General features: G+C 43.0%; 55 protein-coding genes, 2 tRNA genes, 3 rRNA genes and 1 riboswitch (2 of these 61 only partly in view). Of the genes, 22 read left to right on the top strand and 38 right to left on the bottom strand.

What is annotated here, in order from left to right; all coding sequences use genetic code 11:
- Nucleotides 1–1199, top strand: the end of a protein-coding gene (thrA, locus tag A4G17_RS05685) for a bifunctional aspartate kinase/homoserine dehydrogenase I (RefSeq protein ID WP_123956580.1). 1258 nt of this gene lie to the left of the window's left edge; 1199 of the gene's 2457 nt are visible here — the last part of the coding sequence; the start codon falls outside the window, past its left edge; the stop codon is at nucleotides 1197–1199.
- Nucleotides 1199–2146: a homoserine kinase gene (thrB, locus tag A4G17_RS05680; protein WP_123956582.1), complete on the top strand. Its 948-nt coding sequence runs from the start codon at nucleotides 1199–1201 to the stop codon at nucleotides 2144–2146. The genes thrA and thrB overlap by 1 nt, the downstream gene beginning before the upstream one ends.
- A gap of 86 nt (nucleotides 2147–2232) precedes the next feature.
- On the opposite strand, the gene cspE is transcribed toward thrB, so the two are convergent.
- From cspE to sixA, 4 genes are all read right to left on the bottom strand, one after another.
- The gene (gene cspE / locus A4G17_RS05675) at nucleotides 2233–2445 is read right to left on the bottom strand and encodes a transcription antiterminator/RNA stability regulator CspE (RefSeq protein ID WP_123956584.1); all 213 of its coding nucleotides are present in this window, start codon (nucleotides 2443–2445) and stop codon (nucleotides 2233–2235) included.
- Nucleotides 2446–2736: 291 nt separating this feature from the next.
- Nucleotides 2737–3645, bottom strand: a complete 909-nt coding sequence (locus A4G17_RS05670; protein WP_123956586.1) for a pirin family protein — start codon at nucleotides 3643–3645, stop codon at nucleotides 2737–2739.
- 9 nt (nucleotides 3646–3654) lie between these two features.
- Nucleotides 3655–4170, bottom strand: a complete 516-nt coding sequence (locus A4G17_RS05665) for an NADPH-dependent FMN reductase (RefSeq protein WP_123956587.1) — start codon at nucleotides 4168–4170, stop codon at nucleotides 3655–3657.
- A 113-nt stretch (nucleotides 4171–4283) separates the two neighbouring features.
- Entirely contained in the window at nucleotides 4284–4781 is a 498-nt protein-coding gene (gene sixA / locus A4G17_RS05660) for a phosphohistidine phosphatase SixA (protein ID WP_123956589.1), read from the bottom strand.
- A 130-nt stretch (nucleotides 4782–4911) separates the two neighbouring features.
- On the opposite strand from sixA, the gene pyk reads away from it, so the two are divergent.
- The 4 genes from pyk to A4G17_RS05640 all read left to right on the top strand — a co-directional run bounded on the left by pyk (nucleotide 4912) and on the right by A4G17_RS05640 (nucleotide 9553).
- The gene (gene pyk, locus A4G17_RS05655) at nucleotides 4912–6351 is read left to right on the top strand and encodes a pyruvate kinase (protein WP_123956591.1); all 1440 of its coding nucleotides are present in this window, start codon (nucleotides 4912–4914) and stop codon (nucleotides 6349–6351) included.
- Nucleotides 6352–6447: 96 nt separating this feature from the next.
- Nucleotides 6448–8394, top strand: coding sequence for an exodeoxyribonuclease V subunit alpha (gene recD / locus A4G17_RS05650; protein WP_123956593.1), 1947 nt, complete (start codon nucleotides 6448–6450; stop codon nucleotides 8392–8394).
- Nucleotides 8395–8485: 91 nt separating this feature from the next.
- Entirely contained in the window at nucleotides 8486–8893 is a 408-nt protein-coding gene (locus A4G17_RS05645) for a hypothetical protein (protein ID WP_123956595.1), read from the top strand.
- Nucleotides 8894–8902: 9 nt separating this feature from the next.
- Entirely contained in the window at nucleotides 8903–9553 is a 651-nt protein-coding gene (locus A4G17_RS05640) for a tetratricopeptide repeat protein (RefSeq protein WP_123956597.1), read from the top strand.
- Between the two features lie 33 nt (nucleotides 9554–9586).
- On the opposite strand, the gene A4G17_RS05635 is transcribed toward A4G17_RS05640, so the two are convergent.
- From A4G17_RS05635 to yjjG, 3 genes are read right to left on the bottom strand one after another with little or no spacing between them, the layout of a single operon-like run.
- A complete protein-coding gene (locus tag A4G17_RS05635) occupies nucleotides 9587–10228 on the bottom strand; it encodes a hypothetical protein (RefSeq protein WP_123956599.1) in 642 nt (213 codons plus the stop codon).
- The gene (cysB, locus tag A4G17_RS05630; protein ID WP_123956601.1) at nucleotides 10228–11211 is read right to left on the bottom strand and encodes an HTH-type transcriptional regulator CysB; all 984 of its coding nucleotides are present in this window, start codon (nucleotides 11209–11211) and stop codon (nucleotides 10228–10230) included. Before cysB ends, A4G17_RS05635 begins: the two co-directional genes overlap by 1 nt.
- Before the next feature lie 22 nt (nucleotides 11212–11233).
- Nucleotides 11234–11917 (bottom strand): pyrimidine 5'-nucleotidase, encoded by a 684-nt coding sequence (gene yjjG / locus A4G17_RS05625; RefSeq protein ID WP_123956603.1) that lies wholly within the window; start codon nucleotides 11915–11917, stop codon nucleotides 11234–11236.
- Between the two features lie 34 nt (nucleotides 11918–11951).
- On the opposite strand from yjjG, the gene A4G17_RS10240 reads away from it, so the two are divergent.
- Nucleotides 11952–13244: a hypothetical protein gene (locus A4G17_RS10240; RefSeq protein ID WP_207948540.1), complete on the top strand. Its 1293-nt coding sequence runs from the start codon at nucleotides 11952–11954 to the stop codon at nucleotides 13242–13244.
- A 66-nt stretch (nucleotides 13245–13310) separates the two neighbouring features.
- Here the strand turns inward: A4G17_RS10240 and A4G17_RS05615 are convergent, their stop codons facing one another.
- Nucleotides 13311–14198, bottom strand: a complete 888-nt coding sequence (locus tag A4G17_RS05615; RefSeq protein ID WP_123956735.1) for a transcriptional regulator GcvA — start codon at nucleotides 14196–14198, stop codon at nucleotides 13311–13313.
- A gap of 431 nt (nucleotides 14199–14629) precedes the next feature.
- On the opposite strand from A4G17_RS05615, the gene A4G17_RS05610 reads away from it, so the two are divergent.
- Entirely contained in the window at nucleotides 14630–15649 is a 1020-nt protein-coding gene (locus A4G17_RS05610; RefSeq protein ID WP_123956605.1) for a branched-chain amino acid aminotransferase, read from the top strand.
- Nucleotides 15650–15696: 47 nt separating this feature from the next.
- Nucleotides 15697–16041, top strand: coding sequence for a RidA family protein (locus A4G17_RS05605; protein WP_123956607.1), 345 nt, complete (start codon nucleotides 15697–15699; stop codon nucleotides 16039–16041).
- A gap of 36 nt (nucleotides 16042–16077) precedes the next feature.
- Here the strand turns inward: A4G17_RS05605 and ruvC are convergent, their stop codons facing one another.
- From ruvC to aspS, 6 genes are all read right to left on the bottom strand, one after another.
- On the bottom strand, nucleotides 16078–16656 hold the full coding sequence (gene ruvC, locus A4G17_RS05600; RefSeq protein WP_123956609.1) for a crossover junction endodeoxyribonuclease RuvC: 579 nt from the start codon (nucleotides 16654–16656) through the stop codon (nucleotides 16078–16080).
- 62 nt (nucleotides 16657–16718) lie between these two features.
- Complete coding sequence (locus A4G17_RS05595; protein WP_418886404.1) at nucleotides 16719–17213, bottom strand: hypothetical protein; 495 nt, start codon at nucleotides 17211–17213, stop codon at nucleotides 16719–16721.
- The gene (locus A4G17_RS05590; protein WP_123956611.1) at nucleotides 17191–17934 is read right to left on the bottom strand and encodes a YebC/PmpR family DNA-binding transcriptional regulator; all 744 of its coding nucleotides are present in this window, start codon (nucleotides 17932–17934) and stop codon (nucleotides 17191–17193) included. Before A4G17_RS05590 ends, A4G17_RS05595 begins: the two co-directional genes overlap by 23 nt.
- 34 nt (nucleotides 17935–17968) lie before the next feature.
- Nucleotides 17969–18430 carry a dihydroneopterin triphosphate diphosphatase gene (nudB, locus tag A4G17_RS05585; RefSeq protein WP_123956613.1) on the bottom strand — a complete coding sequence of 154 codons (462 nt, stop codon included), beginning with the start codon at nucleotides 18428–18430 and terminating at the stop codon, nucleotides 17969–17971.
- A 30-nt stretch (nucleotides 18431–18460) separates the two neighbouring features.
- Complete coding sequence (locus A4G17_RS05580; protein WP_123956615.1) at nucleotides 18461–19417, bottom strand: hypothetical protein; 957 nt, start codon at nucleotides 19415–19417, stop codon at nucleotides 18461–18463.
- Nucleotides 19418–19508: 91 nt separating this feature from the next.
- Nucleotides 19509–21278: an aspartate--tRNA ligase gene (gene aspS / locus A4G17_RS05575; RefSeq protein ID WP_123956616.1), complete on the bottom strand. Its 1770-nt coding sequence runs from the start codon at nucleotides 21276–21278 to the stop codon at nucleotides 19509–19511.
- A gap of 201 nt (nucleotides 21279–21479) precedes the next feature.
- Here aspS and grpE point away from each other — a divergent pair, with 201 nt between their 5' ends.
- The 4 genes from grpE (at nucleotide 21480) to hrpA (ending at nucleotide 27053) form a co-directional block, all read left to right on the top strand.
- Nucleotides 21480–22073: a nucleotide exchange factor GrpE gene (grpE, locus tag A4G17_RS05570; protein ID WP_123956618.1), complete on the top strand. Its 594-nt coding sequence runs from the start codon at nucleotides 21480–21482 to the stop codon at nucleotides 22071–22073.
- A gap of 109 nt (nucleotides 22074–22182) precedes the next feature.
- The gene (locus A4G17_RS05565; RefSeq protein WP_418886384.1) at nucleotides 22183–22473 is read left to right on the top strand and encodes a CCDC90 family protein; all 291 of its coding nucleotides are present in this window, start codon (nucleotides 22183–22185) and stop codon (nucleotides 22471–22473) included.
- 69 nt (nucleotides 22474–22542) lie between these two features.
- Nucleotides 22543–22995 carry a DUF441 domain-containing protein gene (locus tag A4G17_RS05560; RefSeq protein ID WP_123956622.1) on the top strand — a complete coding sequence of 151 codons (453 nt, stop codon included), beginning with the start codon at nucleotides 22543–22545 and terminating at the stop codon, nucleotides 22993–22995.
- On the top strand, nucleotides 22995–27053 hold the full coding sequence (hrpA, locus tag A4G17_RS05555; protein ID WP_123956624.1) for an ATP-dependent RNA helicase HrpA: 4059 nt from the start codon (nucleotides 22995–22997) through the stop codon (nucleotides 27051–27053). Before A4G17_RS05560 ends, hrpA begins: the two co-directional genes overlap by 1 nt.
- Before the next feature lie 82 nt (nucleotides 27054–27135).
- Here the strand turns inward: hrpA and A4G17_RS05550 are convergent, their stop codons facing one another.
- The 3 genes from A4G17_RS05550 to msrB all read right to left on the bottom strand — a co-directional run bounded on the left by A4G17_RS05550 (nucleotide 27136) and on the right by msrB (nucleotide 28980).
- Nucleotides 27136–27576 carry an NfeD family protein gene (locus A4G17_RS05550; protein WP_123956625.1) on the bottom strand — a complete coding sequence of 147 codons (441 nt, stop codon included), beginning with the start codon at nucleotides 27574–27576 and terminating at the stop codon, nucleotides 27136–27138.
- Nucleotides 27577–27613: 37 nt separating this feature from the next.
- Nucleotides 27614–28525, bottom strand: a complete 912-nt coding sequence (locus A4G17_RS05545; protein WP_123956627.1) for an SPFH domain-containing protein — start codon at nucleotides 28523–28525, stop codon at nucleotides 27614–27616.
- Between the two features lie 62 nt (nucleotides 28526–28587).
- The gene (msrB, locus tag A4G17_RS05540) at nucleotides 28588–28980 is read right to left on the bottom strand and encodes a peptide-methionine (R)-S-oxide reductase MsrB (RefSeq protein WP_123956629.1); all 393 of its coding nucleotides are present in this window, start codon (nucleotides 28978–28980) and stop codon (nucleotides 28588–28590) included.
- Between the two features lie 209 nt (nucleotides 28981–29189).
- Here msrB and gyrA point away from each other — a divergent pair, with 209 nt between their 5' ends.
- A complete protein-coding gene (gene gyrA / locus A4G17_RS05535) occupies nucleotides 29190–31850 on the top strand; it encodes a DNA topoisomerase (ATP-hydrolyzing) subunit A (RefSeq protein ID WP_123956631.1) in 2661 nt (886 codons plus the stop codon).
- An 84-nt stretch (nucleotides 31851–31934) separates the two neighbouring features.
- On the opposite strand, the gene rsmA is transcribed toward gyrA, so the two are convergent.
- The 7 genes from rsmA to A4G17_RS05500 form a co-directional block, all read right to left on the bottom strand.
- Nucleotides 31935–32798, bottom strand: a complete 864-nt coding sequence (rsmA, locus tag A4G17_RS05530) for a 16S rRNA (adenine(1518)-N(6)/adenine(1519)-N(6))-dimethyltransferase RsmA (RefSeq protein ID WP_123956633.1) — start codon at nucleotides 32796–32798, stop codon at nucleotides 31935–31937.
- Between the two features lie 98 nt (nucleotides 32799–32896).
- Nucleotides 32897–33841, bottom strand: a complete 945-nt coding sequence (locus A4G17_RS05525; protein ID WP_123956635.1) for a peptidylprolyl isomerase — start codon at nucleotides 33839–33841, stop codon at nucleotides 32897–32899.
- Between the two features lie 84 nt (nucleotides 33842–33925).
- Nucleotides 33926–34453, bottom strand: coding sequence for a bifunctional pyr operon transcriptional regulator/uracil phosphoribosyltransferase PyrR (gene pyrR, locus A4G17_RS05520; RefSeq protein WP_123956637.1), 528 nt, complete (start codon nucleotides 34451–34453; stop codon nucleotides 33926–33928).
- 14 nt (nucleotides 34454–34467) lie between these two features.
- Entirely contained in the window at nucleotides 34468–35895 is a 1428-nt protein-coding gene (gene hldE, locus A4G17_RS05515; RefSeq protein ID WP_123956639.1) for a bifunctional D-glycero-beta-D-manno-heptose-7-phosphate kinase/D-glycero-beta-D-manno-heptose 1-phosphate adenylyltransferase HldE, read from the bottom strand.
- 180 nt (nucleotides 35896–36075) lie between these two features.
- A complete protein-coding gene (gene der / locus A4G17_RS05510) occupies nucleotides 36076–37599 on the bottom strand; it encodes a ribosome biogenesis GTPase Der (protein ID WP_123956640.1) in 1524 nt (507 codons plus the stop codon).
- A 195-nt stretch (nucleotides 37600–37794) separates the two neighbouring features.
- Nucleotides 37795–37884 (bottom strand) — tRNA-Ser (locus A4G17_RS05505).
- A gap of 103 nt (nucleotides 37885–37987) precedes the next feature.
- Nucleotides 37988–38299: a BolA family protein gene (locus A4G17_RS05500; protein WP_123956642.1), complete on the bottom strand. Its 312-nt coding sequence runs from the start codon at nucleotides 38297–38299 to the stop codon at nucleotides 37988–37990.
- A gap of 79 nt (nucleotides 38300–38378) precedes the next feature.
- On the opposite strand from A4G17_RS05500, the gene A4G17_RS05495 reads away from it, so the two are divergent.
- Nucleotides 38379–38966, top strand: coding sequence for a YajG family lipoprotein (locus A4G17_RS05495; protein WP_123956643.1), 588 nt, complete (start codon nucleotides 38379–38381; stop codon nucleotides 38964–38966).
- A 52-nt stretch (nucleotides 38967–39018) separates the two neighbouring features.
- Here A4G17_RS05495 and A4G17_RS05490 read toward each other — a convergent pair whose 3' ends face one another.
- On the bottom strand, nucleotides 39019–39756 hold the full coding sequence (locus tag A4G17_RS05490) for a cyclase family protein (protein WP_236940990.1): 738 nt from the start codon (nucleotides 39754–39756) through the stop codon (nucleotides 39019–39021).
- 176 nt (nucleotides 39757–39932) lie between these two features.
- Here A4G17_RS05490 and rsmE point away from each other — a divergent pair, with 176 nt between their 5' ends.
- Genes rsmE through ruvX form a run of 3 tightly spaced genes read left to right on the top strand, consistent with a single transcriptional unit; the run spans nucleotide 39933 to nucleotide 41638 of the window.
- Nucleotides 39933–40667, top strand: coding sequence for a 16S rRNA (uracil(1498)-N(3))-methyltransferase (gene rsmE / locus A4G17_RS05485; protein ID WP_123956647.1), 735 nt, complete (start codon nucleotides 39933–39935; stop codon nucleotides 40665–40667).
- A complete protein-coding gene (locus tag A4G17_RS05480; RefSeq protein WP_123956649.1) occupies nucleotides 40668–41225 on the top strand; it encodes a YqgE/AlgH family protein in 558 nt (185 codons plus the stop codon).
- Entirely contained in the window at nucleotides 41225–41638 is a 414-nt protein-coding gene (ruvX, locus tag A4G17_RS05475; protein ID WP_123956651.1) for a Holliday junction resolvase RuvX, read from the top strand. The genes A4G17_RS05480 and ruvX overlap by 1 nt, the downstream gene beginning before the upstream one ends.
- A gap of 40 nt (nucleotides 41639–41678) precedes the next feature.
- Here the strand turns inward: ruvX and A4G17_RS05470 are convergent, their stop codons facing one another.
- From A4G17_RS05470 to A4G17_RS05445, 6 genes are all read right to left on the bottom strand, one after another.
- On the bottom strand, nucleotides 41679–41864 hold the full coding sequence (locus A4G17_RS05470) for a YegP family protein (RefSeq protein WP_123956653.1): 186 nt from the start codon (nucleotides 41862–41864) through the stop codon (nucleotides 41679–41681).
- Nucleotides 41865–42090: 226 nt separating this feature from the next.
- A 5S ribosomal RNA gene (gene rrf, locus A4G17_RS05465) occupies nucleotides 42091–42206 on the bottom strand.
- Between the two features lie 190 nt (nucleotides 42207–42396).
- Nucleotides 42397–45298 (bottom strand): 23S ribosomal RNA (locus tag A4G17_RS05460).
- A gap of 216 nt (nucleotides 45299–45514) precedes the next feature.
- A tRNA-Glu gene (locus tag A4G17_RS05455) sits at nucleotides 45515–45590 on the bottom strand.
- Nucleotides 45591–45715: 125 nt separating this feature from the next.
- Nucleotides 45716–47255, bottom strand: a 16S ribosomal RNA gene (locus tag A4G17_RS05450).
- The 16S, 23S and 5S rRNA genes sit together here with 1 tRNA gene alongside, the layout of an rRNA operon.
- 412 nt (nucleotides 47256–47667) lie before the next feature.
- Entirely contained in the window at nucleotides 47668–48468 is an 801-nt protein-coding gene (locus A4G17_RS05445) for a pirin family protein (protein WP_236940989.1), read from the bottom strand.
- 298 nt (nucleotides 48469–48766) lie between these two features.
- A riboswitch (PreQ1 riboswitch) is annotated at nucleotides 48767–48811 on the top strand.
- A gap of 3 nt (nucleotides 48812–48814) precedes the next feature.
- On the opposite strand from A4G17_RS05445, the gene queC reads away from it, so the two are divergent.
- From queC to A4G17_RS05430, 3 genes are read left to right on the top strand one after another with little or no spacing between them, the layout of a single operon-like run.
- Nucleotides 48815–49474, top strand: coding sequence for a 7-cyano-7-deazaguanine synthase QueC (queC, locus tag A4G17_RS05440; protein WP_123957090.1), 660 nt, complete (start codon nucleotides 48815–48817; stop codon nucleotides 49472–49474).
- Nucleotides 49467–49889, top strand: coding sequence for a 6-carboxytetrahydropterin synthase QueD (gene queD, locus A4G17_RS05435; protein WP_123957091.1), 423 nt, complete (start codon nucleotides 49467–49469; stop codon nucleotides 49887–49889). The genes queC and queD overlap by 8 nt, the downstream gene beginning before the upstream one ends.
- A complete protein-coding gene (locus A4G17_RS05430; protein WP_123957271.1) occupies nucleotides 49889–50530 on the top strand; it encodes a 7-carboxy-7-deazaguanine synthase QueE in 642 nt (213 codons plus the stop codon). The genes queD and A4G17_RS05430 overlap by 1 nt, the downstream gene beginning before the upstream one ends.
- 42 nt (nucleotides 50531–50572) lie before the next feature.
- Here the strand turns inward: A4G17_RS05430 and A4G17_RS05425 are convergent, their stop codons facing one another.
- The 3 genes from A4G17_RS05425 to A4G17_RS05415 all read right to left on the bottom strand — a co-directional run bounded on the left by A4G17_RS05425 (nucleotide 50573) and on the right by A4G17_RS05415 (nucleotide 53295).
- The gene (locus tag A4G17_RS05425) at nucleotides 50573–51178 is read right to left on the bottom strand and encodes a hypothetical protein (RefSeq protein WP_123957092.1); all 606 of its coding nucleotides are present in this window, start codon (nucleotides 51176–51178) and stop codon (nucleotides 50573–50575) included.
- Between the two features lie 68 nt (nucleotides 51179–51246).
- Complete coding sequence (gene gorA, locus A4G17_RS05420) at nucleotides 51247–52602, bottom strand: glutathione-disulfide reductase (protein WP_123957093.1); 1356 nt, start codon at nucleotides 52600–52602, stop codon at nucleotides 51247–51249.
- A gap of 54 nt (nucleotides 52603–52656) precedes the next feature.
- A complete protein-coding gene (locus tag A4G17_RS05415; protein WP_123957094.1) occupies nucleotides 52657–53295 on the bottom strand; it encodes a nitroreductase family protein in 639 nt (212 codons plus the stop codon).
- 140 nt (nucleotides 53296–53435) lie between these two features.
- Here A4G17_RS05415 and A4G17_RS05410 point away from each other — a divergent pair, with 140 nt between their 5' ends.
- Nucleotides 53436–54206 (top strand): NAD(P)H-binding protein, encoded by a 771-nt coding sequence (locus A4G17_RS05410; protein WP_123957095.1) that lies wholly within the window; start codon nucleotides 53436–53438, stop codon nucleotides 54204–54206.
- A 28-nt stretch (nucleotides 54207–54234) separates the two neighbouring features.
- Here the strand turns inward: A4G17_RS05410 and A4G17_RS05405 are convergent, their stop codons facing one another.
- The 4 genes from A4G17_RS05405 to A4G17_RS05390 form a co-directional block, all read right to left on the bottom strand.
- Nucleotides 54235–55038: a peptide ABC transporter ATP-binding protein gene (locus A4G17_RS05405; protein ID WP_123957096.1), complete on the bottom strand. Its 804-nt coding sequence runs from the start codon at nucleotides 55036–55038 to the stop codon at nucleotides 54235–54237.
- 85 nt (nucleotides 55039–55123) lie between these two features.
- Nucleotides 55124–56203 (bottom strand): class II fructose-bisphosphate aldolase, encoded by a 1080-nt coding sequence (gene fbaA / locus A4G17_RS05400; RefSeq protein ID WP_123957097.1) that lies wholly within the window; start codon nucleotides 56201–56203, stop codon nucleotides 55124–55126.
- Nucleotides 56204–56275: 72 nt separating this feature from the next.
- The gene (locus tag A4G17_RS05395; protein WP_123957098.1) at nucleotides 56276–57448 is read right to left on the bottom strand and encodes a phosphoglycerate kinase; all 1173 of its coding nucleotides are present in this window, start codon (nucleotides 57446–57448) and stop codon (nucleotides 56276–56278) included.
- 203 nt (nucleotides 57449–57651) lie between these two features.
- Nucleotides 57652–57671, bottom strand: partial view of a DASS family sodium-coupled anion symporter gene (locus A4G17_RS05390; RefSeq protein WP_236940988.1) — the final stretch only. The gene runs 1360 nt beyond the window's last position; only the last 20 of its 1380 coding nucleotides appear in the window; the start codon falls outside the window, past its right edge — the gene reads right to left on this strand; it ends in the stop codon at nucleotides 57652–57654.

Raw genomic sequence — 57671 nt, 5'->3', positions numbered from 1 at the left:
TTGCCCAAGCGAACATCAGCATTGTGGCGATTGCCCAAGGTTCATCTGAGCGTTCTATTTCTGCGGTAGTGCCGCTCAATAAAGCGATTGAAGCCGTAAAAGCAACCCATAATGCATTGTTTAATAACAAAAAAGTGGTTGACATGTTTTTAGTCGGCGTTGGCGGTGTCGGCGGCGAGTTGATCGAGCAAATCAAACAACAAAAGGAATACTTGGCAAAGAAGGACATTGAAATCCGTGTATGTGCGTTAGCGAACTCTAATAAAATGTTGCTCGACCCAAACGGGCTTTCTCTTGAAAACTGGAAGGCTGATTTAGAGCAAGCGACTCAACCGTCTGACTTCGATGTGTTGCTTTCATTTATCAAATTGCATCATATGGTAAACCCGGTATTTGTGGACTGTACGACGGCCCAATCGGTGGCAAATTTATATGCTCGTGCGTTAAAAGAGGGGTTCCACGTCGTCACGCCAAACAAAAAAGCCAACACATCAAGCTATGCTTACTACCAAGAAATGCGTGAAAATGCTCGTCAAAGCCAACACAAATTCTTATATGAAACGAACGTGGGAGCAGGCTTGCCAGTAATCGAAAACTTGCAAAACTTGCTAGCTGCCGGTGATGAAGTCGAAAAATTTGAAGGTATTCTTTCTGGCTCGCTCTCGTTCATTTTTGGCAAATTAGAAGAAGGTTTGAGTTTATCGGAAGCCACATTGATCGCTAAAGAGAAAGGCTTTACCGAACCTGATCCACGTGATGATTTGTCTGGTCAAGACGTGGCTCGCAAATTGTTGATTCTCGCTCGTGAAACGGGTTTACCACTTGAATTAAGCGATATTGAGGTAGAAGGCGTTCTGCCAAAAGGCTTTGCAGAAGGCAAAACGACTGACGAATTTTTAGCGATGTTGCCAGAACTTGACGGCGAATTTGCAAAAAAAGTGGCGGAAGCGACCGCTTGTGGCAAGGTATTACGCTATGTTGGCGTGATTGAAGGCGATAAATGCAAAGTTTCTATCAAAGCGGTGGACGCAGATGATCCGCTCTACAAAGTGAAAAATGGTGAAAACGCACTCGCCTTCTATACCCGCTACTACAACCCAATTCCATTGTTACTGCGTGGCTACGGTGCGGGTAATAGCGTGACTGCGGCAGGCATTTTTGCGGATATTCTCCGTACTCTTCATGGAGGGGCGAACTAATGGCTTTACGCATTTACGCTCCTGCCTCAAGTGCCAACCTGAGCGTTGGCTTTGACTCACTCGGTGCGGCCATTTCGCCAATTGATGGCTCTCTGCTCGGCGATGTGGTACAAATTGAAGCGTGTGAAAACGAGTTTGAACTAGAAAATGCCGGCTACTTCGTACGGAAATTGCCGAAAGAGCTACAGAAAAATATCGTTTATCAAGCCTATGTACTGTTTAGCGAGCGGTTAAAATTGCGTGGCGGGGCGGTAAAAAAATTACGCCTTACCCTTGAAAAAAATATGCCGATCGGCTCAGGACTTGGCTCCAGTGCTTGTTCTATCGTGGCAGCATTAGTCGCTTTAAATCAGTTCCACGATGAACCCTTTTCCAAAATGGAATTGTTGGAAATGATGGGCGAATTAGAAGGGCGAATTTCAGGCTCAATCCACTACGACAATGTCGCCCCATGCTATTTGGGCGGCTTACAGTTGATGACCCAATCTCTCGGCAATATCTGCCAGCCGTTGCCATTTTTTGACGAATGGTACTGGGTACTTGCCTACCCTGGCATTGAGGTTTCCACCGCCGAAGCCCGTGCGATTTTGCCGAAAAGCTATACTCGCCAAGATGTGATCGCACAAGCCCGTTATTTAGGCAGTTTCGTCCACGCTTGCCATTCTCAACAGGCACAATTAGCGGCGTTGATGATGAAAGATTTAGTTGCTGAGCCGTATCGTGAAGCTCTCTTGCCCAACTTCCCAGAAGTTCGCCAAGGCTGTAAAGATCTCGGTGCGTTAGCAGTCGGTATTTCAGGATCAGGCCCAACGATGTTCGCCATTGCCCCAGATCTCGAACACGCCCAAAAACTCTCTGCCTATTTGGAAAAACATTACTTGCAAACCAACGAAGGCTTTATTCACATCTGCAAAGTGGATAACCAAGGTGCTCGGGAGCTTCGCTAACCTGACAAGCGGTCAGTTTATCCAAACAGTTTGCAACAAAAAAGCACCCTATGGGTGCTTTCTTTTTGGGAGATGTTGGCTATGAATTATTTCAACACAACCACATCAATCGCAGAAGGACCACGATCGGAGCTTTGTAGATTATATTCTACTTTGTCACCTTCATTTAGAGTACGAAAATTGGTGCCAACGATACCAGAGAAGTGAACGAAAAGATCTTTACTGTCATCCGCTGGAGTGATGAAGCCGAAGCCTTTAGTTTCATTGAACCACTTTACGGTGCCTTGTAATTTAGACATGTTGTCTTCCTTTTTTGAAAATTTTAAATTTGTGCTTGTCAATCTAGAAACAAGCGGTAACGCTAAGAATTGAATTAAGAGATAGATATTAAAAGACTTGCAAGGAACAAATTTAAAACTTGTAGAGCCGGAAGTGCAAAAAATAACGAACTGATAAAACGAGCTTTTTAGCTTGAGTGGCATTAGAACACGTCAGCCCAATTAAAGCAAATGATTTCTGGAACTTTACAAGCGGTCACTTTCCGCCAATTTTTTGCAAAAAACGACTAAAAACTGACCGCTTGTATGGTATTACGTCCGCTTCATTTTGCTTGGCACTCTCGGTGAAGGTAAGCGTGTTAACGGCGTACCCTCAAGATCGATGCTGCCGAAACGCTCATGTCCGTTATTCCAATCCTCCACCGCTTTTTCGAGATGTTCAACGCTATCTGCCACGAAGTTCCACCAAATTACTGTTGGATGCGGCAGTGGTTCGCCACCGAGTAGCATTAAATGTGCACCTGCTTCAGCAAAGAGTTCCAATTTATCCGTCGCATTCTCGCAATCGGAAAGCACCGCGAGTTCGTCGGCATTATATTCGCTACCGTTTACACGGATTTTGCCTTTCAACACCAATAAGCCATATTCAAAGCCTTCTTGAACTTCAATCTCAAAAGGTTGTGACTGGCTAAACTGCATATCAACGCCAACCAAGCGACTAAATTGTGTGGTCGGTGCGGTACGTCCTAAATAGCTGCCCGTCGTGAGAATATAATTTACGCCATCTTGCTGCCATTCGGGTAATTCTGGGTAATGTTCAAAATTCGGGGCAATTTCTTGGTTCATCGGCAAAGCAATCCAAAGTTGGACTGCGTGCAGATCGTGAATGCCTTCAGGCGTTTGTTCGGTATGGCTGATACCGCCTTTATCGCCTGTGCCTGCGGTCATTAAGTTCACTTGCTTTGGTCGAATCAACTGGCGTGAGCCGAGGCTGTCTTGGTGCCATACTTCACCTTTTAGCATCCAAGTGAACGTTTGTAAATTGATGTGCGGATGCAAGCCAACTTGCATACCAACCGAGTCTTCCTCAAATTCCGCAGGCCCTGCATGATCTAAAAAGCACCACGCCCCGATGGTCCGGCGAGCAGGCTGAGGTAATAAACGAGCAACGGGAATACCGCCCACATCTTTGGTTTTAGCTAGAATTTTATCAACGCTCATTGTGTATCCTTATTTTGCCCAGTGGAAAAATTGGGTAGCGAATTTAGCTAAGAAGCCCGCAGTGCGTTCATCAATTTCAAGGCTTGCACGGCTTAAATAGACTTCAGGTGCAGAAAGCACGTTTGCACCGACCCCTTGTAACACTTGGCGAAGGTGTAAACCTGAGTTGATGCCGCCGTAAGCCCCTGGAGATGCCGTGACCACTGCCACTTTTTTTCCTTGCCAGCTATTTTGACCATAAGGGCGAGAAGCAATGTCAATCACATTTTTCACTGCGGCAGGTGTGCTACGATTATGCTCTGGCGAAACAATCAGCACCGCATCGGCGGTTGCAAGTTGTTCACGCACCCGGTCGTAAGCCGGAATGCTGACAGCATCTAAATCTTGTGTATAAAGCGGCAGATCGCCGATTTGTACTGGCACAATTTCGACGTCGGCAGGGGTATGTTTGAGAATGTCGTTTGCAACGTGACGGTTGATAGATTTTTGGCTTAAGCTGCCAACAATTACAGCAATTTTGGTCATAGGGCACTCCTTTTTGAATAGTTTAGTCGTATAGATAAATTATATTACCCTTATTTCATTTAACAATATATGAACTAGAATATAAACTATTTACTCAAAGTAAATTTTTTCACTTAAGGAAATTCCGCCACAATCAACTTGCCGTTATCCGTTTGCCAATCGATCTCTGCGATCACAGCGGGATAAAAATGGACACTATGTTGAAAATGAGTGAGTGCTTGAGTGAGGTTATAGACTAAGGGAAGGTGAGAAATGAGCAGGACATTCTTTGCCCCTTCGCTACGCAAAAAATCAAGATAATTGAGTACATTATCTAAATGTCCACCTGGGGTGATGCCATCCCAACTCTCTACTGCACGAGCCACATTTGCAAAACTTTGCACTGAACTAACCGCTTGCATACCCGCCAAGACTTGCTCGAGAGTTTGTTGTGTGCGTTGGTAAGGGCTGACCAAAATTTTATCTAGACTAACCTGTTGATCACTAAACCTTTTTGCAAGCCATTGCCCTTGTTTAAAGGCTGTTTTTTGTCCATGTTCGGTTAAGGTACGTTGATTGTCAGTTTTTGCATTAAAACTCGCCTCACCATGTCGCATCACCCAAATTCGCATAATTCATTTCCCCTTGTATTTAAACTAAACAGATTTAGGCGTATAATGCAGGGTGTTTTTTGTGGCTGCAAGCCCTAATGAAAAGATTTCACTTAATTTTAACTATTAGCTCAAATGGAGAAACTAAATAATGTCCCGTAAACTCAGAAGAACCAAAATTGTTTGTACGATGGGTCCAGCAACTGACCGTGGTAATACGCTTGAAAAAGTGATTGCCGCGGGTGCAAATATGGTTCGTATGAACTTCTCTCACGGTGTGCCAGAAGATCACATCGGCCGTGCGGAAAAAGTACGCGAGATTGCGAAGCGTTTAGGCAAACACGTCGCGATTTTAGGTGACTTACAAGGCCCTAAAATTCGTGTTTCAACCTTCAAAGAAGGGAAAATTTTCTTAAATATTGGTGATAAATTTACCCTTGATGCAGCTTTACCAAAAGGTGAAGGTACCCAAGAGTCTGTGGGTTTAGATTATAAAAATCTACCAAATGACGTTGTACCGGGCGATATTCTTTTGTTAGATGACGGTAACGTGCAATTAAAAGTCCTTTCTATTGATGGGGCAAAAGTCTTCACCGAAGTAACTGTAGGTGGTCCACTTTCAAACAATAAAGGGATCAACAAATTAGGAGGCGGGTTATCTGCTCCAGCTTTAACTGAAAAAGATAAAGAAGACATCAAACTTGCTGCGAAGATTGGCGTGGACTACTTAGCAGTTTCATTCCCACAATCTAGTGCAGACTTAAACTACGCTCGTCAATTAGCTAAAGAAGCAGGCTTAGACACCAAAATTGTGGCGAAAGTTGAACGTGCTGAAACCGTCGCAACGGAAGAAGCGATGAACGACATCATCTTAGGGGCGGATGTCATCATGGTAGCTCGTGGTGACTTAGGCGTGGAAATCGGTGATGCCGCATTGGTTGGTGTACAGAAAAAATTGATCCGCCGTTCACGTCGTTTAAACCGTGTCGTCATCACGGCAACTCAAATGATGGAATCAATGATCAAAAAACCAATGCCAACCCGTGCAGAAGTTATGGACGTAGCGAATGCGGTATTAGATGGTACTGATGCGGTAATGCTTTCAGGTGAAACAGCAAACGGTGACTACCCCGTTGAAACCGTAAAATCAATGGCAGAAGTTTGCTTAGGTGCAGAAACCATGCCAAGCATCAATGTTTCTCGTCACCGTATGGAACAAAAATTCGAGAAAGTAGAAGAAGCTGTTGCAATGTCAGCGATGTACACCGCAAACCATATGGATGGCGTAAGTGCGATTATTGCCTTAACACAATCAGGCGAAACGGCAAAATTAATGAGCCGCATCAGTTCTGGTTTACCAATCTACGCACTCTCTCGCAATGAACAAGCGTTAAACCGCTCTGCGTTATACCGTGGTGTTACACCTGTTTTCTATGACCAAGACAGCCGCACTATTGACGGTGCGAAAAAAGCACTTGGCTTATTAAAAGAACAAGGCTATTTAATGAGCGGTGATTTAGTGCTTTTAACTCATGGTGATGAGTTAAAAGAAGGTGGTACAAACACGACTCGTTTATTGCGTGTTGAATAATTAGCATACTAAAAATCCACGCGGTAAAGCGTGGATTTTTTTATCTCTTTTTGCTCTCATTGCAGCGCGAAACATTTCCTCTTAATACCAAGAACTATGCTTTCCTTACTTGCCCAACTCAGAGATGAAAATCTGATTTCAGAACTCAACTATCAATTTGCAAAATTCATTGATCACAAACAGCAGGCTTATAATTATTCGCCACAACAACAAAATTTAGCGATTTTACTCTCCGCATTGGTCTCATTTAATGTGATGCAAGGACATAGCTGCATTCGGTTAAATTCACCTACCGCCCAAAATCCATTTGGACTATCCGGAAAACATCAGCACTTGGCAACACAAATTTTGCAAAGAATTGACGGGATCTCACCGCTTGCATGGCAAACGGTTTTACAACATCACATTGCATTTAGTGTCGATTCTCTGCACGTCGCTCCAATGCTTTTCCAAGGTGATCGGCTCTATTTCTATCGTTACTGGCAAGCCGAAAATCACATTGCTCACTCTCTTTCTCAACAAGTTTCGACGCATTCTGAACAAGATATTGCAAGAATCGCTCTGCACAAACAGATTTTAGACCGTTTTTTTCCACAAGCTTCAGAAATTGACTGGCAGAAAATCGCCGTTGCCACCGCATTAGAACAAAAATTTAGCCTTATCTCGGGTGGACCTGGTACGGGCAAAACACGTACAGTTGCCATTCTACTTGCCGCCTTACAGCTCAAACAGCTTGAACTGCAACAGCCACTTTTACATATTGCGTTAGCCGCCCCCACTGGCAAAGCCGCCGCACGGCTAAAAGAATCCATCACCGATAATCTCGCTAAACTGACTTTGCCTGAAAGCTTAAAAAATGCCGTGCCAAACCAAGCTTCGACGATTCATAGCTTAATTGGTATCATGCCGCATCACGATACCCCAAAACATCACTGTCGCAATCCGCTTCACATTGATCTTTTAGTCATTGATGAAGCCTCCATGATCGACTTATTTGTGATGCAAAAGCTGTTTGATGCCCTAAAGCCAAGCACTCGGGTCGTCATGTTAGGCGATAAAGATCAGCTTGCCTCTGTTGAAGCCGGTTCAATCATGAGCGAGCTGGGACGATTTCTTGCCTATGGTTACAGTCCTGCTCACAGTCAATATCTCACAAAAGCCACTGGCTTTCTCCTTCGTTCAATACAACAAAAAGTCCCGCCGATCTGCGATTCACTTTGTCATCTTCGCCACAGCTATCGTTTTGATAAAAACTCGGGGATTGGGCAACTTGCTGCCGAAATTAACGATCAGCAAGCGGTCAGATCATGGCAAACTTTTGCAAATTCGGCATTCAGTGACTTGACGCTTTACGAATACCCTGCTCAGACGCACTTTGCCGATCCCTACAAACATCAACAATATTGCGTCAATGTAGTGCTTGAAAAAGCAGTAGCACTCTACCGTCCTTATTTAGAGTTGGTCAAAAAGCGAGCCAAAGCACCGCATAGTGTCAGTGTTGAACAGATTTTTACGGCTTTTCAACAAGTGCGATTTCTCTCTGCTCTGCGTGTGAGCGAACTCGGTGCCGAACGGCTTAACCAAACGATCGCTGAAGCGTTATTACAAGCTGGGCTAGTGCAATTTCGCCACAGTCGAGATAGCTATCTCGGTAAACCTATTTTAATTACCGAAAATGCCCCACAGTCCCATATTTTCAGCGGCGACATCGGTATTATTTTGCCTGATGAACAAGGCAAATTGCGGGTTTATTTTGATAGTGAACAAGACGGCAAAATACACAGCCTTTCACCTAGCCGTATCCCTAATTTTGAACCTGCGTATGTCATGACCGTCCATAAATCGCAAGGCTCAGAATTTGCTCACACCTTGCTGGTGATGCCACTCACTATATCACCCGTAGTAACCAAAGAGCTTCTTTACACTGCCGTTACTCGAGCTAAAGCACAATTCACGCTATTCGGCAATGAAAAAATTTGGCAACAAGGCGTAAAAAGTGAAGTGCTACGCCAAAGTGGGCTGGCAGATCAACTAATGGTTTAATTTGTTTTCTATTTCGTGATCTGAAATAGTTTTTTCCCCATAAAAACTGTTAGAATCAGCGAGTCTTTTACTATTCAATAAGGAATCTGTTATGTATAACAAAGCTCTTACATTGATTATTTCTGCTTTTATTTTATCTGGTTGTGGAAACCGCATTTTGAATCCGCAATTTAGTTTTGAATACCGAAATCCTGCCTTAACGCAACTAATTGGAAAACATATTTCTCTCGTTCAAGAGCGTATTTCACTCCATAAAATTGATACGAGTGGCTTACTTTATAACTATTATTATTTATATAAAGACTGTGATTATATGGGTGATTATATCACTTATAACGGTTACGACGTTATTCTCAAACGCCAACCGATCTATCATTGTGGTGAAATTTACTTTGCAAGCGATAAAGACGGCATCATTACTAACTACATTGAAAAAGGTTATATTCCAACAAAAAATTATCAAACTTATTTCAAAGATCTCATTATTATTGAAAATTAGAAGGGGGTTATGATGAAAAAACAACTTGTTACTACTTTATGTGCTTCTATTTTATTGTCTGCCTGCGGCACATCGCCTTCTACAATAAAAAATAAAAATGCCAGTCCTACTATTCCAATGAGTATTGTTAATAAAGCTGAACAATTAACTCGTAATGGGAAAGCCACTGAAGCATTAGAACTCGTGTTACCTTATGCACAAAATAATGATGCTGTAGCAGAAGGGCTTGTGGGAGACATTTATAATTTAGGGCTTAACGATAAAGCAGAAGCGATAAAATGGCTAAAAAAATCAGCTAAAAAAGGCGATGCCATTTCCCAACATAATTTAGCTAATATCTATTATGCTATGCGGGACTATTCACGAGCTTATGATTATTACGATGAAAGTGCAAAACAATCATATCCCCCTGCTGTAACGCAATTAGGCATACTATATTATTATGGTGAAGGCGTTGATCGCAACTACCGTGAATCCGTGAAGTATTTCCAAAAAGCAGTCGATTTAGGAGATAAACGTGCTTATTATTTTCTTGGGCTAAGTTATATGGAAAGCCATGGCGTCGCACAAAATCTAAATAAGGCAGCTGAACTCATGCTACAAGCAAAAGAATATGGCATTGTAGATGCGGATAAAAAATTAAAAGAACTTGGCTTATAAAATAAAAGGCTGAATTTTCATTCAGCCTCTTTTTTAATTCACAAAACCATCAAAGGTTAATTCATAATTATCACCATCTCGGTTATATGAAATATAACGTGGGAATTTTTCACCGACAAATTTCTTCACCGTAATATATTTATCGCCAGTCTTAAATTTATAAGTAATTTCTTCAAATAATTGATCTTTTACTGTCACAGCTTTTTTCGATTGATTTAATACCACGTTCTCTGAAGGATACAATTTTTTTCCATTGGTTGTTTGAAAGCTCGTCGGAAGCTTTTCATAATAACTTAATTGGAAAGCTAAGGTAAATAAATCAAACGTAGGTAATGTCAGCACTTCATTTTTCAAAGGTTCTTTCACTTTTCCATACTGAATATTTTTTGAGTCTAACTCTGCGACTGCATAATTTTTTCCATTACGTTTATCACGATAACTTAATAAGTAAAACTGGTTGTTTTTCTCATAGCCTTGAGCAGTAAAAACAATATTGTATAGTGGTACATTAATTTTGGATTCAATTGCATATTTTTTGCCGTCATTACTAAAATTCACATAGGCTGGCATTAAATAGTTAGAACTATATTTAATATTAAATTGTTCTGCAGATACATTTGCAAAAAAACCCATGGAAGTGACCGCTAGTACGGCTATTTTATTCCGTAAATTCATTACTTTTCCTCTAATTTAGTGCTTTCAAACAGACGCAAGATCGCATTGTTATCTCGCAGTTGCTCCGCTTCCTCCACCTTCATTTTGGTTAAATGGGGTGAAAAATAGCTAATAAAATCATACATATAATTACGTAAGAAACTACCTCGTTTAAACGCAATTTGAGTCATACTGGATTGAAATAGGTGACTGGCATCAATCGCCATTAAATCATCGTCTTGTTCAGTATATGCCATAGAGGCCATAATTCCCACGCCAAGCCCTAAACGCACGTAGGTTTTGATCACATCGGCATCTGTTGCGGTAAATACGATGTTTGGCAAAATCCCCACTTTATTAAAGGCATGATCAAGATCTGAACGCCCCGTAAAGCCAAAAGTATAAGTGATTAAATCATACTTTCCGAGTTCTTCGACCGTGAGTTTCCGATTTTGTTGCACAAAGCTCGCTAATGGATGATCTGGTTTGACTACCACAGAACGGTTCCATAAGTAACAAGGCAGTAAAATGGCATTTTCAAACAGATATTGTGCTTCTGTCGTAATCGCAAGATCGACCTCTCCCGCCATCAAAGCATCATAAATTTGGCTTGGCGAACCTTGGTGCAGATGCAAACTCACTTCGGGGTATTTTGACTTAAATTTTTCAATGACCTTAGGCAACATATAGCGAGCCTGAGTATTGGTTGTTGCAATACGTAAAATGCCTCGATTAGGCGATGTCTGCTCTTCGGCTACTGATTTAATACTTTGTGCTTTAACTAACAATTCTCTTGAAATGGCAATAATTTTCTCACCCGCAGGCGTTAAGCCTTTAATATGCTTCCCATTTCGCTCGAAAATATTAATACCGAGCTCGCTTTCCAATAAACGCACCTGTTTACTGATACCCGGTTGAGAAGTATAAAGTGCCTCTGCCGCTTCAGTGATATTAAGATTTTGATTAACAATTTCAACGAGATAACGAAGTTGTTGTAGTTTCATAGTATTTGTACTTGCAAAAAATTTAAGGGATCTGACCGCTTGCGATCTTCACTAACTCCAAAATTGAACGAATTTCATAAGTCGGTTGAATTGTCGTTTCATTTGGCAACGCGTGGGGGTTGAACCAGCAAGTATCAATGCCAACATTAATTCCACCTTGTACATCTGACGATAAGGTATCCCCCACCATTAGCACTCGTTTTTTATCAAAATCGCTCATCTGCCCAAAGGCATGCTCAAAGATTTTAGGCTCAGGCTTTGCCGCTCCAACATTTTCCGAAACCGTAATAAATTCGAAAAAATGAGCCGTCTCTGTATTTTCTAATCTTTTTTGCTGTAACGCATTAAAACCATTAGTAACAATCGCAAGTTTCACTTTGCCATACAACGCTTGCAGCATCTCTCTCACATTATCTAAAGGCAAGCTCAGCAACGCCATTTCGGCCATTAACTCTTGATTTAACACCAAGGGATCTTGCCCAGTCTGGTGTGATAATTTTTCAAAACGCGTGCGTTGCAAACCTTCTGCGGTAATCTCTTTATTCTGATACGCCACCCAAAGCGGTTTATTCACAGCTTGAAAAGTCTCATAGTCCTCAGCGGTAAAATCGATCTCATAACGTTTAAGCATTGCTTTTAGCCCAAAATACGAATTAAATGAAAACAATGTTTCATCCGCATCAAATAAAATCCATTGATATTTCAAAAGCTTATCCTTCTATTTAAATTTATCTGTATAAATGTTGATTTATGTAAAAAATTTAGATCATTTTAAATCATTATTTGCTAAAATAATGCACAATTTTTATGTCTATTTTCTTATAAAGGAGAAAAAAATGAAAAAAATCGTGAAATTTAGTTTCACACTACTCACTGCACTGGTGTTAAGTGCTTGTGGAGATAACCCTGAAGCCCCACCTGAAGCAGCAAATAACACGCCAGCTCCAGAAGTAAATACGAATGATCCAGCGGCTGATGAAGCAAAAAAAGCGGAAGAAGCAAAAAAAGCGGAAGAAGCAAAGAAAGCGGAAGAAGCAAAGAAAGCGGAAGAGGAGAAGAAAGCTGCAGAAGAGAAGGCTAAAGCTGAAGAAGAAGCTAAAAAGAAAAAAGAGGAAGAGGCGAAAAAAGCTGAAGAAGCCAGAAAAGCTGAAGAAGCCAGAAAAGCTGAAGAAGCCAGAAAAGCTGAAGAAGCTAAAAAAGCTGAAGAAGCTCAAAAAGCTAAAGAAGATGAAACAATAACTAATACCCTTGAAGGGCAACCTAATGAAAATAACGCAGGTGGCCTACTGACACCTCATTTCCCTCCTAATGATGGCTATTCGCATGATGAATGCTGGCAAGAAGGTGTATGTGGGGGAGAGCATGATATGTATAACTATGCAGACAAATATGTTTTTAAGCGGTTAGAAGCAATCAATACGGATGAGAACAGCACTTTGGTTTCATTAACACTTGAGGGAAAAAATATTGTTCTCTCCCCAGAAAACCAAAACATCCATTTAACTCAACATCAGTTAAATACATTAAGAGCAAATCGTGGTGACATTGTTGGCTACTATGGTTATGCTCAACTCATGGATAATACTACTGCTGGATCTACTGCTCGTTATATTGGTCTCGTTGCGGCTGATCCAAGTGCTTATACAGGGAGACCTGACAATAATATGCAATATAGTGGAAAAATGTATTACGCCTATAATAATAGACCAAGAAACGCATTAACTGGTCAGGTTTCAGCTCAATATCTCTCTAGTAACAAGCAATTTACCATGTCAATTGCTGCAGATAAAACAGACCCTTATTATGCAAATTCAATTTGGGAATTAAAGCCTCAACACAATCAAGTACACATTGATTATGAAGGCACAATCAATGGCAAATTATTCATCAAAGACAGCATTGAAGGCGAATTCAAAGGTAGACTATATGGACCTGATAGCGAAGTCCTTCTTGGTACCTCAAAGTCGTTGGAACAATCAAGTGAAAAAAGTTGGAAAGGCGTAGTTGGTGCAACAGGTACAGCCGTACAATAATTGCTTACTATTGATTAAGAAGGCGTTTAATATTTGAACCTGATCAAACATATAAACGCCTTTTTATTATTTGATTTCCTCCATTATCCATTCCACAAATCTCTGTACCTTTTCGACTTTAGCGACTTGTGTAGGATAGACAACATAAAATGATTTTTCATCATTTAACCCTGTTGGGAAAGGCTCGATCAAATTCCCTTGCTCTAATTCATGTTGAGCCACCAGTTTATTCGCCACAGCAATACCTTGATGGTGCATTGCTGCTTGCAACGCCATAAAAGTGTGGCTAAACATTGAACCCGTTTCATCAACATCAATCTGCGCTTTAAGCTCAAATTTATCAATCACTCGCTTCCATTTATTGCGACTGAATACATGTAACAATGTTTTTCCAATCAGGTCTTCTGGTTTATTCAGTGGACTTTGCTCTAAGAATTTTGGTGATGCTAAAATCACTAATGGAGATTCGGTTAAACGTACTGATTCTACATTTTGCCAATTACCCGATCCGTAATAGATCGCGACATCAATTTCTTTGCCAAGCAAGCCTTCATCTTGATCCACCCCCTTAATTCGCACTTCAATTTCAGGGAATTGTTGGTGAAAATCATTCAAACGAGGAACAAGCCAATGCATTCCAAAAGTTTGAGGCACACTAATAGTGAGAATTTCACGGCCATTTTTAAGCCTAATTCGTTCTGTTGCTGCCGCAATGTGCTCAAGAAGCGGTCGGATTTCATCAAAATATTGCAAACCGAGTTCGGTGAGTTCTAATAAACGATTCCGTCGGTGGAATAATTGCACATTGAGAAAATCTTCTAACAATTTTATTTGATGGCTCACCGCAGCTTGAGTGACAAAAAGCTCATCGGCTGCCTTCGTAAAGTTTAGATAGCGAGCAGCCGATTCAAAGGCTTTCAAGGCATTGAGTGGGGGAAGTTTTTTATTATTCATACTCATATTGAATTGATTAATCATTATCCGATAACATTATTTTTTTTGATAAATAAAATAAAAAAATCTCGTTTGTTGTACTCTTCAAATCTCTCTAAAATGTCACCGTACTTAGATGGATAGTGATAGTTCGCTTTTTGAAGTAGCTATTATAAATTTTAAGTATGATGTTGTGTTTGCATATTGGTCTAGGAAACTAGACTGGAGTAATGAAAGTTACTCGTTTCACTTCCTGTATATTTTGAACCATTTGGTTTAATACCGCCCATTTTGGGCGGTTTTTTTATTGCAAAATTTTGTGCATTCTAACAGAGTTACACTCACTCGCCAACTAAAGACACTTTTTCAAGAAAAATTTTCACTCTCCCCTTTTCAATCGAAAGCAGTTTCGGTAAAGTCAGTCCTAAATTTTGACAAAAAGGACACCACAAATGGTTAAAAATATCGACTGGCAAAACTTAGGATTTTCTTATATCAAAACCGATTACCGCTTTATCGCTCGTTGGAAAGACGGTGCTTGGGATAACGGTGAACTCTCTACCGATGATGTATTACATATTCACGAAGGCTCAACAGCTCTACACTACGGGCAGCAATGCTTCGAAGGCCTAAAAGCCTACCGCTGTAAAGACGGATCAGTCAATTTATTCCGCCCAGACCAAAACGCAGCCCGTTTACAACGCAGTTGTGACCGCTTGTTAATGCCGCAAGTGCCGACTGAATTATTTATTCGAGCCTGTAAAGAAGTCGTCAAAGCCAACGATGAATGGCTTGCTCCATATGGCACAGGAGCTACGCTCTATTTGCGTCCATTTGTGATTGGCGTGGGCGAAAACATCGGTGTTCGTACCGCCCCTGAATTTATTTTCTGTGTGTTCTGCTGCCCAGTGGGTGCTTATTTCAAAGGTGGATTAGCACCGTCTAACTTCTTAGTCTCTGACTACGATCGTGCAGCCCCCGCAGGCACAGGAGCCGCAAAAGTGGGTGGAAACTATGCCGCAAGTCTTTACCCAGGTAAACTAGCAAAAGAGAAAAATTTCGCTGATTGTATCTATCTCGACCCGAAAACGCATACCAAAATCGAAGAAGTGGGTTCAGCAAACTTCTTTGGGATCACCAAAGACAACAAATTTATCACCCCAGATTCGCCATCTATTCTGCCAAGTATCACCAAATATTCGCTACTCTATCTCGCCAAAGAACGCCTAGGCTTAGAAGCTATTGAAGGTGATGTCTATATTGATCAACTCGACCAATTCACCGAAGCTGGTGCATGCGGAACAGCGGCAGTGATTACGCCAATCGGTGCGATCCAATATGGCGATAACTACCACATTTTCTATTCCGAAACTGATGTAGGCCCAATCACCAAACGTCTTTACGATGAATTAGTTGGTATCCAATTCGGCGATGTCGAAGCCCCAGAAGGCTGGATTGTAAAAGTCAAATAATCCATTCAGCCCCTATAAACAGGGGCAGAATTACACAAGGAATACACATGATTAAACGTTTTCAAGTCGGTAAACGGCTGTCTGAGATGGCCATTTATAATGGCGTGGCGTATCTCGCAGGGCAAATTCCCGAAGATGATTCTCAGGATATGTACGGGCAAACCAAACAGGTTTTAGCCGAAATCGACAAATGGCTTGCCGAAGCAGGTACACACAAAAACCGTATTTTAATGGCACAAGTTTTTGTAGCGGATATGGCAGAATTTGATGAGATGAACCGAGCGTGGGATGAATGGGTCGCCAAACACAATGCCCCTCCACGAGCAGCAGTCGAAGCCAAATTAGCTAACCCAAATTGGAAAGTGGAAATCATTGTCACCGCTGCGGTTTAACAACAAGCGGTCAGATCCCGCTAATTTTTTGCAAATTTAGTGCTTCAAACGAAAACGCCCACGGCTGTATCGGGTTTTCATTAAGGCTAAAATCTGTTCTTTTTCACTGCTGACCGCTTGAGAGCTTTGTTTAGCAACCGTCAGTGAATGCTGAATAGAATGGGCGTGGGTAATAGCAATTGCTAGAGCATCCGCGGCATCCGCTTGAGGTTTGGCAGAAAGTTGTAAAATACGAGTGACCATATCTTGCACTTGAATTTTATCTGCCGAGCCGATGCCGACGACTGTTTGTTTCACCAAACGAGCGGCATATTCAAACACTGGCAAATCGTGATTAACCGCCGCCACAATCGCTGTGCCTCGTGCTTGCCCAAGTTTTAAGGCAGAATCGGCATTCTTTGCCATAAACACTTGCTCAATAGCAAACATATCAGGGTGAAACTGAGTGATTATCTCACTGATGCCTGCATAAATACGTTTTAAACGTGTGGGTAAGTCTTCTACCGAAGTGCGAATAGCCCCACTCCCCAGATAAGTTAAAGTCCTCCCTGATTGCTGGATCACACCATACCCAGTAATTCGAGAACCAGGATCAATTCCTAAAATAATCGGCATCTCATCTTCCTAAAACACAAATGGATCTCTAACTAGAGATCCATTTTCTATTCATTAAAGAACTACTTCGCTACTTCACAGTTCTTAGCTAGGATACGATTATTGCTCGTAAACATGATTGGTACTGTTTTTGATGCGGTTGCTTGTGTAAAGCCGCTTTCTAATGACCATACTTTTTTGCCTTCAACAAACTGAGTTCCGTCTTGATAAGACGGATCTAATTTCATTTCGTGCCCGACAACGACCCCATCTACAGTAACAGTCGCAGTATCGATTTTCCCATTAACAAAAGCATAAGTAGCAGAAACCACTTTGTTTCTTTTGCCTTTCACATCACAGAAATAAGCCGCTGTTTCAAATGTTGGTTGTGCCGACTTCATCATTGTTGAAGTATCTTTCATTGGGGCTTCTTGTTTAGTTGAAGACATGCTATTTTCTGTTGAACAAGCGACAAGAACTAGAGCTGCTGCCATTGTAGGAAGGAATTTCACCAAATTCATAAGTTTTCCTCGTATTAAATAATCAAAACCAGCCTTAAAGTAAGGCTGCAACTTCATCACTGATCTCACCATTGTGATAAACATTTTGAACATCATCACAATCTTCTAGCATATCGATCAGTTTTAATAATTTAGGTGCGGTTTCCGCATCTAAATCAACCGTTGTTGATGGAATCATTGAAACATCTGCTGATTCAATTTTAAATCCAGCTTGTTCAATGCCATCACGTACACTGCCGAGATCTTCCCAAGCAGTATAAATTTCAAAGCTGCCGTCTTCTTGTGGCTGAACATCGTCCGCACCCGCTTCGATTGCGGCTTCCATTAAGCTATCCTCATCAGCACCTGCGGCAATTAAAATTAAGCCTTTTTTGCTGAATAGATACCCCACAGAACCTTCAGTACCTAAGTTACCACCACATTTAGTGAAGCTTGGACGCACTTGGGAAATGGTACGGTTAGCATTGTCACTCAAGCATTCTACCATCACCGCTGTACCACCTGGGCCGTAGCCTTCATAGACTTTGGTCTCCATATTGGTGTCATCGCCACCGCCTACACCACGCTCAATTGCACGATTGATCGTATCACGTGTCATATTACTTGCTAAAGCTTTATCCACAGCAGTACGCAAACGTGGATTTGAGCTGACATCTCCGCCACCTAATTTTGCCGCGGTGACTAATTCACGAATTAATTTGGTAAAAATTTTGCCGCGTTGTGCATCTTGTGCCGCTTTACGGTGTTTAATATTTGCCCACTTACTATGACCTGCCATATTAGTTTCCTATTTCAAATAAAAGTTCAAAAATTTACCCAACCAACTTATCGCCAAGATAGCGACCAATTGCCTGAGCATTGTTTGGAGATTTCGTTAATCGAACTGCTTGTTCGACTGTTAACCATTGATACGCCAAGTGTTCGGTTAGCTGTGGTATGATTTCATTTTCCAACGCCAATAAGAACCAATGTTCTGTGCAATGGCTAATTTCAGGGGCGTATTTATAGCGGAATTGCGGGAAAATTTCAAATTCTACGCGGTGCTGACAATCAACAAGCGGTAGCTTTTCCGCCAAAATTTGCAAACCGATTTCTTCGCCCACTTCTCTAATGGCTGTTTGATAGGGTGTCTCGCCTGTTTCAATCGTGCCCGTTACCGATTGCCAAAACTCAGGATCATCTTGGCGTTGCAGCATTAACACTCTACCCGTATCTTTAGCATAAACTACAATAAGAACGGAATGAGGATTTTTATAATTTGTAATGTTGTTCATTTTATCATGCCATTCATGCAAATATTATTCTCACCAAATATATTCAGGCTTTAGAATTTCATAAATATCTTCACCATCAACCGTAATGTCAACCTTTCCTGTGACAAAAGAACTTAATTGTGGGGCAGGATATCCCAATTTAATCCCTTTCTTAACCAAAACAAAATTATCTGTTTCTGCATTAGCTGAATAAATTTGTTTATGATGCGCTAAAATAGCCTTAGGCTCTGTGATATTAGTATAACGTTCAGGATGTGAATAATATTCTTTAAAGCCTTTTATCGTAAATTCATCATAAGCCTTATTGGCTAATTGGTATAATTTTTGTTTGCCATTTGGTAATAAAATATCATCTAATTTCACTTCTTGTTGTTTCTCTAAATCAAACACAAAATAGCGGCTAAATCCATCTAATGCACCAACCTCAATTTCTGACTCAAATTCAAACATCACTAGTTGATTAAATCGCCCTAAGTAACGAATATCTAATCGATAATTCGACTCCATAATGCCCATATCATTTTTAATGCGGTGTAATTTATCTTGATATTCTTCATCTAAAAAACGCTGAATCAACTCACTTAATTGTGAAATATTTTCTAATTTCTTATAAATCGCATTATATTCAGCATTATGATCTCGAATACTAAGTGGCTTATCTTTATGTTCATTTATATATTTTTCCCTTTCTTCTATTGATAGATCATCTAATGGGGAGAAAAAATAGCGATTAATAAAATTAAATGCCTGTTGATATAAGCGTTGGTTAATCCATTTCTGACTAGTTTGCACAATGTTTGCATCAATAGTTACACAATATTGGGTGTCCCATCTTTTTTCCAAATTAGCAATTACTTCATCAGGCAAACATTTTTGTTGATAAATTAATTTTTTAGTTTCACTTATAAAAGGAATATTTTTCTTAGCAAGAATTGTTTTAGAACATAGTAGACAAGAGAAAAATAGAAATAATAACGTTTTTCGCATAATGCTTTGAGGTGAAAATAAACAATATTTAATTCAATATCATAATACAATAAAGGGGCAGATATTACCTGCCCCTACAAAAGTATTGTTACTATTTATCCATATTAACAACTTGAATCGCTAATTCCGCCAAGGCTTTTGGATTACCAAAACTTGGGGCATCCGTCATTAAGCAGGCTGCCGCAGTCGTTTTCGGGAAGGCAATCACATCACGAATGTTTTCTGTACCAGTAATGAGCATCGTCAAGCGGTCTAAACCGAAAGCTAAACCTGCGTGCGGCGGGGTACCGAATTTTAACGCATCTAATAAGAAGCCAAATTTCTCTTTTTGTTCTTCTTCGTTAATGCCTAAAATGCCGAATACGGTTTGTTGCATTTTCGGATCGAAAATACGCACAGAACCGCCACCAACCTCATAACCGTTGATCACCATATCATAGGCATTTGCTACCGCACCTTTTGGATCGGCTTTTAATTCTTCAGGGCTAAGATCTTTTGGTGCCGTAAATGGATGGTGCATTGCTGACCAATTTCCTTCATCATCTTTCTCAAACATTGGGAAATCGACCACCCAAAGTGGTTTCCACGCATTCAGATCCGTTAAACCTAAATCACGACCTACTTTTAAGCGAAGTGCACCCATTGCATCGGTCACGATTTTCTCGTTATCCGCACCGAAGAAGATAATATCGCCATTTTGTGCATTCGCACGTTCAAGTAAGGCTTTCACCACATCTTCATTTAAGAATTTAGCGATTGGGCTTTGCAAGCCTTCTAAGCCCGCTGTAACATCATTTACTTTCGCCCAAGCCAAGCCCTTCGCCCCATAAATGCCGACAAATTGCGTATATTCATCAATTTGTTTACGAGTTAGCTCTGCACCATTTGGTACACGAAGCACTGCTACACGCCCTTCAGGACTGTTTGCTGGCTCATTGAACACTTTAAATTCGACATCTTTTAGAATATCTGCCACATCAACCAATTCTAACGGGTTACGCAAGTCTGGCTTGTCTGAACCAAAACGACGCATTGCTTCGGCAAAGGTCATTTGTGGAAACTCGCCTAAATCTACATTGAGACGATCTAACCACAAGCCACGAATCATTTTTTCCATCATCGCACGCACTTCAGGGGCTGTCATAAAGGTGGTTTCCACATCGATTTGGGTAAATTCAGGCTGGCGGTCTGCACGTAAATCTTCATCGCGGAAACATTTTACGATTTGATAGTAACGATCAAAACCAGACATCATCAACAACTGTTTGAACAGCTGTGGTGATTGCGGAAGCGCATAGAATTTGCCTTTATGTACTCGGCTTGGCACCAAGTAATCACGGGCACCTTCAGGGGTAGCTTTGGTGAGCATCGGGGTTTCAATATCAAGGAAACCATTGTCATCCATATAACGACGCACAAAACTGGTGATTTTGGCACGCATTTTTAAACGTTCCGCCATTTCAGGACGGCGTAAATCCAAATAACGGTATTTTAAACGTTGTTCTTCGGTATTGTTTTGGTTGAAGTCTAGCGGCAACACTTCAGCATTGTTATAGACCAATAACTCTTTAACTAAAACCTCAATTTCGCCTGTCACCATTTCTTTGTTGATTTGCGATTCATCACGAGCAATCACCTCACCTTTGATTTGCACACAGGCTTCCGCTCTTAACGCAGAGGCTTGCTTGAAAATGTTTTCATCTTTCTCATCAAAAAAGACTTGTACGATCCCTTCACGATCACGAATTTGCATGAAAATAAAACGACCAAGGTTACGCACACGGTGGATCCAACCGCTTAAGATCACTTGCTGACCAACGTGAGTGCGGTTTAAAGCCCCGCAATAGTGAGAACGCATCATATCAATTATCCTTTTAAAAACTTGAGAAAAAATTAGCGACGATTATAGCGAAAACTCAAATCAGAAAACAGATTTCACCTGAAAATAATGATTTATGCCTTGAAATCGCCTAATTTGTCGTTATATTAATGCCTATTCAAGATTTCTGACGGCAACAAGCGGTCAGATTAGCTCAACATTTTGCAATTTTAAGGATTTACCATGACCAACCCAACCGAAAAAGAATTAGAACAAGAAATGACCTCAGAAACTGAACAAGAAACCGTTGAGCAAACCGCCCCTGAAGCCGATTTGCAAAAAAATGAAGAAAACGACCCGCTTGCAGAAGCTATCGCCCGCGTGCAAGAGTTAGAAGAATATATCGCAGAAGCCAACAAACGTGAGCAAGAAATCGCCTTACGTGCCCGTGCGGAAATCGAAAACATCCGCCGCCGTACCGAACAAGATATTGAAAAAGCCCATAAATTCGCCTTAGAAAAATTCTCCAAAGAACTATTAAACGTGGTGGATAACTTAGAACGTGGTTTACAAGCCTTGGAAGGTGCTGATGAAAGTGTGAAAGTCCTTGCCGAAGGCGTTGAACTGACGCATAAAGGCCTAGTTTCAACCTTAGCGAACTTTGGTGTTGAAGCCGTTGGCAATGTCGGCGAAGCCTTCGATCCAGAATTGCACCAAGCCATTTCAATGCAAGCAGCAGAAGGCATTGAGCCAAACCATATTAGCGTGGTGCTACAAAAAGGCTACACTCTCCATGGTAGAGTGATTCGTCCTGCAATGGTGATGGTGGCGAGCTAATCACAAATTTTGCGACAGCGATCGCAAAATTAACGTAACTCCCCTGATTTGATTGTGCTACCTTATCCTTGCACATTCGTAAACAGGGGGGAAGAAAATGGAAAATTCAATGGCTATTCGATTTGATAAATTACGTTTCGTCAAAAAACTTCAGAAAGCCAATCAGCCTCCTGAAATTGCCGAAGCCTTCGCTGAAGCATTAGATGATGCTTTAGAACAAAGCCAAAGCCAATTTGCAACAAAAGCTGACTTAAATGAAGTGAAGAATGAACTGAAAAATGAGTTTAAATCTGAACTAGCTCAGCTAGAAGTTCGGCTTACTGCATCAATGTATAAGATGGCTGGCTTTATTTTAGCTGGTGTTGGATTACTGATGACCATCATCAAATTTATCAACTAATCAAATAGATAACTCTCCCCCCTTACTTGCCAACAAGTAAGGGATTTTCGCTTTTTTAGATACAACAAAATGTCCTTACAATTCAACAGCGTAGCACTTTTATTAGTCGTGCTTATTCTCCTTGGGCTGTTCAGCCAAAATAGTGCAGTTACTATTTCTGCCGCAGTCTTACTGATTATGCAACAGACCTTACTTTCCCAATACCTACCTTGGGTCGATAAATACGGCTTAAAAATCGGTATCATCATTCTCACCATTGGCGTACTTAGCCCGTTGGTTTCCGGCCGAATTGCCCTGCCCGACCTAGCAGCCTTTGTAAACTGGAAAATGCTGCTTGCAGTTATCGCAGGTGTGGCAGTGGCGTGGCTCGGCGGGCGAGGGGTGAGTTTGATGTCAAATCAACCCGTTTTAGTGACTGGTTTGCTTATCGGCACGATTTTTGGCGTAGCCTTCTTTAAAGGCGTTCCTGTTGGTCCGTTAATTGCGGCGGGGATTTTGTCGTTAGTGGTAGGAAGAACTTAATGAAACATTTGCAAAAAAAGCCTCAAAACCGACCGCTTGCGGCCGATCAAAAAGCGTTGATGACACAATTAAAGGAAACCACGATTAGCGATAGCCGTTTTCTAGCAAGTCGTATTCGTGGTGCAGGCAATATTAAAGATGAAGGTGCACGCCAAGCGGTATTTGCAGAAATTCAGGAAAATCTGACCGCTTGTAAGGCACGTTTTTTTGCTCGTCAGCAACAGAGCCAATCCCTAAAAATTGAATATCCTGATTTACCCGTTTCCGCACGTCGTGCAGAAATTCTGAAATTGATTGCGGAAAATCAGGTGGTGGTGATTGCGGGGGAAACAGGATCAGGTAAAACCACCCAGCTTCCGAAAATGTGTTTGGAACTTGGGCTTGGGGTGAAAGGGCTGATTGGGCATACCCAACCACGCCGTATCGCCGCTCGCTCGGTGGCAACGCGTATTGCCGAAGAACTCAAATCCGAATTGGGTTCAACGGTCGGCTATAAGGTGCGTTTTAATGATCAAGTGAGCGAACAGAGCCTTGTCAAACTGATGACGGACGGGATTTTGCTCGCCGAAATTCAGCACGATCGTTATCTCAATCAATACGACACTTTGATTATTGACGAAGCCCACGAACGCAGTCTTAACAATGATTTTATTCTCGGTTATCTCAAACAGATTTTACCGAAACGCCCTGATTTAAAGGTTATCATTACGTCGGCAACCATTGATGTAGAACGCTTTTCAAAACATTTTAATAATGCGCCGATTATTGAAGTTTCAGGGCGAACTTACCCTGTGGAAGTACGTTATCGCCCGATTATTGAGGAAGAAGATCAAGACCAACTTCAAGGGATTCTCAATGCCGTTGATGAACTGCAAGCAGAAGGGCGTGGCGATATTCTGATTTTTATGAACGGTGAACGTGAAATTCGAGACACTGCCGATGCCTTACAAAAACAAGAATTTCGCCATACGGAAATTTTACCGCTCTACGCTCGCTTATCGGCAGCCGAACAGCAACGTATTTTCAATCCAAGCAATCTCAATCGCATTATTTTAGCCACTAACGTGGCGGAAACCTCGCTCACGATTCCGAATATCAAATATGTGATTGATACGGGAACCGCACGTATTTCACGTTATAGCTACCGTACCAAAGTACAACGTTTGCCGATTGAGCCAATTTCCCAAGCCTCCGCCAACCAACGAAAAGGACGTTGCGGACGTATTTCGGAAGGGATCTGTATTCGTCTCTATTCTGAAGACGATTTCAACAGCCGTCCTGAATTTACCGATCCTGAAATTTTACGCACGAACTTGGCATCCGTAATTTTACAGATGACCGCTCTCGGCTTGAGCGATATTTCCGCTTTCCCTTTTGTTGATGCGCCAGATCATAAGCATATTCAAGATGGGATAAAGTTGTTGGAAGAGTTGCAAGCGATCCGTCCACGTTCAAAACAGAAAACGCTGCCCCCGCTTGCGGGGGAAGTGGTTGAGCGTAGCGAAACCGAAGGGGGCAAACAAGCGGTCTTTTCCAAGCAAAATTTTGCAAATTCCCCCCTACCCCCTGCTTTGCAGGGTACTTCCCCCGCAAGCGGGGGCAGAATATGGGAACTTACCCCAATCGGTCGCCAGCTTGCTCAACTGCCAGTCGATCCTCGTTTGGCTCGAATGGTCATTGCAGCTCACGAAAATGGTAGTTTGCACGAAGTGATGATGATTGTTTCGGCGCTTTCTATTCAAGATCCGAGAGAACGTCCGCAAGAGAAACAGCAATCGGCAGACGATAAACATCGTCGTTTTGCGGATAAAGAGTCCGACTTCCTTGCCTTTGTGAATCTGTGGCATTTTATTCAAACACAGCAGAAAGAGCTGAGCAAAAATCAATTCCGCCGTTTATGCCAAAAGGATTATCTCAACTACCTACGAGTGCGTGAATGGCAGGATATTTATCATCAACTTCGCCTTGCAGTGCGTGAAATGGGGCTACGGATTAACAGTGATGAAGCCAATTATCAGCAAATTCACACTGCCTTGCTAGCAGGACTTCTCTCCCATATCGGCTTGAAAGATAACGAAAAGATGTCTTATCTTGGTGCAAGAAATGCCCACTTTGCCATTTTTCCGAACTCGGTGCTTTTCAAAAAACAGCCGAAATGGGTGATGGCGGCGGAACTTGTTGAAACCACAAAATTGTGGGGCCGAATGGTCGCTCGCATTGAGCCTGAATGGGTTGAACCGCTCGCACAGCATCTCATTAAAAGCAGTTACAGTGAACCGCACTGGTCGAAGTCCAAAGGGGCGGTGATGGCGTATGAAAAAGTCTTGCTCTATGGCGTGCCGATTGTAGCGAGCCGTTTGCAAAATTATGGCAAAATCGACCCGCTTGTGAGCCGAGAAATCTTTATTCGTTCCGCATTGGTGGAAGGCGAATGGCACGCCAATTACAAATTTTTCAAAGAAAACAACCGCTTGATCAAAGAAGTGGAAGCCCTTGAGCATAAATCTCGCCGCCGAGATATTTTGGTGGACGAGCAAGTGCTATTTGAATTTTATGATCAACGAGTGGGAACGGAAGTGGTTTCCAGTAAGCATTTTGATAGCTGGTGGAAAGTAGCCAGTCAAAAAGATCCTGAACTGCTTAACTTTGAGAAATCATTCCTGATTAACGATAACGCCAACAAAGTCAGTGAGTTAGACTTCCCGAACTTTTGGCATCAAGGTTCACTCAAGCTGAAATTGAGCTATCAATTTGATATTGGCTCGCAAGCCGATGGGGTAACAGTGCATATTCCGCTACCCTTGCTCAATCAAGTTGAACCTGAAGGCTTTGATTGGTTAATCCCAGGGCTACGCCATGAACTTGTAGTCGCATTGATTAAATCGCTACCAAAATCGATCCGCCGTAGTTTTGTGCCTGCGCCGAACTATGCCGAAGCGTTTTTATCTCGTGCCGAGCCATTTAAAAAGCCATTGTTAGAAAGTTTAAGCTACGAACTTCGCCGAATGACGGGCGTTTATGCTGAGCCAGAACAGTGGGATTTAAGCCAAATTCCCGCTCATTTACGCATTGGCTTTCGTGTGGTTGATGATAAAAATAAAACCCTTGCCGAAAGCGAAAATTTGGACGAGTTGAAATTCAAACTCAAAGATGAAGTGCAAAATACCCTGTCGAACATTGCCGATGATGGCATTGAGCAATCGGGCGTGCATTTGTGGAATTTTGCTGATTTACCGCAATTCTATGAACAGAAAAAACAGCACTTCAAGGTAAAAGCCTACCCTGCGATTGTCGATGAAAAAGAGTCCGTCGGCATTAAATTATTTGAGACGGAATTTGAGCAAGCTAAAGCAATGCAAGCAGGCTTACGCCGATTGTTGTTACTCAATGTGCCTTCACCCATCAAATATCTGCACGAAAAATTGCCGAACAAAGCCAAACTCGGCTTATATTTCGCCCCGTTTGGGAAAGTGATGGAACTGATTGACGACTGCATTGCCTGTGCGGTGGATAAGTTGATTGATGATTTCGGCGGATTTGTGTGGTCGGAAGAAAAATTCCACCAGCTCCATGAATTTGTGCGAGCTAATTTGAACGAGACAACAGTAGAAATTGCCAAGCAAGTAGAGAAAAATCTCACTCTTGCCTATGAAATTAGCAAACGCTTAAAAGGTAAACTGGATTTCACCATGGCATTTGCCTTGTCGGATATTCAAGTGCAACTCAACGGCTTAATTTACCCGAATTTCGTCACCCAAACGGGCTACAAACGCTTGGCAGATCTGCATCGTTATCTCACTGCTATCGATCGCCGTTTAGACAAATTAGTCGTCGATAGCAACGCCGACCGAGCCAAAATGTTAAGGGTTGAGCAAGTGCAAAACGCCTATCAACAACTGCTTGCTAAACTGCCAAAATCCAAACCGATCAGCGATGAAGTACGAGAAATTCGTTATATGATTGAAGAATTAAGGGTGAGTTTATTTGCTCAACAGCTTGGCACGAAGTACCCGATTTCGGATAAACGGATTTTAAATGTGATTGGGGAAGTGAAATGACAATAAGCTGGTAGGAGCTCCCAAAGTGGCAACAAGCGGTCATATTTGTAAAAAATCTTGCAAATTTGACCGCTTGATTTATTTATAATTTAACTACAAATAGAGTGATACCTTCAACCTTTTTAACGTGAACACTATCTCCAACCTTCAAATTTTTTCCAATAACTCGCCAAGTCGTGTCACCAAACTTGCCACGCACTACACCATTTTCAAGAATTTCAACAATCACCCCTTGCATACCTAGCATAGCGTGTTCTCGGTCATTGAGCGTATTTGCTTGATCTTCTTGATCATCTCTAGTTTGCTGAAATTTCCACCAAGCAAGGCTAAAAATGATAGCAAGGAGAGCAAATAATGTGAATTGAACACTCAGTGCAATGTCAGGAAATAATGCGACAACAATCGCAATAATAATTGCCGCACCACCCCACCACATTATAAAAACACCTGTAATCACAGTTTCTAAAATAAACAAAACGAAACCTAAAATGAGCCACATAGACCAGCCAGTCAGCCATTCCATCGTTATCCTCCTTTATTTCAGATAATTCAAATGTTGATTATTGCTTTTTGGTATGTTTAAGCAATTCGGCAATGCCACTGACAGAGCCTATTAGATTGCTTGCTTCCAATGGCATAAGTACCACTTTGCTGTTTTCTGAGATGCCAATTTGCTGTAATGCGTCGGTGTATTTTTGTGCGATAAAGTAGTTAATCGCTTTAGTATCACCGCTGGCAATCGCTTCTGATACCATTTTGGTTGCTTTTGCTTCTGCTTCGGCGGCACGCTCACGAGCTTCGGCTTGTAAGAAGGCTTCGGCTCTTTCCCCTTCTGCTTTAAGAATTCGGGATTGTTTTTCCCCTTCCGCACGTAAGATTTCTGCTTGACGAATCCCTTCTGCTTCAAGAATATCTGCACGTTTATTACGCTCTGCCTTCATTTGTGCATTCATTGCCTCCACTAACTCTTTCGGCGGGCGAACATCTCGAATTTCAATACGAGTTACTTTTACACCCCAAAGATTTGTGGCTTCATCAACAATGGCTAGCAAACGTCCGTTAATTAAATCACGTTGGGAAAGCATATCATCAAGATCCATAGAACCAAGAACGGTACGCATATTGGTCATCGTTAAATTCACAATCGCCTGTTCTAAGTGGTTGACTTCATAAGCCGCACGACGAGCATCTACTACTTGTACAAAGCAAACCGCATCAATAGCCACACTAGCGTTATCTTTTGAAATCACTTCTTGTGATGGAATATCAAGCACTTGTTCCATCATATTGATTTTACGTCCAACACGATCAATAAAAGGCACGACAATATTCAAGCCAGGAGTTAAGGTTTTGGTGTAACGCCCAAAACGCTCTATCGTCCAGTGATACCCTTGCGGGACAGTTTTAATGGTTGAGATCAGTACCAAAATAACCAGAACGACAAATACAATAGACACTATAGGGAATTGCATAACTTGCTCCTTATATAACAATGTTTAGTTAAAAATGATTGATTGTCGACAGTTCGACCACACTACCCATCAATCTCTTCCCCCGTTTCATCCCATTTAAAATTCAGTGCAACCGAATTTAAGCAGAAACGTAAACCTGTCGGTTTTGGGCCGTCGGGGAAAACGTGGCCCATATGAGCATCGCAGTTACCGCAACGGATTTCGGTGCGGTGGCGGCCTAAGCTGTAATCGTCTAAATAACGTAATGAGTTTTTGTGAATGGTTTCATAGAAACTCGGCCAGCCGCAGCCGGCATCGAATTTGGTGTCGGAACGAAAAAGCGGATTATGGCAACGTATACAGCGATAAGTGCCGACGCGGTTTTCATCTAAAAATTTGCCCGTAAATGGGCGTTCTGTACCACTGTTGATACAAATTTCACGTTGTTGTTCAGTCAATTCCTCGATTTTTTTCATGGTTTCATCCTTTAGTTTGAAATAACAAGCGGTCAGATTTTACGATTTTTTTGCAAATTTGGCGAGAGCGAAACGATTTGCAAAAAATCGCTGAAAACCGACCGCTTGTCTGTAATAAATCCCCCGAATGCCCGCCTTTTGTGCTATACTCTCGCCCAATTTTTGCCCCGTTTAAAAGGGCTTTTCTGCAACATGATTAGGATATTTCAATGAGCGAATTAGCCAAAGATATTACCCCCATCAGTATCGAAGAAGAACTGAAAACGTCGTATCTCGACTATGCCATGTCGGTAATTGTTGGGCGCGCGTTGCCCGATGTGCGTGATGGCTTAAAACCCGTACACCGCCGTGTATTGTTCTCGATGGATCAAAGTGGCAATACTGCCAGCAAACCGTATGTAAAATCAGCTCGTGTCGTTGGTGATGTGATCGGTAAATACCACCCACACGGCGACTCGGCGGTGTACGATACTATCGTACGTATGGCTCAGCCATTCTCCTTGCGTTATATGTTAGTGGATGGTCAAGGTAACTTCGGTTCCATTGATGGCGATGCACCTGCGGCAATGCGTTATACCGAAGTCCGTATGCAGAAAATCACTCAAGAATTGCTAACCGACTTGGATAAAGAAACTGTCGATTTCTCGCCGAACTATGACGGCAAAGAAATGATTCCTGATGTGTTGCCGACAAAAATTCCTGCCTTGCTCGTTAATGGGTCATCAGGGATTGCCGTTGGTATGGCAACCAATATTCCGCCACACAACTTAAATGAGGTGCTAAACGGCTGCTTGGCATATATCGATAATGATCAAATCAGTATTGAAGAATTGATGCAGCATATTCCCGGCCCTGACTTTCCAACCGCTGCCATCATCAATGGCCGTAAAGGCATCGAAGATGCCTACCGCACAGGACGAGGTAAAGTTTATGTCCGAGCCAAAGCGAGCGTTGAGAGTAAGGCGAATGGACGTGAACAGATTATCGTGACTGAAATTCCATACCAAGTAAACAAAGCGAAATTGATCGAAAAAATCGCTGAATTGGTGAAAGAGAAAAAAGTTGAAGGCATTAGCGAGTTGCGTGATGAGTCGGATAAAGACGGATTGCGTATTGTGATTGAGCTAAAACGAGATGCTGTGGGCGAAGTAGTGTTGAACAATCTTTATGCTCTGACGCAAATGCAAGTCACCTTCGGTATCAATATGGTGGCACTTGATCATGGCCAGCCTAAGGTATTGAATTTAAAACAGATTATCGAAGCCTTTGTATTACACCGCCGTGAAGTGGTTACACGCCGTTCTATTTTTGAACTTCGTAAAGCCCGTGAACGGGCCCATATTTTAGAAGGTTTAGCGATTGCTCTTGCGAATATTGACCCCGTGATTGAGCTGATCCGTCGCTCAAAAACTGCAGACGAAGCCCGTGAAGGATTACTTTCTCGCCCGTGGGCATTGGGCAATGTTGCTCCGATGTTAGAAGCCGCTGGTGTTGATGCTGCTCGTCCTGATGAGTTACCTGCTGAATGTGGCGTTCGCAATGGTGAATACTACTTATCTGAAGCCCAAGCTCGTGCCATTTTGGAACTCCGCTTACACCGCTTAACTGGTTTAGAACACGAAAAAATTCTCGATGAATACAAAGACATTTTAGTCGTGATCGGCGAACTTTTACACATCTTAAACAGTGCAGAACGCTTGATGCAAGTCATTCGTGAGGAATTGGAAAAAGTCAAAGCTGAATTTGGCGATGAACGCCGTACCGAAATTACCTCGGCGTCAGGCGACATCAATTTAGAAGATTTAATTGCTCAAGAAGACGTGGTCGTTACCCTTTCCCACGCAGGCTATGTGAAGTATCAGCCGCTTTCTGAATACGAAGCACAACGTCGTGGCGGCAAAGGTAAGTCTGCAACGAAAATGAAAGAAGATGACTTTATTGAGCGTTTGTTAGTGGCAAACACCCACGACACGATTCTCTGCTTCTCGACCCGTGGTCGCTTGTATCAACTGAAAGTGTATCAGCTTCCACAAGCAAGCCGAGGGGCACGCGGCACACCAATCGTCAATATTCTGCCGTTGGTCAAAGAAGAAAATGAACGAATTACCGCCATTTTACCAATTCCAAACGGCGAATTTAGTGCCGATAAATTTATCTTTATGGCAACCGCTAGTGGTGTGGTGAAAAAAGTCTCTCTTGATGCGTTCAGCAATGTACGCTCAAGCGGTCTGATTGCATTAAAACTTCGCGATGGCGATGAATTGATCGGTGTAGATATCACTAACGGCGACAGCGAAATTATGTTGTTCTCGGCACAAGGTCGTGTCGTGCGTTTCAACGAATCAGGTGTAAGGGGAATGGGGCGAATCGCAACAGGTGTGAAAGGCATCAAACTTGCCACGACCGAAATTTCTGCTGAGGATGTCGAAGAAGTGGAAGTAGAAACTGTTGAAAGCGATGAAGCAGACGAAACCAGCGTAAATTTAAGCACCGACAAAGTCGTGTCGCTTGTGATTCCGCATACTCAAGGCGAAATTTTAACCGTAACCCAAAACGGCTACGGCAAACGTACCGCATTAAGCGAATACCCGGTAAAATCCCGTGCAACTAAAGGGGTTGTGTCCATTAAAGTGAACGAACGTAATGGCAAAGTCGTGGCGGCAGTACAAGTGGAAGAAAACGATCAGATTATGTTGATCACCGATGCAGGCACTCTCGTTCGCACCCGAGTGAATGAAGTGAGCTTAGTCGGCCGTAACACCCAAGGCGTTCGCATTATCCGCACCGCGGAAACCGAAAGCGTCGTCAGCTTAGAACGCATTTGCGAGATCGAAGAAGACGAAACAGAAGAAAACAGAGAAGAAGCTTAGTCCTAAATAAATAAGCGGTCACTTCCACACAATTTTTTGCAAAAAATTCGCTGGAAGTGACCGCTTGCTTTTAGCTATTTTACTCTAGCCCTCACCTAAATCTTCAATTTCTGTTTTTTCCATTTCTGGTGGATTATCACAGAGCCAGTTAGCAAGTTTGGCATAATCTGCAAGAGCAAGATTTTCCGCACGAGCGTTTAAGTCGATGCCGAGTGCCTCTAACTGTTCCGCACTAAATAGGGTGGATAACGCATTGCGTAACGTTTTGCGGCGTTGGTTGAACGCATGAGTGGTTACTCGGTTGAGCCAATAGACATCTTTGACAGGGTGAGGCAAGGTTTTATATGGCACAAGACGAACCACCGCAGAATCGACTTTCGGTGCAGGTTTAAATGCCGTTGGCGGCACTTCTAACACAGGCATAACTTGGCAATAGTATTGAGCCATAATGGTTAAGCGACCGTAAGCTTTGCTATTTGGGGCAGCACACAAGCGTTTCACCACTTCTTTTTGCAACATAAAGTGCATATCTTGCACAAGATCGTGGAATTTGAATAAGTGAAACATCAATGGCGTCGAAATGTTATACGGCAAGTTGCCGAACACTCTCACGCCTTTGCCATTTAATTCAAGACCGTCGAAATACTCACGGAAATTAAAACGCAGTGCATCTTGTTCGATAATAGTTAATTTAGGCTGTAAAAATGGATGGTGGCGTAGCCGCTCGGCAAGATCTCGGTCAAGTTCCACCACGGTGAGCTGATCGACTAAGTCCGCAACAGGTTCGGTTAATGCTCCCAAACCTGGACCGATTTCAAGCAGGAATTGATCTTTTTGTGGGTTGATCGCAGCAACGATATTGTGGATCACATTTTGATCGTGTAAAAAGTTCTGCCCGAAGCGTTTACGAGCGGTGTGTCCTAAATGTTTTTTTGAGTTTGAATTCATTGAATTTCCTATACAAGCGGTTAGATCACCGCCATTTTTTACAAATTTTATAAACTAAAGAACCCCGCAAATGCGGGGTTGAATTGTAAGCAAGTTAATTATTGTACGTATTGAATATCTGCACGATTTTTTAACGCTTTTACCCAGTCTTTCGAAGCATCTTGAGCTTGTTGATTCACCAGTTGCTCATAGGCTTTTTGTAAGTACGCGTCTTCTGTACGGTCACTTTGGCGTGTATCAGTCACTTTCAACACATGCCAACCAAATTGCGATTTAAATGGTGCGGAGATTACACCAGGTTTGCTCTTATTTGCGACTTTAGCAAAGGCTGGATCATATATATCTAAGAAATTCCAACCAAGATCACCGCCTTCTGCCCCTGAAGCATAATCAACAGAATGTTTCTCTGCTGCCGCTTCAAAGGTCATTTTATTCGCATTAATATCCGCAACAAGTGCAGTTAGTTTCGCTTTGGCTTGCTGATCATTCAAAATTGGATTGGTTTTCAGCAAAATATGACTAATTCGATATTGCGTTCCTTTTGTTGCACTGAGCTTACCGCTCGCCTTATCTTTTGCCATGAGCTCTTTTGCAAGTGCTTGAACTTGTTTTGGTTCAACTTGAATCGTTTGACCAATGGTTTGGTGACGAACTTGCTCCATCATAATTTGATTTGCAAGTTGCTGACGATATTGATTCAAGGTGATGCCTTGATAATCCAGGGCATCTAGAAATTGCCCGTAGGTTAAACCATTTTGTGCTGCAATATTTTCAATCATTTGATCAACATAGGCATAATTTACTTTCACGCCTGATTCTTGAATTGCACGTTGTACTAGAAATTCGTTAATGACACTATCTAAGGCAGCTTTACGGTTTGCCTCTGTTTTCGCTTTTTTCCCCAATGCACGATCAACTTGGCTCTGCATAATTGGATAACCATCAACGGTAGCTAACACACGCTCTTCTGCTTGAGTAGATTGAGCAACAGCTAACAATGCGAAAGTTGCAATAAAGAGAGATTTTACAACGGTCAATTTCATTTTTTCTTCCTATCAAAGAATGAATAATAATTTTAATGGTGTTTAGAAACGATTTTCATCAAAAGGTTCAATGTTGGCTCAAATTTACGTCATTAACGCCACTTGATTAATACCATCATAATGTTGTGTTCTCACCTGAATTTTTTCACTGCGTGCAGTAGGAATGTTTTTACCAACATAATCCGCACGGATCGGTAACTCTCGATGACCACGGTCAATAAAAATGACTAGCTCAATTTTAGATGCTCGTCCAAAATCAAGCAAGGCATCTAGTGCCGCACGAATAGTCCGACCAGTAAACAATACATCATCAATCAAGATCACTTTTTTATCTTGCAGGGAAAGAGTATGCTCGGATCCTGAATACACGGGATCTTGGTGAGTCTGTTCTAAATCATCACGGTAAAAAGTAATGTCTAACGACATCATTGGCAGCTCAATTTGAGCTAACTCTGCAATTCGTTTTTGCAACATTTCGGCAATTTCTGCCCCTCGCCGTTTAATCCCCACCAACACAACATCGTCGAAACTAGAATGCTTTTCGATGATTTGATGGGAAATACGTGAAATCGTGCGTTGAAATTGCTCCGTATCAATGATGATTTTTTCCATTCTTCGTCCTTGAGTTATAACCCTTGAATTTTTTTGATCACATTGGTAGTTGAACAACCGTTTTCAAAATTCAAGACACGAACTTCCCCGCCATTTGCCCATACTTCTTGGCTGCCTGCGATGTCTTCTGGTTTATAGTCACCGCCTTTCACTAACAGATCTGGCAATATTTCACCAATTAAGCGTTGTGGTGTGTCTTCGCAGAATGGGACGACCCAATCCACCGATGCCAAGCCAGCTAATACCGCCATACGTGCATCTAATTCGTTTATCGGGCGACTCTCACCTTTCAAACGTTTCACTGACTCATCCGTATTGACCGCGACAATTAAACGATCACCTAATTTACGAGCATTTTCCAAGTAGGAAACATGCCCAGGATGCAGAATATCGAAGCAACCATTGGTCATTACAATTTTCTCACCACGAGCTTTAGCTTGTGCCACAATAGCTTTCAGCGAATTTTCATCAGTAACACCAAAGCCTGTTTCATTGCGTTGGTGAATAGCTTGTTCAAGTTCGACTGGGGTAACAGTAGAAGTACCAAGTTTGCCGACGACCACGCCCGCTGCCGCATTGGCAAGATAGCAAGCCTCTTCCAACGAACGGCCATCCGCCATAGCTGTTGCCAGCACGCTAATTACCGTATCGCCCGCCCCTGTTACGTCATACACTTCTTTTGCTTGAGTTGGTAAGTGGAAGGCTGGTTGATTTGGTCGAAGCAAGGTCATTCCTTTTTCAGAACGAGTAACAAGCAATGCCGATAAATCGTAATCGGCAATCATTTTTAAGCCTTTTTCTACGATTTCATCATCGGAACCACATTTCCCTGCAACTGCTTCAAATTCTGACATATTCGGCGTCAGTAAAGTGGCCCCACGATAACGTTCAAAATCCGTGCCTTTGGGATCGATCAACACTGGCACATTCGCTTGGCGGGCAATTTGGATCATTTGCTGGACGGCATTAAGCGTACCTTTGCCGTAATCTGATAAAATCAAGGCACCGTAAGCGGTGATTTCTGCCTGTAACTTTGCGAGTAGCTCTTGACTGTCAAGGTTATGGAAACCTTCTTCAAAGTCCAAACGAAGCAACTGTTGATGACGGGAGAGAATACGCAATTTGGTGATGGTTGGATGAGAACTTACTGCCACACAATGATTTTCGATGCGGTGAGCATTCAATAGCGTATCCAACGCCTTGCCCGCATCGTCCTGCCCGACCAAACCGTGCAACGTTACGGGCACATTTAGGCTAGCAATGTTCATCGCCACGTTTGCCGCCCCACCCGCACGATCTTCACGCTGTTGCACTTTCACCACTGGTACCGGTGCTTCGGGCGAAATACGATCTGTCGCCCCGAACCAGTAACGGTCTAACATCACATCGCCAAGCACCAACACTTTGGCCTGGTTAAATTGAGAAGAGTATTGCATCATCATAAATATTCCTTAATTACCCTCGCCCACTTGCAGGAGAGGGACAGATTTAATCTTCGTTTAGAAGCGAAAATCAGGGAGATCACATTTGCAAAATTTTGCTGAAAACTGACCGCTTGTCAGCTCTCTCAGACTAAAATACTGAACGCCTTTTAGTCTGTCTCCCCGTGAACGGGAGAATGATTATTTCCTATTTTTCTTAATAAACTTCATCAAGCGTTTGCGTTTACGCAGCTGATTTGGGGTGAGTTTATTGCGTTTGCCTGCAAATGGATTGTTGCCTTCTTGGAACAAGACCCGAATCGGTGAACCGATAATTTTCAAGCTCTTACGGAAATAGTTAGACAAATAACGCTTGTAGCTGTCTGGTAATTTCTCGATTTGATTACCGTGGATCACAATTATCGGTGGATTATAGCCACCTGGGTGAGCGTATTTGAGTTTCACTCGGCGGCCATTTACCAATGGCGGCTGATGCTCGTCCGTTGCCATTTGTAAAATACGGGTAAGCATCGAAGTCGTCATTTTTTTGGTCGCACATTGATAGGCTTCTTGCACACTTTCAAATAAATTGCCCACACCGCTGCCATGCAAAGCTGAAATAAAATGCACTCGTGCGAAGTCGATGAAATCCAAACGGCGATCGAGTTCTGATTTAACGTTGTCTTTAATATCTTGCGATAAGCCATCCCATTTGTTCACCACGATCACTAATGATTTACCTGCATTGAGAATAAAGCCAAGCAGTGATAAATCTTGGTCGGATACGCCATCACGGGCGTCAATGGTAAGTAATACTACGTTCGCATCTTGAATCGCTTGCAAGGTTTTGATTACCGAGAATTTTTCTACCGCCATATGCACTTTGCCACGCTTACGCACGCCTGCAGTGTCAATGATGGTGTAATGCTGACCATCTCGCTCCATCGGAATGTAAATCGAATCACGGGTCGTGCCTGGCATATCGTAAACCACTACTCGATCTTCGCCTAAAATACGGTTTGTCAGAGTCGATTTACCTACATTTGGCCGTCCAACAATCGCAATTTTGATGTTTTTGTCTTCAGGCTCTTCGTGCTCTTCTTCCAACGCTTCATCAAGCAAAGTGGTATCATCTTCGTTATCAAAATCGAAATCGTGATCCCATTCATCTTGTTCAGCTTCGTCTTGATTTGCAATATTTTCTTCGGAACTCACCGCTTGTTCTTCTAATTTTTCTGCAAGCGGAGCAAGCACCTGCTCGATCAGTTGCGTAACGCCACGCCCTTGTGCCGCAGCGATCGGCTCCACTTCACCCAAGCCAAGCTGATAAAATTCTGCAATGTGCGAATCCGCATCAATGCCATCGGTTTTATTCGCCACTACTACCGTGGTTTTATCCCGCTGGCGTAAATATTGAGCGATGCCCACATCCGCAGGCACTAAACCAGCACGAGCATCCACCAAAAATAACACCACATCGGCTTCTTCAATCGCCAACAGCGACTGCTCTGCCATTTTTTCTTCAACGCCTTCTTCTGTTCCATCAATACCGCCTGTATCGATCACGATAAAATCGTGTCCTGCAATATTCGCTTGACCATATTTGCGGTCACGCGTCAGCCCAGGGAAATCCGCCACCAACGCATCACGGGTACGGGTTAAGCGGTTAAATAACGTGGATTTGCCCACGTTTGGTCTGCCCACAAGGGCAACAACAGGTGTCATAAAAACCTCAATTTAAATTCGATTTGCAAGAATTAGCAAAAATGCAAATATTATAGCTTAAATTATTACGTAAAGGGATATTTCGAATGATTAACACGGCAGGCAAAAAAAATCCCTAGGCATAAACCTAGGGATAAACCAAAAATTAACAAGGAATTATCTATGAAATATGAAAAAGTTAGCCTTTTATTGAAATGGCGGTGAGAGGGGGATTCGAACCCCCGATACAGTCTCCCATATACACGCTTTCCAGGCGTGCTCCTTCAACCACTCGGACATCTCACCGAATCAATAAAAAAATGTGCATCGAAATGCACATTTGAAAGCGGAGCGAACTATAACGAATTTTGCTTGTCTAGGCAAGTAATTTCTTTTTTATATAAAGAAATTATTGTCCATGACCTAAGCAATTTGGCGAGCTCGGGGCAGATTGCCCAATCGCTTGCCATTCCGACTCCGTATAAGTGTGTAGTGCCAACGCATGCACTCCATTAGCCAGTTCATCAGCAAGCAGGGCATAAATAGCACGATGCCGAGCTAATGTGCGAACACCTTCAAATTTCGATGACACCAATGTCACCTTAAAATGAGATTCAGCACCGCGACCAGAACTGTGTTTATGGCTTTCATTCTCAACCTGTAAGACGATTGGTTGGAATTCTGTGGTGAGTTTTTCAAGAATGGTTTGTTCGATAGACATTGTTTGTTCCTGTTGGTAATTTCACCAAATAATACTATACTTTCGTCAATTTTATTCATTAAATTTAAAAGGAAATGCGATGAAACTCTCTAAAAAAGCCTTTATATTTGCCGCCATAATGAGCTCAGCCCTCTTAGCAGGCTGCCAAACTCAGCCCAACACACTGACGTTCACCACACCTGCTCCGACATCCATGTTTGATACCAACAACCAATCGGCATTAGTCAATGTGCAGACCCGAGATTTACGTTCATCGGCTGAAATCGCAAGTTACACAACGTCAGGCAAGGTTCACCATCTCACCGCTGTGCCTGATGTTGCTCACATGTTTCAACAAGCGATGCAACAAAATCTGAATAGCAAAGGTTTTACTGTTGTTCAAGGTGCAGGTAATGCCAATGTTGTGGTAAACGTGAAAAAATTCTTTGCCGATGTGCAGCAAGGTAACTTACGCTACAAAATTAGTGCAAATGTGAATGTTGAAGTGGCAATTCAAGGCTCAAGAGGCAACTTCAGTAAAAATTTTGAAACAGCTCGCTCATACGAAGGGGCATTTGGTGCCAATAATAGTGAAATCCAAAAAGTGTTAGGTGAAGCCTATACGGATGCCATTATGAAAATTTATCACGACAACGAAATCGACAACGCCATTCATCAATTCAAATAACTCACAAGCGGTTAGATCCACAGGACATTTTGCAAATCTAACCGCTTGCGTTTTAGGCTGGGATTACAGCAAATACCCGAGCGTTAAAACCCGGTGCACCTTTAATTTTAGGCACGCCAATAAAAATAGCCCCGCCTGTAGCAGGCAATTCAGCAAGATTACTCAACACTTCTACCTGAAATTTATTTTGTGATAGCCAATAACGCTCGCCCACAAGATCATTATTTTTCACAAAATCTAAGGCACTATCCGTATCCAGAGTTTCGTGTCCGATTGCGGCAATATGACGCTTCTCATGGAGAAACGCCAAAGCCTCTAAACTCCATCCAGGCGTATGAGCCTGCCCATTTTCATCTTTATTATAGAAACGGTTAACATCGTGCCAACGTTCTGACCAACCACTCGCAAAAGCGACGAAACTTCCCGCCGGAATTTGCCCATATTCAGCCTCAAATGCCAAAATATCTTCTACAGTCAAACGATAATCGTGATCTTCAGCAACCTCCTTTTCCCTATGGATCACAATCAAAGGTAACACAAACTCATCTACTGGTATCTCATCCAACATTCGTTTTCCTACAGAGAAATGAACTGGTGCATCTAAGTGCGTACCATATTGGCTAACTATTGTATATTCACTTGCTAGAAACCCATCTTTTTCGACGGTAAATAATACTTTACTCTGAATCGGTTTAAAGGCAGGGAAATAAGGGATTTCAGCACTGACTGAATGGCTTAAATCTACCCATTTCTGATTTTTCAATAATTCAATTGCTTGCAAAATAGACATAATTACTCCTTAAGCAGTAAATTTTGACCACTTTAGCAAGAGAAATGAAAACCGCAAATAACAAAAAGTTATCCATTAGAAAAATTTGCAAAATTTTCAGCGGAACCGACCGCTTGCACTTGCGATTCCCCCTGGTGTTCATTACACTTGATTCAATATTGACTAACTAACATCTTATGAGAATACCAAGAATTTATCACCCTGAAAAATTAGCGGGACAACGCCATTGTGTACTAAGTGATGATGCTGCAAACCATGTAGGACGAGTATTACGAATGAGCGAAGGCTCACAACTGATTTTATTTGATGGTTCAAACCATATTTTTCACGCTACTATTGATCACATTTCGAAAAAACAAATTTCAGTGAACATTACACACTGTGAATTTGACAATCGAGAGTCAAATTTGCCGATCCATTTAGGGCAAGTCATCTCTCGTGGAGATCGTATGGAATTTACCATTCAAAAATCTGTTGAATTAGGCGTGAATATTATTACTCCACTTTGGTCGGAACGCTGTGGTGTAAAACTAGATAGCGAACGGCAAGATAAAAAGATTCAGCAATGGCAGAAAATCGCGATTGCTGCCTGTGAGCAGTGCGGGCGAAATATGGTGCCTGAAATTCGTCCGATTATGAAACTGACAGACTGGTGTAAAGAGCAAGATGAAATGCTCAAATTGAATCTACACCCCCGAGCGAAATATACGATTAAATCCTTGCCCAATGTGCCAAGTACGGGGGTTCGTTTATTAATCGGTTCAGAAGGCGGACTTTCTCCCGAAGAAATTGCAATGACCGAGCAACAAGGCTTTACTGAAGTATTACTCGGTAAACGTGTGCTACGCACGGAAACGGCTTCACTCGCAACAATTACCGCCTTGCAAACTCTGTATGGAGACTTAAGCTAAATGAATGATTTACAAGGGAAATTATTAATCGCCACTCCTGATATGAATGATGACTATTTTGATCGTTCTGTGATTTACATTTGTGAACATAATGAACAAGGGGCAATGGGCTTAATGATCAACTCACCAACCGATCTATCCGTCATGGAATTGCTGGCTAAAATGGATTTTTTAATGGCAAATGAGCGGAATTACAGTAAAGATCAATTGGTATTGAATGGTGGACCTGTCAGCCAAGATCGAGGGTTCATTCTACATACTCGAATTCACACTCCCCTTCTCCACAGCTATGAAACAGCCAATGATATTGTGATGACGACTTCTGGCGATATTCTAGAAACATTTGGACGAAATGATGCCCCAAAACATTTTATCGTTTGTCTCGGATGCTGTACTTGGAAAGCAGAGCAACTAGAAGCTGAAATTGCCCGTAATTACTGGTTGGTTGCACCAAGTAACGAGAAAATTTTATTTGAGACAGGATATTTAGATCGCTGGATGGAAGCATACCAATTACTTGGTATTGATGGCATTTTGGCTAAAGCAGGACGTGCCTAATGAGTCAAACTATTCTTGCTTTTGACTTTGGCCTTAATAGTATTGGTTGTGCTGTTGGACAAAGTATCACTGGCACCGCACAGCCCTTAGCTGCATTCAAAGCACAAGATGGCATCCCGAACTGGGAAGCAATCGGCACATTACTTAAAGAGTGGCAGCCAGATTTGTTGGTTGTGGGTTTACCACTAAATATGGATGGCTCTGAGCAGCCCCTTACACAACGTGCAAAAAAATTTGCCAATCGGCTTCATGGACGTTTTCAATTACAAGTAACATTACATGATGAAAGGCTTACCACTGTTGAAGCCCGTGCAGAGATTTTCTCTCGAGGCGGCTTTAAAGCTTTAAAGAAAGATAAAGTTGACTCAATTTCAGCATGCTTAATATTAGAAAGTTGGTTTGAAACCGCATGAAAATATAAGGCTAGATTTTTATCTAGCCTTATTTGAATTCTTATGATTGAACAGAGAGATCTTTCACATCTGTTTCGGGAGTTACTTTTTTCACTGAGTCAATGCCTTTCAAGCAAGCTTGCTTAGTCGTGTAACCCTCTCCGCCAGTTGCGATGACTACATGATTTCCTGCTTTTAATCTCCAGCGAAATTCGCCTTTTGCATCTTTATAAACTTCAAAGTACATAGGTGTGTTCCTTATTGTAGAATGATAGAATGCTAAACAATATTGTCTAGCGATTACAGCTTATAAACTAATCACAAGTAAAGCAAGCAAGAATTTCAAAAACCACTCAAAAAATCTTCACAATCACGTTGGTACCATCTTTTACAAAGTCTTCTCTTTCCCCCTTCCCAAAACAAAAACCCCTTGCACTGTACTCAACCGAGTACTTGCAAGGGGTCCAATAAAACCCTGATGGTGCCCTACTCTCACATGGGGAAACCCCACACTACCATCGGCGTCACTGCGTTTCACTTCTGAGTTCGGAATGGAATCAGGTGGGACCACAGCACTATGGCCATCAGGAAAATCCTGTTGTTGTCTTTGTTCGTCTTTATTTTTTCGTTCTCTATTCTTGGCTTCTTACGTCGCCTTTAATCTGAAACAAGCTGTCTGTTTGATTTTCTTTCACTTCGCTCTCGCTTTGTCTTTTCGTTTAGCTTTCTTCTCAACCGCTTTTGGCTTCTTTCTTCTTTCCAAAAACGCTTGAGGTTGTATGGTTAAGCCTCTCGGGCAATTAGTATGGGTTAGCTCAACGTCTCGCAACGCTTACACACCCCACCTATCTACGTCGTAGTCTACAACAACCCTTACTGACTTAATGTCAGGGATGACTCATCTTGAGGCAAGTTTCGTGCTTAGATGCTTTCAGCACTTATCTCTTCCGCATTTAGCTACCCAGCAGTGCCTCTGGCGAGACAACTGGAACACCAGTGATGCGTCCACTCCGGTCCTCTCGTACTAGGAGCAGCCCCTCTCAATCATCCAACGCCCACGGCAGATAGGGACCGAACTGTCTCACGACGTTCTAAACCCAGCTCGCGTACCACTTTAAATGGCGAACAGCCATACCCTTGGGACCTACTTCAGCCCCAGGATGTGATGAGCCGACATCGAGGTGCCAAACACCGCCGTCGATATGAACTCTTGGGCGGTATCAGCCTGTTATCCCCGGAGTACCTTTTATCCGTTGAGCGATGGCCCTTCCATTCAGAACCACCGGATCACTATGACCTGCTTTCGCACCTGCTCGACTTGTCTGTCTCGCAGTTAAGCTTGCTTCTACCATTGCACTAACCTGACGATGTCCGACCGTCATTAGCAAACCTTCGTGCTCCTCCGTTACGCTTTGGGAGGAGACCGCCCCAGTCAAACTACCCACCAGACACTGTCCGAACACCTGTACTTGGTGTTTCGTTAGAACATCAAACGTTAAAGGGTGGTATTTCAAGGACGCCTCCACAAGAACTAGCGTTCCTGCTTCATAGGCTCCCACCTATCCTACACATCAAAATTCAATGTTCAGTGTCAAGCTATAGTAAAGGTTCACGGGGTCTTTCCGTCTAGCCGCGGGTACACCGCATCTTCACGGCGATTTCAATTTCACTGAGTCTCGGGTGGAGACAGCCTGGCCATCATTATGCCATTCGTGCAGGTCGGAACTTACCCGACAAGGAATTTCGCTACCTTAGGACCGTTATAGTTACGGCCGCCGTTTACTGGGGCTTCGATCAGGAGCTTCTCTTTCGATAACACCATCAATTAACCTTCCAGCACCGGGCAGGCATCACACCCTATACGTCCACTTTCGTGTTTGCAGAGTGCTGTGTTTTTAATAAACAGTTGCAGCCAGCTGGTATCTTCGACTGGTTCAGCCTTCGGAGGTAAACTCCTACAACCTACGCCAGCGCACCTTCTCCCGAAGTTACGGTGCTATTTTGCCTAGTTCCTTCACCCGAGTTCTCTCAAGCGCCTGAGTATTCTCTACCTGACCACCTGTGTCGGTTTTCAGTACGGTTTAGTTATATCTGAAGCTTAGTGGCTTTTCCTGGAAGCGTGGTATCAGTAACTTCATTCCCTTAGGAACTCGTCATCACTTCTCGTTGTTTAAATTGGGTAAGCGGATTTGCCTACCTACCCCAACTACCGGCTTAAACAGACATCCAACAGTCTGCTTACCTAACCTTCTCCGTCCCCACATCGCAATATAACCAAGTACGGGAATATTAACCCGTTTCCCATCGACTACGCTTTTCAGCCTCGCCTTAGGGGCCGACTCACCCTGCCCCGATTAACGTTGGACAGGAACCCTTGGTCTTCCGGCGAACGAGTTTTTCACTCGTTTTATCGTTACTTATGTCAGCATTCGCACTTGTGATACGTCCAGCAAACCTCTCGATTCACCTTCATCCGCTTACACAACGCTCCCCTACCCAACAGATTTGACTCTGATGCCGCAGCTTCGGTGCTATATTTGAGCCCCGTTACATCTTCCGCGCAGGCCGACTCGACTAGTGAGCTATTACGCTTTCTTTAAATGATGGCTGCTTCTAAGCCAACATCCTAGCTGTCTAAGCCTTCCCACTTCGTTTCCCACTTAATATAGACTTTGGGACCTTAGCTGGCGGTCTGGGTTGTTTCCCTCTCCACGATGAACGTTAGCACCCACCGTGTGTCTCCTATGCATTACTCTTCGGTATTCGCAGTTTGCATCGGGTTGGTAATCCGGGATGGACCCCTAGCCGAAACAGTGCTCTACCCCCGAAGGTATTCACATAAGGCTCTACCTAAATAGATTTCGGGGAGAACCAGCTATCTCCCGGTTTGATTGGCCTTTCACCCCCAGCCACAAGTCATCCGCTAATTTTTCAACATTAGTCGGTTCGGTCCTCCAGTTAGTGTTACCCAACCTTCAACCTGCCCATGGCTAGATCACCGGGTTTCGGGTCTATACCTTGCAACTAGACGCCCAGTTAAGACTCGGTTTCCCTACGGCTCCCCTATTCGGTTAACCTTGCTACAAAATATAAGTCGCTGACCCATTATACAAAAGGTACGCAGTCACCAAACAAGTTGGCTCCCACTGCTTGTACGTACACGGTTTCAGGTTCTATTTCACTCCCCTCACCGGGGTTCTTTTCGCCTTTCCTTCACAGTACTGGTTCACTATCGGTCAATCAGGAGTATTTAGCCTTGGAGGATGGTCCCCCCATCTTCAGACAGGATATCACGTGTCCCGCCTTACTTATTTTCAGCTTAGTTCCACACAAGGCTTTTAAAGTACGGGATTATCACCCTCTTTGATTGAGTTTCCCAACTCATTCCTCTAAGTCTTGTGCTATAACTGAATGGCTCCTTCGCGTTCGCTCGCCGCTACTAACGAAATCTCGGTTGATTTCTTTTCCTCGGGGTACTTAGATGTTTCAGTTCTCCCGGTTTGCCTTATTTACCTATGGATTCAGTAAATAATGATAAGCTCTTCGCTTATCGGGTTTCCCCATTCGGACATCTTGGATTAAACGCCTCTTATCGACTCATCCAAGCTTTTCGCAGATTAGCACGTCCTTCATCGCCTCTGATTGCCTAGGCATCCACCGTGTACGCTTAGTCACTTAACCATACAACCTCAAACATTTTTAGATAATATTGTTATTAAACAATCATCAAAATATTTAAAGCTGATAATCAAAAACTACTACTTGTGTGCTTTTGTTCACACAAGATTTTTACTACTCAGACTTTCTTTCGAAAATCTCTCAGTTTTTCAGCTTGTTTCCTATTTTTTAAAGAACATTAGACATTCACTTTGTCTTCCGACAAAAAACATCTTTAAATGGCGTCCCCACGGGGATTCGAACCCCGGTTACCGCCGTGAAAGGGCGATGTCCTAGGCCTCTAGACGATGGGGACAGCATTTAAAGATGCTTTCCTGCCATTTGCAAAACATTTCGCGGAACTGGCCGCTTGTCTTGCCTATGTTTCAACTTTCTATCAAACAATCTGTGTGAGCGCTTATTGTGTCATTTCTACTTCGGTAAGGAGGTGATCCAACCGCAGGTTCCCCTACGGTTACCTTGTTACGACTTCACCCCAGTCATGAATCATACCGTGGTAAACGCCCCCCTTGCGGTTAAGCTATCTACTTCTGGTACAACCCACTCCCATGGTGTGACGGGCGGTGTGTACAAGGCCCGGGAACGTATTCACCGCAACATTCTGATTTGCGATTACTAGCGATTCCGACTTCATGGAGTCGAGTTGCAGACTCCAATCCGGACTTAGATGCACTTTGTGAGATTTGCTCCATGTCGCCATTTTGCTTCCCTCTGTATGCACCATTGTAGCACGTGTGTAGCCCTACTCGTAAGGGCCATGATGACTTGACGTCATCCCCACCTTCCTCCAGTTTATCACTGGCAGTCTCCTTTGAGTTCCCGACCTAATCGCTGGCAACAAAGGATAAGGGTTGCGCTCGTTGCGGGACTTAACCCAACATTTCACAACACGAGCTGACGACAGCCATGCAGCACCTGTCTCATGGTTCCCGAAGGCACATTCACATCTCTGCGAACTTCCATGGATGTCAAGAGTAGGTAAGGTTCTTCGCGTTGCATCGAATTAAACCACATGCTCCACCGCTTGTGCGGGCCCCCGTCAATTCATTTGAGTTTTAACCTTGCGGCCGTACTCCCCAGGCGGTCGATTTATCACGTTAGCTTCGGGCACCAGAGTTAAACCCCAATCCCCAAATCGACATCGTTTACAGCGTGGACTACCAGGGTATCTAATCCTGTTTGCTCCCCACGCTTTCGCACATGAGCGTCAGTATATTCCCAAGGGGCTGCCTTCGCCTTCGGTATTCCTCCACATCTCTACGCATTTCACCGCTACACGTGGAATTCTACCCCTCCCTAAAATACTCTAGATTGCCAGTCTGAAATGCAATTCCCAGGTTAAGCCCGGGGCTTTCACATCTCACTTAACAATCCGCCTGCGTGCCCTTTACGCCCAGTCATTCCGATTAACGCTCGCACCCTCCGTATTACCGCGGCTGCTGGCACGGAGTTAGCCGGTGCTTCTTCTGTGGATAACGTCAATTACCAACTCTATTAAAGTTGATACCTTCCTCACCACCGAAAGAACTTTACAACCCGAAGGCCTTCTTCATTCACGCGGCATGGCTGCATCAGGGTTCCCCCCATTGTGCAATATTCCCCACTGCTGCCTCCCGTAGGAGTCTGGACCGTGTCTCAGTTCCAGTGTGGCTGGTCATCCTCTCAGACCAGCTAGAGATCGCGGGCTTGGTAGGCCTTTACCCCACCAACTACCTAATCCCACTTGGGCTCATCTTATGGCAACTGGCCCGTAGGTCCCAGTCTTTAATCTCTCGATATTACGCGGTATTAGCTACAGTTTCCCGTAGTTATCCCCCTCCATAAGCCAGATTCCCAAGCATTACTCACCCGTCCGCCACTCGTCAGCAAGAAAGCAAGCTTTCTCCTGCTACCGTTCGACTTGCATGTGTTAAGCCTGCCGCCAGCGTTCAATCTGAGCCATGATCAAACTCTTCAATTCAAAAAGTTTAATCGCTCAATAAATACTGACTATAAAAAAATCAATAATATTCATTATGAATTTCAAGTTAAGCACTTATTAAGACTTCAAAATTAAATAATATTTCACTTCAAAATCACATCAACAAGTGCCCACACAGATTGTCTGATTCATTATTAAAGAGCAAAAAACAACGACGCACCGTAATAACCTAATCCGTTCACAACAGTGCGTCGTTGTGTGGTGCGCATTATAGAGAAATCCGAAACCAATGCAAGTAAAAAATTTAAAAAAATTAAAAAAAACGATCTTTTGGTGAAAAAAGATCCCAGTTGCTTTTTTTAAAAGCAAAAAGCGGTCAGTTTTTGAATTTTTTTGCGATTTGCAAAACGTTCTTAAAATCCGACCGCTTGTATAGCTCATGTAGAAGCGATTAGTGAGCAATTTGTCCAAATTTACCGCTTTGCACATCACGCATCGCTTGATCGATTTCTGCTTCGGTGTTCATGACAAATGGACCGTAGCCAACGATTGGTTCATTTAACGGTTCGTCCATTAAAATAAGGAGCTTCGCTTCGTTGTTGGCTTCGATTTGGACATCTGCACCGCCACGCTCAAAGGTAATGAGTTCGCCACGACGAGCAATCTCTTCACCATTAAATTGCACTGTTCCATCTAAAACTAACACAATTAAGTTGTGGCTTTCTGGTACGGCGAAAGTATGGTTTTTGCCTGCATTTAACACCACATCCCACATATTGATTGGGCTGAATGTACTTGCTGCACCTGAAGTACTAGCAAGCTCGCCTGCAATAATCCGAGCTGTGCCTGCGTTATCATCAAGGGAGACCACTGGAATTTCAGCGGATTTAATCGCTTGGTATTTTGGTGTGGTCATTTTATGGGCTTTCGGTAAATTTACCCAAAGTTGTACCATCTCAAACATTCCGCCTTCTTTGGAGAATTTTTCAGAATGGAACTCTTCGTGCATAATGCCTGAACCTGCGGTCATCCATTGCACATCACCTGTACCTATAATACCGCCACCGCCGTATGAGTCCGCATGTGCGACTTCCCCTTGATAAGCGATAGTTACCGTTTCAAAACCACGATGTGGATGTTCACCTACACCACGAAAATCGGATTTCCGTCCACCATCAAAATGGCGTGGTGGGTTGTAGTCCATCATTAAAAACGGGTCGAGATTTTTATCGGTGTCGTTATAGGTAAACATTGATTAAACGTGGAAACCGTTACCTACCCAGTGTTTTTGTGGAGCATAGTGTACATTTGCGACTTTTTTCATTTTATTTTCATTAGTCAATTTGTTGAACCTTGCAAGCTCGTTGCTTGATGTCGAGCATTATAGTCTTTTATATAAATAAACAAACAGCAAAATATTCAAACAACTATTTCCTGAAATAAAATAATAATAAAACAGTTCGCAAAATAGCGACCTGCCACTATAATACGCGACCGCAAGCGGTTAGATTTCGCAAAACTTTTGCAGAATCTGACCGCTTGTTTTTCATTTCATCGTGGTTCGAAAACCTCCCACGCAAAAAAACTAAGGAAAATCAATGACAAATCAAGCAAAAGCCGCCGTAATTTTTTCAGGCGGGCAAGACTCAACGACTTGTCTTTTTCTCGCTATTCAAGAATTTGGACGGGAAAATGTGGAAGTCGTTACCTTTCAATATGGGCAACGCCACGCCATTGAATTAGATAAAGCGAAATGGATTGCCGACGATCTCGGCGTAAAACAAACGCTTATCGACACTTCTGTGATTAAAGCCATTACCACCAATGCGTTAATGGATGCTCAAGCCGAAATCGAGCAAAACGGTAGCACACCAAATACTTTCGTGGACGGTCGCAACGCTTTGTTTCTGCTCTACACCGCGATTTACAGCAAAAGCCAAGGCATTCAAACGATTTTTACTGGCGTGTGCGAAACAGATTTCAGCGGCTACCCTGACTGCCGTGATGTGTTCGTGAAATCAATGAATGTGACGCTCAATTTGGCGATGGATTACAATTTCAATATCCGCACCCCCTTGATGTATCTCACCAAAAAAGAGACATGGAAATTAGCGGACGATTTAGGGGCATTTGACTACATCCGCCAACATACGCACACCTGTTATTTAGGCGTAGAAGGTGGCTGCCATCGCTGTCCAAGTTGTGTGCTACGAGAAAAAGGGCTGAACGAATACTTGGCGGAGCGTGAAAATGTTTAAAATCGCCAAAGAATTTAGCTTTGATATGGCACATATGTTGGACGGACACGATGGTAAATGCCAAAACTTGCACGGGCATACTTACACCTTACAAGTCGAAATTGGGGGTGAACTGCGTACCAGCGGGGCGAAAAGCGGAATGGTAATGGATTACAGCGATCTTAAAGCGATCGTCAAAACGCACATTCTTGATAAGATGGATCACGCTTTTATTTACGACAGCACTAGCGAGCGTGAATGCCAAGTGGCAAACTTGCTCAACTCGCTCAATTCTAAAACCTTCGCCATTCCTACCCGTACGACCGCCGAGCAGATGGCAAAATATATCTTCGATACGTTGTGCGATGTCGGCTTGCCTGTCAGCCTGATTCGCTTGTGGGAAACACCAACCTCTTATTGCGAGTACAGCCGATGATGCAAGCGGTCAGTTTCTCTCAACGTTTTGCAAATACCGAATATCGCATTGTGGAAATCTTCGAAACCCTACAGGGCGAAGGATTTAATACCGGTATGCCGAGTATTTTTATCCGTTTTGGAAAATGCAATTTGGCGTGCCCGTGGTGTGATACCAACTACAATCAATATACCACCAAAACGCTGGCGGAAATTATGGCGGTGGTTAGGGGTTTTTCGGCGAAAAATATCATCATCACGGGGGGCGAGCCAACTATTCAGCCAAACTTAGAGCGATTGCTTGATGTGCTAAAAGCGGAAGGCTACTTTATTGCAGTGGAAACGAATGGCTTGAAGCCTGTACCAAAACAGATCGACTATATCGCCACCAGTCCGAAGCGGATCTACCAGAAAAACTATCTGAAGCACCATATTCCGTTTGCTCATGAAGTGCGGATCGTGGTCGATGGCGATATGCTTGAATTTTGTGAGCAGATCGAAAACACCATTCCCGCCGAGCGTTACTATCTCTCCCCTTGTGAAACAGATGGTGTGATGAATATGCTTGAAACCATCGCCCAGCTCGGCAAACTCAATCAACGCTCGCACAAACCCCGCTGGCAGTTGAGTATCCAAACGCATAAGATGGCGGGCATTGAGTAGTAAAAAACCAAGCGGAACTGACCGCTTGGTTTCTTAAAAGGCTTATCGAATCGTGACCTTTTTCACTTCACAATGATATTCAACACGTTCTTGTTCCGTCATCAGCGGGTAACGGCATTTGTATTTTAATGCCTTAATCTCTGACTCACTGAGTTGATTCGTTTGTTGAGCACCAACACGTTGTTCTTCTGGTGATAATCCATTTTCATCATATTCTTCTGCTTTGGTTGAATTGGTTGCTTTCGTTTTGGTTTTCGCTTTGGCTGCTGATTTTTTCACGACATTGTCTTTTTTTGTTGCCGCTAACGTATTTCCTGCTGTCGCTGCCGTTGCGGTTTTTTCCGTGTCATTCGAGACTATGGCATCAGACTGTTTGGATTTTTCATCCTCTGTTCTCTCAGACGACATGCCGCTTTTTTCTGGCATTTTTGCCACATTCGCTTCAGCCCCTTCAGCCGATTTCATTTCAGATTTTGGCATTTCTGTCTCTGCTGCTTTTGTTGTCTCTTTCATTGAATAAACCCTATTTTCTGCCGTTTCAGTCGCTTTTGTTTCCGTACGGTTTTTTACCTCTGCTTCTGATTTAGGTTGATCAAAACACCCCGCAAGAAGCAATGTAAAACCTAATACTGTCCACCATTTATTCATTTCGATAATCCTCATTTAACAACATCCGTGAATAGCCTACTTATTCAGACCATTCACGGACTAAACCATTAACGCATTGTAACAAACTCTTCAGAGCCCGTTGGGTGGATCGCCACCGTGTTGTCGAAATCCGCTTTGGTTGCCCCCATTTTGATCGCCACAGCAAAGCCTTGGATCATTTCATCCACGCCAAAACCAATACCGTGCAAACCAACGATCTTTTGTTCTTCACCAACACAAACCAATTTCATACGGCAAGGCTGGCGGTGCTGAGTGATCGCACTATACATCGGCGTGAACGATGAAGTATACACTTTCACCTGCTCTGCCCCAAATTGCTCAATCGCTTTTGGTTCGCTCAATCCAATCGTTCCAATCGGTGGATGGCTAAACACCACGGTCGGCACAAGGTTGTAGTCCAAATGCTCGTTCGGTTTATTGTTGAACAGACGCTCAGATAAACGGCGACCTGCGGCAACAGCAACAGGCGTCAGTTCAATGCCGCCTTCGATGATATCACCGACCGCATAAATGCCGTCCACATTCGTATTTTGGAATTTATCCACTTTCACAAAGCCGCGTGCATTGGTTTCCACGCCCGCCGCTTGTAAGTTGATCGCATCAGTTGCTGGCTCACGCCCAATTGCCCACACCAACGCATCAACGGTTTGGCTCTCGCCATTTTCAAGCTGTAACGTTAGCGAACCGTCAACATTTTTCACCACCTCGCTCGGCACGCTGTGTGTATGCAATTGAATGCCGTCTTGTGCCATCACTTCCAGCAACGTATCGACAATCAGCGGATCAAAATTACGCAATGGTGCATGCTGGCGAACAAACAGATGCGTCTCAACACCAAAGGCATTCATCACTCCCGCCAATTCGACCGCAATGTAACCTGCCCCCACAATCGCAATACGTTTTGGTAATTCGGTTAAGGCAAATACGCCATCAGAATCAATACCATATTCCGCCCCTTTGATCGCTGGACGACTTGGACGCCCGCCCGTTGCGATTAAAATATGGTCAGCGGTGATCTGCTCACCATTCACCTCAAGAGTATTTTTATTCACAAACTTGGCAAAGCCTTGAATCACATCAACATTATTTTTTGCCAACACATTGTTATAAGAGGTGTGAATACGAGAAATATAGGCTTGGCGATTTTGCACAAGTTTGGCAAAATCGAACCGCTTGCAATCGAGTTCAAAGCCATAATCAGCGGCATAATAGTTAATCGCTTCTGCCACTTGAGCCCCGTACCACATCACTTTTTTCGGCACGCAGCCCACATTCACGCAAGTACCGCCGAGCAATTTCGCTTCGATAATTGCACATTTTTTGCCATAACTCGCCGCACGATTGACCGATGCAATTCCACCACTACCGCCACCAATCGCAATATAATCATAATGTTTTGTCATTTTTTGTTCCTTTTCAAATACAAGCGGTCAGATTCTAGCATTTTTTTGCAAAAATTACTTGTTCAATGTCTTGCCACTATTCCAAGCAACTGTATGTGTAATCGGCAGTCTAGCACTGGGAATCGCAGGAACAGCAGCTTTACCGATGGCGAGTAGCATCACGGGAAGGTAGCGGTCGGCATCAATCTCAAAGCGATTCATCACCTGTTCACGATCGAAAATGCCAATGGCATGGCTGTCGTAGCCTTTTTCTTTGGCAATCAACATCAACTGCATCGCCGCAAGGCTGGTGTCAATTAAGGCTTGATCACGAATTTCTTGCTCGCTAAGTGCATTGTGGGTGTTGAGAAGAAAATCGTAGCTGCGATCGCGAAAATTGGCGTGTAAACAACCGCTTGCTACAGAATGATCGAGAATGTCGCCGAGTAATTTTTGATATTGCAGATCCGCCAACACAATCACCACCGCAGCCGCACTTTCGCAAGGCGGAGCATTGAATGCAACAACATCAAGCAATTTCTGTTTTTGTTCAGGCTCATCAATCACCACAAAACGCCAAGGTTGCAAATTGGCTTTGGACGGTGCCAACTGTGCCAATTCAAGCATCTCGCTCAACTCTTCACGGGAAATTTTGGCGTTATCGTTAAACAATTTGATGGTTTTACGCTGTTTAATCGCCTCTAAAAGTTGCATTAGGGTCTCCTTTTCTCAACCATTTTTGAAGACGTAGTGTACGTTTTTTGCCGTAGGGAAAGTAAAAAATTTTCACGAGAAAGTTGAAATAGGTCAAAAGGCTCGGCTATTCTAGCGAAAATTTTGCACAGGAAGAACATATGAAGTCTATTGCCATTATTGGTCTGGGCTGGCTGGGAATGCCATTGGCGGAACGATTACTTAAAAAGGGATGGCAAGTGAAAGGCAGTAAACGCCAAGTAACTCACCACCCTAAAATTGAAATTTATCCCTTTGATTTATCAGAGTTTTCTTCAGAAAGTTTACAGCCATTACTGAATGTGAATGCCGTGGTGATCAACATTCCACCGAGCAAAATCTCAGCAGAAAACTATTTGGATGGGATCAAGCGATTGGTTCAGCAAGCCATTTCGCAACAGGTGAAACAGCTCATTTTTATCAGCACCACGGGCGTTTTGCCGTTACAAGCGGGGACGTTTGACGAAAATGTTGCAACGGATCTCCGCAACCCAACCGCACAACTGGAATCGTGGTTACAACAGCAATCTATCGCCTGTGATATTCTGCGGCTAGGCGGTTTGATTGGCAAAAACCGCCACCCTGTTCACTATTTAGCAGGCAAACAGAATCTCAGCGGTGCGGGTCAGCCCGTGAATTTAGTACATCAACAAGATTGCATTAGAGCGATTGAATTACTGCTCTCTATGCCAAACGGGCAACGGCTGTTCCATTTAGTCGCCCCACAGCACCCGACTCGACAGGATTATTATGGTGCGATGGCAAAAAAATTCGGCTTACCCGATTTGCATTTTTCCCCCGAAAACCAACCGCTTGTGCGGATTATTTCAGGAGAGAAAATTTGTCGGGAGTTGGGATTTGAGTACTGTTACCCCGATCCATTCTTATTTTGAATAATCAAGAAAAATTATAGGCTCGCCGCTACATAAACGAATTTGCCCATGCGTCTTCCGTGAGCCGTTTGCCAAAATGGCTTTCAATAAGGCGGACGGTGATGGGGTTTTGTGGATTGAGCAGTAGTGCTTTAGTCATGCCGTATTCAACGACTTCGCCTTGATCCATCACCATAAGTTTATCAGCGATATGCTTAATTAAACCTAAATTCTGCCCGACATAAATATACGAAAGTCCGAGGCGTTCTTGTAAACTGAGCATTAAATTGGTCAGTTGGCTTTGCAGCGAGAAATCCAAGGCACTTAAGCTGTCATCAAAAATGACAATTTCGGGATTTAAAATCAAAGCTCGAGCGAGTGCTACTCGGTGTTTTTGGCTGCTTGACGCTTCGCTAATGGGAATAAGGGCGTGTTCGGGATACATTCCAACGAGTTTGAGCGTTTTGAAAATTCGTTCGTTGCGGTTTTCTTCGGAAAGCGTTGTGGCTAGTTTGAGTGGCGAATCAAGAATTTGCCCGATGTTGTAGTTCGGGTCGAAAGCATCGTTCGGATCTTGAAACACCATTCGGATTTTTTTGGCTCGAAAGGCATAATCACCGTAATGAAGTTCTTGATTTTTTAAGAATATTTTACCCGAGGTGAGTTCCGTAATGCCAACTAGCATTTTGGCTAAGGTCGATTTTCCCGCTCCATTCGCCCCAATAATCGCTAAGGTTTGTTGTTGTTCAAGCTGAAACGACACATTTTTCACCGCATAGAAATCCTGCTTGCGAAACAAGCCGACTCGGTCGGTAAAACGCTTACTGATATTTTGTACATCCAGAAGTAACATAACTTTCGCCTTTTTTTGCCTAAAAACCAAAAGAAAAACCGCTTGCATTGTAACAAGCGGTTAGTTTTAAAGAAAGTTTTGCAAATTAGAGTACGTTTACGCAGTTCAAGTCTTCAAAAGATTGCTCTAAGCGTTTAGACATCGACTCTTCCATTTTGCGTAACCAAACACGTGGATCGTAGTATTTTTTGTTTGGTGCATCAGGGCCAGTTGGGTTACCTAATTGACCTTGTAAGTATTCGTGGTTCGCTTTGTAGAACTGTAAAATACCGTCCCAAGATGCCCATTGTGTATCGGTGTCGATGTTCATTTTGATTGCACCGTAGCTGATTGCTTCGCGGATTTCTTCACGACTTGAACCTGAACCACCATGGAATACGAAGTCAATTGATTTCGCTGGTAAACCACGTTCTTTAGAGACGAACTCTTGTGATGCACCTAAAATTGATGGTTTTAATTTCACGTTACCTGGTTTATAAACGCCATGTACGTTACCGAATGCTGCTGCAACAGTGAAACGTGGGCTAACTGGGTTTAATGAATCGTAAACGAATAATACATCTTCTGGTTGAGTGTATAAACGTGACTCATCAACATCGCTGTTATCTACGCCATCTTCTTCACCACCAGTGATACCAATTTCGATCTCAAGGGTCATCCCCATTTTATTCATACGCTCAAGGTATTTTTTACAGATTTCCATATTTTCTTCGATTGGCTCTTCAGAAAGGTCAATCATGTGTGAAGAGAATAATGGTTTTCCTGTTTCTGCGAAGAATTTTTCACCTGCATCTAACATACCGTCGATCCAAGGGAGTAAGTTTTTCGCAGCGTGGTCAGTGTGAAGAATCACTGGCACACCGTACTCTTTTGCTAATTCGTGAACGTGTTTCGCACCCGCTACTGCACCTAAAACATCTGGACGAGCACCGCTTGCAGGTTTGATGCCTTTACCTGCATAGAATTGTGCACCACCGTTTGAGAATTGCACGATAACTGGCGCTTTAACACGTGCTGCCGTTTCTAATACGGCATTTACAGAGTCTGTACCTACACAGTTTACTGCTGGGATTGCGAAGTTGTGTTCTTTTGCAAACGCAAACACTTTTTGTACATCATCACCAGTAACAACACCTGGTTTTACAATATCTAATAATTTAGCCATGTTAGGATTCCTTTTTGTTTTTAATTCTTTGATTCTATAATTCTGCCCTACTTGCGGAGAAGAATTTATTCATTAATCATTCGCACGTTTTTCAAGAATTTCAACGGCTGGTAATACTTTACCTTCCACGAACTCTAAGAACGCACCGCCACCGGTTGAGATATATGAAATTTTATCTGCAATGCCGAATAGATCGATAGCTGCTAATGTATCACCACCACCGGCAATTGAGAATGCACCGTTTGCTGTTGCTTCTGCAATCGCATTTGAAACCACTTCTGTTCCTTTACGGAAGTTAGGGAATTCAAATACACCAACTGGACCATTCCAAAGAATCGTTTTCGCTGATTTGATGATATTAGCTAATTCTTCGGCTGATTTATCACCGATATCGAAGATGGATTCACCGTCTTTCACTTCGCTTACTGATTTTTCAGTTGCCGCTGCTACTTCAGAGAATTCTGTGCCTACACGTACATCAACAGGCACTGGAATATTCGTTGCTTTTGATAAACGTTGTGCTTCAGGAATTAAATCCGCTTCGTATAAAGAATTACCCACATTGTGCCCTTCTGCGGCAATGAAGGTATTGGCGATACCACCGCCTACAATTAATTGGTCAGCGATTTTTGAAAGCGAATCTAAAACCGTGAGTTTAGTCGACACTTTAGAACCACCAACAATCGCCAACATTGGGCGTTGTGGCTCTTTTAAGGCTTTGCCAAGAGCATCTAACTCAGCCGCTAATAATGGACCAGCACAAGCAACTGGTGCAAATTGAGCTACACCGTAAGTTGAACCTTCCGCACGGTGAGCCGTACCGAAAGCATCCATCACAAAGACATCGCAAAGTGCCGCATATTTTTTTGCAAGTTCAGGATCGTTTTTCTTCTCACCTTTGTTGATACGCACGTTTTCAAGCACCACGATTTCATTTTCGTTCACTTCAACGCCGTCTAGGTAGTCACGCACTAAACGGACTGGCACATCTAATGCTTCGTTTAAGTAGTCCACCACCGGTTGCAATGAGTTTGCTTCTTCAAACACCCCTTCCGTTGGACGACCTAAGTGCGAAGTCACCATCACTTTTGCCCCTTTTTGCAACGCTAATTTTAACGTTGGGATAGTGGCACGAATACGTGCATCGGATGTGACTTTGCCATCTTTCACTGGCACGTTGAGATCAGCACGAATGAAAAGACGTTTACCTGCAAGGTCAAGGTCTGCCATTTTTTTTACGGACATAGTTAGTTCCTCTTTGACATTCAAAATAAAAACGAACGGATTATAACAGTTTCCATTTAAATTGGGCGAATGTAGATCAAATTATTGTGAAATTTCACCGACTTTCTTCATAAAATGAAATAATTCTACATTGGCAATTTTCGCTAAGAAAATGACCGCTTGTTGTCACAACAAGCGGTCACTTCTGCTCAACATTTTGCAAATTATAACCAGAACAAATAGC

This window comes from Frederiksenia canicola, assembly GCF_011455495.1.
GTDB classification, from domain to species: domain Bacteria; phylum Pseudomonadota; class Gammaproteobacteria; order Enterobacterales; family Pasteurellaceae; genus Frederiksenia; species Frederiksenia canicola.
Note: the sequence above shows the minus strand (reverse complement) of the source record. Positions and strands in the feature narration are given on the sequence as shown.

Bases quoted from the DNA above. Each gene is read 5' to 3' on its own strand.
- thrB (WP_123956582.1), top strand. From the start codon at position 1,199: ATGGCTTTACGCATTTACGCTCCTGCCTCAAGTGCCAACCTGAGCGTT.
- cspE (WP_123956584.1), bottom strand. From the start codon at position 2,445: ATGTCTAAATTACAAGGCACCGTAAAGTGGTTCAATGAAACTAAAGGC.
- A4G17_RS05670 (WP_123956586.1), bottom strand. From the start codon at position 3,645: ATGAGCGTTGATAAAATTCTAGCTAAAACCAAAGATGTGGGCGGTATT.
- A4G17_RS05665 (WP_123956587.1), bottom strand. From the start codon at position 4,170: ATGACCAAAATTGCTGTAATTGTTGGCAGCTTAAGCCAAAAATCTATC.
- sixA (WP_123956589.1), bottom strand. From the start codon at position 4,781: ATGCGAATTTGGGTGATGCGACATGGTGAGGCGAGTTTTAATGCAAAA.
- pyk (WP_123956591.1), top strand. From the start codon at position 4,912: ATGTCCCGTAAACTCAGAAGAACCAAAATTGTTTGTACGATGGGTCCA.
- recD (WP_123956593.1), top strand. From the start codon at position 6,448: ATGCTTTCCTTACTTGCCCAACTCAGAGATGAAAATCTGATTTCAGAA.
- A4G17_RS05645 (WP_123956595.1), top strand. From the start codon at position 8,486: ATGTATAACAAAGCTCTTACATTGATTATTTCTGCTTTTATTTTATCT.
- A4G17_RS05640 (WP_123956597.1), top strand. From the start codon at position 8,903: ATGATGAAAAAACAACTTGTTACTACTTTATGTGCTTCTATTTTATTG.
- A4G17_RS05635 (WP_123956599.1), bottom strand. From the start codon at position 10,228: ATGAATTTACGGAATAAAATAGCCGTACTAGCGGTCACTTCCATGGGT.
- cysB (WP_123956601.1), bottom strand. From the start codon at position 11,211: ATGAAACTACAACAACTTCGTTATCTCGTTGAAATTGTTAATCAAAAT.
- A4G17_RS10240 (WP_207948540.1), top strand. From the start codon at position 11,952: ATGTTGATTTATGTAAAAAATTTAGATCATTTTAAATCATTATTTGCT.
- A4G17_RS05615 (WP_123956735.1), bottom strand. From the start codon at position 14,198: ATGAATAATAAAAAACTTCCCCCACTCAATGCCTTGAAAGCCTTTGAA.
- A4G17_RS05610 (WP_123956605.1), top strand. From the start codon at position 14,630: ATGGTTAAAAATATCGACTGGCAAAACTTAGGATTTTCTTATATCAAA.
- A4G17_RS05605 (WP_123956607.1), top strand. From the start codon at position 15,697: ATGATTAAACGTTTTCAAGTCGGTAAACGGCTGTCTGAGATGGCCATT.
- ruvC (WP_123956609.1), bottom strand. From the start codon at position 16,656: ATGCCGATTATTTTAGGAATTGATCCTGGTTCTCGAATTACTGGGTAT.
- A4G17_RS05595 (WP_418886404.1), bottom strand. From the start codon at position 17,213: ATGAAGTTGCAGCCTTACTTTAAGGCTGGTTTTGATTATTTAATACGA.
- A4G17_RS05590 (WP_123956611.1), bottom strand. From the start codon at position 17,934: ATGGCAGGTCATAGTAAGTGGGCAAATATTAAACACCGTAAAGCGGCA.
- nudB (WP_123956613.1), bottom strand. From the start codon at position 18,430: ATGAACAACATTACAAATTATAAAAATCCTCATTCCGTTCTTATTGTA.
- A4G17_RS05580 (WP_123956615.1), bottom strand. From the start codon at position 19,417: ATGCGAAAAACGTTATTATTTCTATTTTTCTCTTGTCTACTATGTTCT.
- aspS (WP_123956616.1), bottom strand. From the start codon at position 21,278: ATGATGCGTTCTCACTATTGCGGGGCTTTAAACCGCACTCACGTTGGT.
- grpE (WP_123956618.1), top strand. From the start codon at position 21,480: ATGACCAACCCAACCGAAAAAGAATTAGAACAAGAAATGACCTCAGAA.
- A4G17_RS05565 (WP_418886384.1), top strand. From the start codon at position 22,183: ATGGCTATTCGATTTGATAAATTACGTTTCGTCAAAAAACTTCAGAAA.
- A4G17_RS05560 (WP_123956622.1), top strand. From the start codon at position 22,543: ATGTCCTTACAATTCAACAGCGTAGCACTTTTATTAGTCGTGCTTATT.
- hrpA (WP_123956624.1), top strand. From the start codon at position 22,995: ATGAAACATTTGCAAAAAAAGCCTCAAAACCGACCGCTTGCGGCCGAT.
- A4G17_RS05550 (WP_123956625.1), bottom strand. From the start codon at position 27,576: ATGGAATGGCTGACTGGCTGGTCTATGTGGCTCATTTTAGGTTTCGTT.
- A4G17_RS05545 (WP_123956627.1), bottom strand. From the start codon at position 28,525: ATGCAATTCCCTATAGTGTCTATTGTATTTGTCGTTCTGGTTATTTTG.
- msrB (WP_123956629.1), bottom strand. From the start codon at position 28,980: ATGAAAAAAATCGAGGAATTGACTGAACAACAACGTGAAATTTGTATC.
- gyrA (WP_123956631.1), top strand. From the start codon at position 29,190: ATGAGCGAATTAGCCAAAGATATTACCCCCATCAGTATCGAAGAAGAA.
- rsmA (WP_123956633.1), bottom strand. From the start codon at position 32,798: ATGAATTCAAACTCAAAAAAACATTTAGGACACACCGCTCGTAAACGC.
- A4G17_RS05525 (WP_123956635.1), bottom strand. From the start codon at position 33,841: ATGAAATTGACCGTTGTAAAATCTCTCTTTATTGCAACTTTCGCATTG.
- pyrR (WP_123956637.1), bottom strand. From the start codon at position 34,453: ATGGAAAAAATCATCATTGATACGGAGCAATTTCAACGCACGATTTCA.
- hldE (WP_123956639.1), bottom strand. From the start codon at position 35,895: ATGATGATGCAATACTCTTCTCAATTTAACCAGGCCAAAGTGTTGGTG.
- der (WP_123956640.1), bottom strand. From the start codon at position 37,599: ATGACACCTGTTGTTGCCCTTGTGGGCAGACCAAACGTGGGCAAATCC.
- A4G17_RS05500 (WP_123956642.1), bottom strand. From the start codon at position 38,299: ATGTCTATCGAACAAACCATTCTTGAAAAACTCACCACAGAATTCCAA.
- A4G17_RS05495 (WP_123956643.1), top strand. From the start codon at position 38,379: ATGAAACTCTCTAAAAAAGCCTTTATATTTGCCGCCATAATGAGCTCA.
- A4G17_RS05490 (WP_236940990.1), bottom strand. From the start codon at position 39,756: ATGTCTATTTTGCAAGCAATTGAATTATTGAAAAATCAGAAATGGGTA.
- rsmE (WP_123956647.1), top strand. From the start codon at position 39,933: ATGAGAATACCAAGAATTTATCACCCTGAAAAATTAGCGGGACAACGC.
- A4G17_RS05480 (WP_123956649.1), top strand. From the start codon at position 40,668: ATGAATGATTTACAAGGGAAATTATTAATCGCCACTCCTGATATGAAT.
- ruvX (WP_123956651.1), top strand. From the start codon at position 41,225: ATGAGTCAAACTATTCTTGCTTTTGACTTTGGCCTTAATAGTATTGGT.
- A4G17_RS05470 (WP_123956653.1), bottom strand. From the start codon at position 41,864: ATGTACTTTGAAGTTTATAAAGATGCAAAAGGCGAATTTCGCTGGAGA.
- A4G17_RS05445 (WP_236940989.1), bottom strand. From the start codon at position 48,468: ATGTTTACCTATAACGACACCGATAAAAATCTCGACCCGTTTTTAATG.
- queC (WP_123957090.1), top strand. From the start codon at position 48,815: ATGACAAATCAAGCAAAAGCCGCCGTAATTTTTTCAGGCGGGCAAGAC.
- queD (WP_123957091.1), top strand. From the start codon at position 49,467: ATGTTTAAAATCGCCAAAGAATTTAGCTTTGATATGGCACATATGTTG.
- A4G17_RS05430 (WP_123957271.1), top strand. From the start codon at position 49,889: ATGCAAGCGGTCAGTTTCTCTCAACGTTTTGCAAATACCGAATATCGC.
- A4G17_RS05425 (WP_123957092.1), bottom strand. From the start codon at position 51,178: ATGAATAAATGGTGGACAGTATTAGGTTTTACATTGCTTCTTGCGGGG.
- gorA (WP_123957093.1), bottom strand. From the start codon at position 52,602: ATGACAAAACATTATGATTATATTGCGATTGGTGGCGGTAGTGGTGGA.
- A4G17_RS05415 (WP_123957094.1), bottom strand. From the start codon at position 53,295: ATGCAACTTTTAGAGGCGATTAAACAGCGTAAAACCATCAAATTGTTT.
- A4G17_RS05410 (WP_123957095.1), top strand. From the start codon at position 53,436: ATGAAGTCTATTGCCATTATTGGTCTGGGCTGGCTGGGAATGCCATTG.
- A4G17_RS05405 (WP_123957096.1), bottom strand. From the start codon at position 55,038: ATGTTACTTCTGGATGTACAAAATATCAGTAAGCGTTTTACCGACCGA.
- fbaA (WP_123957097.1), bottom strand. From the start codon at position 56,203: ATGGCTAAATTATTAGATATTGTAAAACCAGGTGTTGTTACTGGTGAT.
- A4G17_RS05395 (WP_123957098.1), bottom strand. From the start codon at position 57,448: ATGTCCGTAAAAAAAATGGCAGACCTTGACCTTGCAGGTAAACGTCTT.